The sequence below is a fragment of the Enterobacter cloacae complex sp. SHL012 genome (genome assembly GCF_049237505.1).
Lineage (GTDB): Bacteria > Pseudomonadota > Gammaproteobacteria > Enterobacterales > Enterobacteriaceae > Enterobacter > Enterobacter kobei.
This window is the reverse complement of record NZ_JBMKIZ010000001.1, coordinates 55,783-111,667: the sequence shown is the minus strand read 5'-3', so window position 1 is coordinate 111,667 and position 55,885 is coordinate 55,783. Positions and strand designations below refer to the sequence as shown.

The window sequence follows — 55,885 nt, the reverse complement described above, 5'->3', positions numbered from 1 at the left end:
AGCTGGCGGTTGTCACGACAGCGCTCCAGCACCGTGCGATAAACACGCCCGATGGTGGTGTTGTCTTTACCCAGCGTTTCCGCCAGTTCGACCGGCATCGGCTGGGTATCAAGAATATCGCCACCCAGCAGAACCGCACGCACGCCCAGCACGTGATCGGAGGTTTTTCCGTAGACCAGTGACCCCTGACCGGACGCATCGGTATTGATCATGCCCCCAAGGGTCGCACGGTTACTGGTGGAGAGTTCCGGCGCGAAGAAGTAACCGTAAGGCTTGAGATACTGATTTAGCTGATCTTTGATGACGCCCGCTTCAACCCGCACCCATCCCTCTTCAGGATTGATCTCAATGATGCGGTTCATATAGCGCGACATGTCAATAATAATGCCCTGGTTCAGCGCCTGACCATTGGTCCCGGTGCCGCCGCCACGCGGCGTAAAGACCAGAGAGGCGAACCGCTCTTGCGTGGCCAGCCGGGCAATCAGCGCCACGTCGGCGGTTGAACGAGGGAAAACGACGGCATCGGGAAGAAGCTGGTAGATACTGTTATCGGTGGCCATCGTCAGCCTGTCGGCATAGTTCGTGGCGGTATCACCTGTAAAACCCTGTTGCTCCAGTGCCTGCAAAAAATTAAGCACCAGTTGAACGACGCCAGGTGCCTGAGAAATCTGTGGGATCATTACTGTCGACCCTAATTAGAGTAATGTGAAATCGTTTGCGTTGTGTCTGGAAAGTTTTATCACATTTTTTTCTTATGTGCTTCGTAGAATTACGGGCAAAATCCGCCTGTCAAAAACCGCTGAGATCATTAATGATTAGAGAGACGCGGTTTTCCGTTCCCGCCAGCCATACTGGCGTTCTTTTAAGGAAAGTTTTATTTATGGTCAATGTTCGCCAGCCCAGGGATGTTGCGCAAATTTTGCTGTCGGTGCTGTTCCTGGCCCTCATGATTATTGCCTGCTTGTGGATCGTTCAACCCTTTATTCTCGGCTTCGCCTGGGCCGGAACCGTTGTGGTGGCTACCTGGCCTTTGCTGCTGCGTTTGCAGAAACTGCTGTTCGGCCGTCGCGGTCTCGCCGTACTGGTGATGACGCTACTGTTGTTCCTGCTGTTTATTATTCCGATTGCCTTGCTGGTTAATAGCCTGGTGGACTCCAGTGGTCCGGTGATTCGTGCCGTTACCAGTGGCGATTTGACGCTGCCGGATCTCGCCTGGCTGAACAGCATCCCTGTTGTGGGTGCCAAACTCTATAGCGGCTGGCACAGCCTGCTGGAGATGGGCGGCAGCGCGCTGATGGCGAAAGTGCGTCCGTATATTGGCACCACCACCACCTGGTTTGTGGGTCAGGCGGCCCATATTGGTCGCTTTATGATGCACTGTACCCTGATGCTGCTGTTCAGCGCCCTGCTCTACTGGCGCGGCGAGCAGGTGGCGTTAGGCGTTCGTCACTTTGCCACCCGACTGGCGGGCAAACGCGGCGATGCCGCCGTGCTGCTGGCGGCACAGGCCGTGCGCGCCGTGGCGCTTGGCGTGGTGGTAACGGCCCTGGTGCAGGCGGTGCTGGGCGGTATCGGCCTGGCGATTTCCGGTGTCCCGTACGCGACCGTCTTTACCGTTATCATGCTGATGACCTGTCTTGCGCAACTGGGCCCCTTACTGGTGCTGGTTCCCAGCATTATCTGGCTTTACTGGACAGGTGACACCACGTGGGGAACGGTTCTGCTGGTGTGGAGCTGCGTGGTCGGCACCATGGATAACGTGATTCGCCCCATCCTCATCCGCATGGGCGCAGACCTGCCGCTGATTCTGATCCTCTCCGGGGTGATCGGTGGGTTGATTGCCTTCGGAATGATTGGCCTGTTTATTGGCCCGGTACTGCTCGCAGTGACCTGGCGTCTGTTCTCCGCCTGGGTGCATGAAATTCCACCGCCGGAAACTGACCCGGACGTGATTCTGGGCGAACTGGAAGAGCTGGAAGAGAAGAACACGCATTAAGTTTTGTTGCCGGGTGGAGCTAACGCTTACCCGGCCTACATCCTTCCCCACAATACTTAAATGCTGCTAAAGTATTTATTCGTTGCACACTGGTCAGACCCGCCCTTTCAACAGTAAGTCTGCTATAAACCTCAAGAAATCTTTACTTCTCTTTAACTATTGAGACGAATCTGATCGACGCTAAAAGCGCACATGCCTACTATTAGCTCACGGTTATAGATCAACACCTTGATTTATAAGCATGGAAATCCCCTGAGTGAAACAACGAATTGCTGTGTGTAGTCTTTGCCCATCTCCCACGATGGGCTTTTTTTTATCCTGACTACGCGCGTGTCACTTCACAGGTACTGAGCATCCGCCATTCAGCAGGTACAACCCGCGTCTCCCCGGTGACGTTGACCGACACGATCTCACGGATGTCCGCCGACGATGCGCCAATCTGCAGTTCAAACTCACCCGGCTCAACAATGCGCTTGCCATCACGACGGGTGAAGTTAAACATCTCCACCGGCAGCGTAAAGGTCAGCGTGGCAGTCTCCCCCGGCGAGAGCGTGACGCGCTGGAAGGCCTTCAGCTCCTGGAGCGGTCGTACCTGCGTGGCGACCTTATCCCTGACGTAAACCTGCACCACTTCGCTGCCGCTGCGTTCGCCGTTATTGGTGACATCCAGACTGATGACCACCTCGCCGTCGACTGGCACGCTCGCTGCCGCTACCTTCGCGGCTCCCCAGCTAAACTGCGTCCAGCCGAGACCGAAACCAAACGGATAACGTGCACCGAAGTGGAACGCGAACGGCGTCCCGCCGCTTTTCAGCTTGTGATTGTAGTAATACGGCATCGCGCCGGCGCTTTTCGGCACGCTCACCACCAGGCGCCCCTGCGGCTCGGCGCGACCGGTTAGCACGTCCGCAATCGCCCAGCCACCTTCCTGCCCTGGCGCCCATGCCATCATCAACGCCGCGACCTTATCCTCCAGCCCCTGCAGGTTGTAGGGACGCCCGCCGGTCATGACAACGATGACCGGTTTTCCGGTTGCCACCAGCGCGTCCAGTAGCTGTTGCTGCACGCCGGGCAGGTTTAGCGAGTCGGTATCGGAGCCTTCCCCTACCGTGCCGCTCTGGAACAGCCCTGCGAGGTCGCCGACGCAGGCCACCACCACATCACTCTGCTGCGCAGCGTTTACCGCCTCGGGGATCAAGGCGGTACTCTGCGAAACCGGTGACTGCTGCATCGGTTTACCGCCGCTGTCGCCAGGGAAGACAGGTGCACCCGCCATGCGTTTTTCGATAATGTGGCACCCTTTGGCGTAGCGCACGTTCGCTGTGCCCAGGTAATGTTCCAGCGCCGCGCGCGGAGTCGTCACCTGCGAAGTCTCCTCCACCATATCGCTGATAATCAGGTGAACCGGGAAACTGTAGCCGCTGAGCAGGGCCAGCGGATCGTCTGCGGTCGGGCCCACCAGCGCCACGCGCGGTTTTCCACCGAGGGGCAAAATGCCGTTGTTTTCCAGAAGCGTGACAGATTGCGTCGCCACGTCCCGCGCGACCTGGCGGGTTGCCTCGTTTTGCAGATCGATCCCGTTTTCGTCGGCATACGGGTGTTCAAACAGCCCCAGCCGGAATTTTTCGGTCAGCACGCGCCCCACGATTTCATCGACTTTTGCCATGGAAATCAGCCCACGCTCAACGGCCTCTGCGAGGTGTCGTGCGCAGTCATCTTTCGGCAGTTCAACATCAAGCCCGGCGTTGAATGCCAGTGCGGCCGATTCCGCCGCATCGTGGGAAATGCCATGGTGCTGATGCAGCAGGCTGACGCCGCCATAATCCGCGACAATGATGCCGTCGAAACCCCACTGCTCACGCAACACGATGGTCAACAGGAAGCTGTCACTGTGTCCCGGCTGATTATCAATGTCATGATAGGCGGGCATCACCGAACCGGCATTGGCCAGCTTGACCGCCATTTCAAACGGCAGCAGGAAGGTGTCATTCAGCTCGCTAAAGCCCAGGTGGACCGGAGCATGGTTGCGCGCCCCTTCGCTGAACGAGTGACCCACGTAATGCTTAAGCGTCGCCAGCAGATCGCGCTTGTCGCTCTGCAACCCTTTGACGTATGCCGTCGCCATCACCCCCACCAGCCACGGATCTTCCCCGAAGGTCTCTTCGGTGCGCCCCCAGCGCACGTCGCGGGAAACGTCCAGTACCGGGGCCAGCCCCTGCTGGCAGCCCACAGAGCGCGCCTCTTTGCCAATCTGCTCTGCTGCACGCTGCACAAGTTCAGGGTTCCAGGTGGAACCGTAATTCAGCGAGGACGGGAACAGCGTTGCGTCTTTGCACAGCAGTCCTACCAGACACTCCTCGTGGAACAGCGCCGGAATGCCGAGACGGGTCTCTTCCATCATCATACGTTGCAGGCGGTTCGCCGCGCGCACGCCGGTTTTTGCGTCAACAATATGGGTGCCCAGCGGGCGGGTGATCTGCCCGACACCCAGTTTTAGCCGTTCCCCGAGCGACGCCTGCTCGCTCACACCGGCGAATTCGTCGCTCAGATCGCTTCGCTCGCGGTGGTTACCGTTTTCGTCGAGGATCAGCCAGTAGGCATGCATCTGGGCGAACTTCTCTTCCGGGGTCATACGCGCCAGTAAATCGGCGACGCGCTCGTGCACGGGACGTCCCGCGTCCTTATAGATAGCTGTCATGTTTTACTCCTGTAGTGCGGAAGGGGTTGCCGGGCTGAGCTGCCCCGCTTCGGGTCTGACCTCACGTTTGCTGGCCAGCTCACGGGCGATGGAATCCACCAGCCGGCTGTTAAGCTTGTAGATGGAAAGTAGCGCCACCATGCAGAGGAACAGCGCGCATGGGATAAGGGTGAAAAGCGCGTTAATGGTCGACAGCACGTGCGGCGTCTGGGCTGCCTGGCCCGGCGCATAATCCACCATGCCCAGTACCCAGCCCACCACCGCCCCGCCGAGCGCCAGGCCAAATTTGATGGCAAACAGCGCGGTGGAGAAGACCAGCCCGTCCAGGCGACGGCCGCTGCGATGCTCTTCGTAATCGACCACATCGGAGAACATGGTCCACTGGAGCGGTGTGGTGAGGTTTTGAATAAAGCTAAAGACAATGTTAAGGCCGAAGATCAGCCAGACCTGCGAAGGCGGCAGGAAGAAAATCAGCGCGCCGAAAATGACGAAGGAAATAATCGTCCACTGGTAAGCACGAACGCGGTCAAATTTCCCCAGCAGCCGTTCAGATAATAATGCGCCGCTTAAGGAGGCAACCATTCCGGAAACAATAAAGGCAAATACCAGATCCGGGCGCAACAGCACGTAGTTCACATAATACATCGTGGCGGAGCCGCGCGTTACCACCGCGGTCAGCAGCAAAATATTAAACAGGAACACAATACGCCACTGGCTGTTGCGGCCCAGCAGTTTTAAATCGGTAAGCATGGAGCCGGAGGTATCATTGCGCGGAGAATACCGCTCGCGGGTCATCAGGAAGCAACAGAAGAACAGCACAATGCCCAGCAGCCCCATCAGGCTCATGGCATAGAAATAGCCTTTCTGCACGTTGCCCTGGCCCAGCAGTGAGACCAGCGGCAAGGCGATAACCGTCACAATCAACCCGCCAATAAATGACAGACCAAAGCGCCATGACTGCAGGGAGTGACGCTCGCGCGGGTCCAGCGTCAGTGCGCCCGGCATGGCGCAGTAAGGCACGTTAATCGCGGAGTAAATCAGGCTCAGGATAGCGTAGGTCAGGCAGGCATAAACGATTTTAGCCGTCGGCCCGACGTCCGGTACATAGAAGGTGATAAGGCAGCTTACGCCAAAAGGAATGGCAAACCACAGCAGCCAGGGACGGAAACGACCATGACGCGTCCGGGTGCGGTCAACCAGTGCGCCAATGCACGGGTCGACAAACGCATCAACCACGCGCACCACTAAAAACATAGTTCCCATAATGGCCGCGGGTAAACCAAAAACATCCGTATAGAAGTAAGCAAGAAATAACGTGGCCGTTTGCCAGACCAGCGCGCTGGCCATATCACCTAAGCCATACCCTATTTTATCTTTGGTACGCAATACAGAGGAAAGTGTCATTGTTATTTGCCTTTTTATCAGGTTAAAACGTATTTCAACCAGTAGCGCATCTTCTGAAGAGAAATGCGCAGTAAGGCTCAAGTATTAGCAACGCTTTGCGCGCTAACAATTGTCTAAATTAACAGACAAATTATGATATTTGGTTTTTTACTTTATTTGTGATGGGGAGCAAATAAGAAAACAAATAAAAAAGGCGAGGAATAATATCCTCGCCTTTTCGGGTCATGCTGGCGTTACTTGTTCAGTTCCGCCAGGCTCAGCCAGGTCTGCACCACGGTGTCCGGGTTCAGGGACAGGCTATCAATCCCCTCCTCCATCAGCCAGGCGGCAAAGTCTTCATGGTCAGAAGGACCCTGACCACAAATCCCGACGTATTTACCCTGTTTCTTCGCCGCACGGATGGACATGGAGAGCAGCGCTTTCACCGCCTCGTTACGCTCATCGAACAGCTCAGAGACCACGCCGGAGTCACGGTCCAGACCCAGCGCCAGCTGCGTCATGTCGTTCGAGCCGATAGAGAAGCCGTCAAAGTGTTCGAGGAACTGCTCGGCCAGCAGGGCGTTGGACGGGATCTCACACATCATGATGATCTTCAATCCGTTTTCACCGCGCTTGAGCCCCTGACGCGCCAGCTCGTCCACTACCGCTTTCGCCTGATCCACCGTACGCACGAACGGGATCATGATTTCGACGTTGGTCAGCCCCATGTCGTTGCGCACGCGTTTCACCGCTTCACACTCCAGCGCGAAGCAGTCGCGGAAGCTGTCGGACACGTAGCGTCCGGCGCCGCGGAAGCCCAGCATTGGGTTCTCTTCTTCCGGCTCGTAGCGCTCACCGCCGACCAGGTTGGCGTATTCGTTTGACTTAAAGTCAGACAGACGGACGATCACGCGTTTCGGGTAGAACGCCGCGCCCAGCGTGGCGATCCCTTCGGTCAGACGGCCAACGTAGAACTCTTTCGGCGAGTCGTAGCCTTTCATCATCTCGCGAATTTCGTTCTGCAGTTTCGCGTCCTGGTCGTCAAACTCCAGCAGCGCACGCGGGTGCACGCCGATCATGCGGTTGATGATAAATTCCAGACGCGCCAGGCCAACGCCTTCGTTCGGCAGGCAGGCGAAGTCAAACGCACGGTCCGGGTTACCGACGTTCATCATAATTTTCAACGGCAGATCCGGCATGGTATCCACGCTGGAGCTCTTCACGCTGAAGTCGAGGATATCGGCATACACGTAGCCCGTATCGCCTTCGGCACAGGAGACGGTTACGTTCTGTCCGTCCTTCATGCGTTCGGTTGCGTCACCGCAGCCGACAACCGCAGGAATACCCAGTTCGCGGGCAATGATCGCCGCATGGCAGGTACGGCCGCCACGGTTGGTGACGATGGCCGCCGCTTTCTTCATGATCGGTTCCCAGTCCGGGTCGGTCATGTCGGTCACCAGTACGTCGCCTGGCTCAATACGGTTCATCTCGCTGATGTCGTGGATCACTTTCACCGGACCGGCACCGATGCGGTGACCAATCGCGCGACCTTCCGCCACAATTTTGCCCTGGGCGTGCAGCGTATAACGCTCCATCACCTGACCGCGAGAACGGACGGTCTCCGGACGCGCCTGGACGATAAACAGCTTGCCGGTGTTCCCGTCTTTCGCCCATTCGATATCCATCGGACGGCCGTAGTGTTTTTCAATCTGCACCGCCTGCTTCGCCAGTTCCTGCACTTCGGCGTCGGTCAGGGAGAAGCGGTCGCGCTGCTCCTGCGGCACATCTTCAATCTTAACCTGCTTGCCATGCTCCTGGGTTGGGGCATAGATCATGCGGATTTTTTTCGAGCCCATGGTGCGGCGCACCACCGCCGGGCGACCCGCGGCCAGCGTAGGCTTGTGTACATAAAATTCGTCAGGATTCACCGCGCCCTGCACCACCATCTCACCCAGACCCCATGCAGAGGTGATGAACACCACCTGGTCGAAACCCGATTCGGTATCGATGGAGAACATCACGCCGGATGAGCCTACGTCTGAACGCACCATGCGCTGGACGCCAGCGGAGAGCGCGACGCCGCGATGGTCGTAGCCCTGGTGCACGCGATAGGAGATGGCGCGGTCGTTGAACAGGGAAGCAAATACGTGCTTCACGGCCACCAGCACCGCATCATAGCCCTGAACGTTCAGGAAGGTTTCCTGCTGCCCGGCGAACGACGCGTCCGGCATGTCTTCTGCGGTTGCGGAAGAACGCACGGCAAAGGAGGCCTGCGCATCGTCAGCGGAGAGCTGGTTGTAAGCATCGTGAATGGCTTTTTCCAGTTCCGGCTGGAAAGGTGTGTCGATGATCCACTGGCGGATCTGCGCCCCGGCTTTAGCAAGCTCGGTCACATCATCAATATCCGTTTTATCCAGCAGGTCGTAAATGCGCTGGTTTACACCGCTCTGGTCTAAAAACAGGTTAAACGCATCGGCGGTTGTGGCAAACCCGTTTGGTACGGAAACACCCATACCGGACAGATTTGTAATCATTTCACCCAGGGAGGCATTTTTGCCCCCAACTCTGTCTACATCATTCATGCCGAGTTGGTTATACCAAAGCACCAGCGGTGACGAGCCATTGTTGGACATCGAAACAATCCTTTTGTGATATTTGATCGGAGTAAGTAACACCTGACTACGTATTTATACTGGCATATTTATTTGCGCTAAAAAAACGGTGAATCGTGTAAGCAATTTAAATTTTCAACTTTTCGGATAGTTTCCCACCAGCGATTAACCCGATGATTCCTCTATATTCAGCCGTTAACCACAAAAATAAAGACGCTATTTGAAAAATGAAATCCACTTTTCAGGAAAATCAAAAACAGTGTTTCATTCATAATTAGGATAAGTTCTTTGCTGTGGAAATTACTTTTTTAATTTATGCTTTCAGACAATTACGTATGATATTCAGGGTGGGTAAAATGGATAATGCTGTCGATCGTCACGTTTTTTATATTTCTGATGGTACGGCGATCACCGCCGAGGTGCTGGGCCACGCGGTCATGTCGCAGTTCCCCGTATCGATTAACAGCATCACGCTGCCGTTCGTGGAAAATGAGAGCCGCGCCAAAGCGGTGAAGGACCAGATCGACGCCATCTACCAGCAGACCGGCGTCCGTCCGCTGGTGTTCTACTCCATCGTTATCCCCGAAATTCGCCACATCATTTTGCAAAGCGAGGGCTTCTGCCAGGATATCGTCCAGGCGCTGGTGGCCCCGCTCCAGAGCGAGCTGAAGCTTGACCCGACGCCTATCGCCCACCGTACCCATGGGCTGAACCCCGGCAACCTGACCAAATACGATGCGCGTATTGCCGCCATCGACTACACCCTGGCGCATGACGATGGTATTTCTCTGCGCAATCTCGACCAGGCACAGGTGATTTTACTTGGCGTGTCGCGTTGCGGTAAAACGCCGACCAGCCTCTATCTGGCGATGCAGTTCGGCATTCGCGCCGCCAACTACCCCTTTATTGCCGACGACATGGATAACCTGGTGCTGCCCGCTGCGCTCAAACCGCTGCAGCACAAGCTGTTCGGACTAACGATTAACCCGGAGCGTCTGGCCGCGATCCGCGAAGAGCGCCGCGAGAACAGCCGCTACGCCTCCATGCGCCAGTGCCGCATGGAGGTCTCCGAAGTGGAAGCGCTGTACCGCAAAAACCAGATCCCGTGGCTGAACAGCACTAACTATTCGGTAGAAGAGATCGCCACCAAAATTCTCGACATCATGGGACTTAATCGTCGCATGTACTAATATGCTAGTACATTAACTCAGATTCGGGTATCATCCTCTGCAACAACGGGGCGGTATCGCCCCGAACTTGAAATCAGCAGGGATTGGTTTAATGTGATGCCCATCACTTCCCGGTAGTCTGCCGATGAAGCAAAAATTTTCTGAGACAAATCATGAATAAAACCGACGAACTCCGCACAGCGCGCATTGACAGCCTGGTCACACCGGCTGAACTGGCTCAGCGGCATCCCGTTTCCGCCACGGTTGCGGAACATGTTACGGCCTCCCGCCGACGTATTGAAAAAATCCTGAATGGTGAAGACAAGCGTCTTCTGGTCGTGATTGGCCCTTGCTCTATCCACGATCTGGATGCAGCACTGGATTATGCCAAACGCCTTCAGGGACTGCGGGATAAGTATCAGCATCGCCTTGAAATTGTGATGCGCACCTACTTTGAAAAACCGCGTACCGTGGTGGGCTGGAAAGGGCTGATTTCCGATCCCGATCTCAACGGCAGCTATCGTGTGAATCACGGTATCGAACTGGCACGCAAGCTGCTGCTCCAGGTCAACGAGCTGGGCGTCCCGACGGCGACTGAATTTCTCGATATGGTGACCGGGCAATTTATTGCCGATTTGATCAGCTGGGGCGCGATCGGCGCACGCACCACTGAAAGCCAGATCCACCGCGAGATGGCCTCCGCCCTCTCCTGTCCGGTCGGCTTTAAAAACGGGACCGATGGCAACACCCGTATCGCTGTTGACGCGATCCGCGCCTCGCGTGCCAGCCACATGTTCCTGTCGCCGGATAAAAGTGGTCATATGACTATCTACCAGACCAGCGGTAACCCTTACGGGCACATCATTATGCGTGGCGGGAAGAAACCCAATTACCATGCCGACGATATCGCCGCCGCGTGCGAAACACTGGCCGAATTCGATCTGCCGGAACATCTGGTGGTGGACTTTAGCCACGGTAACTGCCAGAAGCAGCACCGCCGCCAGCTGGACGTTTGCGATGAAATTTGCCAGCAGATCCGCAGCGGTTCAACCGCCATCGCGGGCATTATGGCCGAAAGCTTTATCAAGGAAGGTACGCAGAAAATCGTTGCCGGACAGCAGATGGTGTACGGCCAGTCAATCACCGATCCGTGCCTGAGCTGGGAAGACAGCGAACTGCTGCTGGAAAAGCTGGCGTCTGCGATAGATACGCGCTTCTGACCCCCGCCGGGTGGCGCTGCGCTTACCCGGCCTACGGTTCGTGCCCTTTTCCCTCTCCCTGTGGGAGAGGATCGGGGTGAGGGCATCAGACCGCACCTTCCCCCAAAATTTGATCCCGTCACATTATTTTCACAAAAACGCTTGCCGTGAAATTGTAGTTTATTGATAATGATTATCATTGTTACATTGATTGTTATTTATAAACATTATGTCACCTACGGATAACCGCGCGGCAACGCCAGCAAACAAACACACAGCGCCCGCCCCTGCCTCCACCGATCGTCGCATCGACAGCAAAAGCCTGCTGGGTGATGAGGGCCGGGTGATTATCGAGCATGACGGCCAGCACTACCTGCTGCGCCAGACGAATGCCGGAAAATTGATCCTCACAAAATAAACCAAAACATTCGCCAGCCACCCAGGTGACCCCCAGGCAGCCAGCGCTTTCGATTCTTTATGGAGAGTTGCTATGCCACACCTGCATACCGCATGTTTACGCCCGTCACTTCTGGCGCTGGCGATTGTCAGTACCCTGCCGGGCGTCGCGTTTGCTGCCGCAGATGAAATAACCGTCACCGCGACCGGCAACGCCCGTAGCGCCTTCGAAGCCCCAATGATGGTGAGCGTGATTGACGCCGCTGCCCCGGAAAAACAGACCGCCAGCTCTGCCGCCGACCTGCTGCGTAACGTGCCAGGCCTGATGCTGGACGGCACCGGCCGCACCAACGGTCAAGACGTTAATCTGCGCGGTTATGACCGACGCGGCGTGCTGGTGCTGGTTGACGGCGTGCGTCAGGGTACCGACACCGGACACCTCAACAGCACGTTCCTCGACCCGGCGCTGATCAAACGTATCGAAGTTGTGCGCGGTCCGTCGGCGCTGCTCTACGGCAGCGGTGCGCTGGGTGGCGTGATTTCCTATGACACCGTTGACGCCAGCGATCTCCTGGAACCGGGCAAAAACAGCGGTTACCGCGTGTTTGGTACCGGTGCGACGGGCGATCATAGCCTCGGGATGGGGGCCAGCGCCTATGGCCGCATCGATACGCTTGACGGTCTGGTGTCATGGTCCAGCCGTGACCGCGGCGATATCCGCCAGAGCGACGGCAAGCGTGCCCCAAACGACGAATCCATTAATAACATGCTGGCGAAAGGCAGCTGGAAAATCGACCCGGCTCAGACGTTAAGCGGCTCCCTGCGCTACTACAACAACGCCGCGCAGGAGCCGAAAAACCCGCAAACCTCCGGTGCCACCAGCAGCAACCCCATCACCGACCGCTCCACCATCCAGCGTGATGCACAGCTGGGTTACCGTCTGGCGCCGGAAGGGAACGACTGGCTGAACGCCGATGCAAAAGTTTACTGGTCAGAGGCGCGCATAAATGCCCAGAACATCGACAGCACCGGTGAGTTCCGCAAGCAGACCACCAAAGGCGGCAAAGTAGAAAACCGTACCCGCCTGTTCGGCGACACCTTTGCCTCTCACCTTTTGACCTACGGCGGGGAATATTATCGTCAGGAACAACGTCCGGGTGGCACCACCACCGGCTTCCCGGAGGCGAAAATCGACTTTAGCTCCGGCTGGCTGCAGGATGAAATCACCCTGCGCGATCTGCCCGTGACCCTGCTGGGCGGCACGCGCTATGACAACTATCGGGGTAGCAGCGAGGGCTACGACGACGTGGATGCCGACAAGTGGTCCTCCCGCGCCGGGTTAACCGTCAGCCCTACCGACTGGCTGATGCTGTTTGGCTCTTACGCTCAGGCCTTCCGCGCCCCGACCATGGGCGAGATGTATAACGACGCCAAACACTTCTCCATCGGCAGTTTCTACACTAACTACTGGGTGCCTAACCCGAACCTGCGCCCGGAAACCAACGAAACGCAGGAGTTTGGTTTTGGCCTGCGCTTTGACGACCTGATGCTCGCCAACGATGGGCTGGAGTTCAAGGCCAGCTATTTCGATACCAAAGCCAAAGATTACATCTCCACCACCGTCAATTTTGCCGCGGCGACCACCATGTCGTACAACGTTCCGAACGCCAAAATCTGGGGCTGGGACGTGATGGCAAAATACTCGGCCGACCTGTTTAACCTCGATCTGGCCTATAACCGCACGCGCGGAAAAGATACCGATACCGGCGAGTACATCTCCAGCATCAACCCGGACACCGTCACCAGCAGGCTGGATATTCCGGTGGCGCAAAGCGGCTTCTCCGTGGGCTGGATCGGCACCTTTGTCGATCGTTCAACCCATGTCAGCAGCAGTTACAGCAAACAGCCGGGCTATGCGGTCAACGACATCTACGTCAGCTATAAGGGCCAGGAGCAGCTCAAGGGCATCACCACCACGCTGGTGCTGGGTAACGCTTTCGACAAGGAGTACTGGTCTCCTCAGGGTATTCCGCAGGACGGTCGTAACGGCAAGATTTTTGTGAGTTATCAGTGGTAATTCCCCGCGGGGCAACTATTCAGAAGGAAAAGACAATGGATCACTACACGCGCTGGCTGGCGCTAAAAGAAGAAAACCCGGGTAAGTATGCGCGCGATATTGCAGGGTTAATGAACCTCAGTGAAGCAGAACTGACCTTTGCGCGCGTGGGCCATGATGCCTGGCGACTGCGCGGTGAAATTCGCGAGATCTTAGGCGCGCTTGAAGCCGTAGGGGAAACAAAATGCATCTGCCGCAACGACTATGCCGTTCACGAGCAGGCAGGCAGCTTCACCCATCAGCACCTGAACGGCCACGCCGGGCTGGTGCTGAACCCGCGCGGACTGGATCTGCGCCTGTTCCTCAACCAGTGGGCAAGCGCGTTTCATCTCAGCGAAACCACCACACGCGGCGAGCGGCAGAGCATTCAGTTTTTCGATCATCAGGGTGATGCCGTACTGAAAGTTTACACCACGGACAACACCGACCTCGCCGCCTGGGCTGACGTGTTGACCCGCTTTATCTTTGCCGATAACCCACCGCTTGAGCTGAAGGCTGCCGAGGCCCCGCTGTATGCCGAAAATGCAGATGCCGCCCTCGTGGACAAAGCGTGGCGTGCAATGACTGACGTGCACCAGTTCTTCGGCCTGCTGAAACGCCACAACCTCAGCCGCCAGCAGGCATTTCGCCTGGTGGGCGACGACCTCGCCTGCCAGGTTGAAAACAACGCGCTGGCACTGCTGCTGGAAACCGCGCGCCAGCACGGCAACGAAATCATGATCTTCGTGGGTAACCGCGGCTGCGTGCAGATCTTCACCGGCGCGGTGGAGAAAGTCGTGCCGATGAAAGGCTGGCTGAACATCTTTAACCCCACCTTTACCCTGCATCTGCTGGAGGAAACGATTGCGGAGAGCTGGGTCACGCGCAAACCGACTTCAGACGGCCACGTTACCAGCCTGGAACTGTTTGCCGCAGACGGCACGCAAATTGCCCAACTCTATGGTCAGCGTACGGAAGGCGACCCGGAGCAGAGCCAGTGGCGTAGCCAGATTGATGCCCTGACGCCAAAAGGGCTGGCCGCATGAAGACGTGGTTTGCCCTGCTGAGCGCCCTGCCGCTGGTGGCGTTTGCCGCCGCGCAGGAGAAAATTGTCACCCTTGGCGGCGACGTCACGGAGATTGTTTATGCGCTTGGCGCGGACTCTTCGCTGGTCGCTCGCGACAGTACCAGCCAGTGGCCGCAGGCAGCGAACGCGCTCCCCGATGTGGGCTATTTGCGCCAGCTTAACGCCGAAGGGATTTTGTCCATGCGTCCCACGCTGGTGCTGGCCAGCGATCAGGCGCAGCCGTCTCTGGCGCTAAAGCAGGTTGAACGCAGTCACGTCAGGGTGATTACCGTTCCTGGCCGCAACGATCTGAGCGTCATTGACGAAAAGATCCGCATTATTGCCGAGGCAACGCACCGTGAAGCGCAGGGAGAGAGCCTGCGCCGCTCGCTACGTCAGGCGGTGGCGGCTCTGCCCGCAGAACCGCTCAACAAACGGGTGCTGTTTATCCTCAACCACGGGGGAATGACCGCCATGGCCGCCGGACAGCAAACCGGCGCCGATGCCGCCATTCGTGCCGCCGGGTTGCAGAACGCGATGCAGGGTTTCACACGGTATCAGCCGCTGTCGCAGGAAGGGATTATTGCCAGCCAGCCCGACCTGGTGGTGATTTCGCAGGACGGCGTGAACGCGCTGGGTGGCGAGGCGAATCTGTGGAAGCTGCCCGGACTGGCGCAAACCCCGGCGGGACGGCACAAACAGCTGCTGGCGATTGATGACATGGCGCTGCTGGGTTTCAGCGTGCGCACGCCGGAAGCCATCCGGCAGTTGCGTGCTAAAGCGGAGCAACTGCCCTGATGTCCCGGCGGATCGCACTGTCGTTGTGGATGCTGGCCGCAATTCTGAGCATCATGACCCTTACGGCAACAGGCTTTGGGGCATTGCCTCTGCCGGTCAGCCTGCTGTGGAACGGCAGCGATGAGGCGATGCGTCAGATCTGGCTGACCATTCGCCTGCCCCGCGTGCTGCTGGCGCTGGTGATTGGCGGCGCGCTGGCGCTGGCCGGGTGCGTGATGCAGGGACTGTTCCGCAACCCGCTGGCAGACCCGGGTTTGCTTGGGATCAGCAGCGGCGCGGCGCTGGCGGTCGCGCTGTGGGTGGTTATTCCTGTCACGTTGCCGGCCCTGATGATGCTTTACGCCCCGATGGTTGCGGCATTCCTCGGCGCGCTGGCAGCAACCGTTGTGATTTTTCTGCTCAGCCAGCAGCGTCACGGTTCCCTGTCCCGTTTACTGCTGGTGGGGATCGCCATCAACGCCCTGTGCGGCGCGGCCGTCGGTCTCCTTTCCTGGCTTAGCAACGATGCGCAGCTTCGCCAGCTTTCGCTCTGGGGAATGGGCAGCCTCGGGCAGGCGCAGTGGTCCACCCTGCTTGCGGTGAGCTCGCTGATGGTGCCTGCGGTTCTGATTATCTGGCGGCTGGCTGGTCCACTCAATTTGCTGCAGCTGGGTGATGAAGAGGCGCACTATCTCGGGGTGGATGTTGCCCGGGTACAGCGGATCCTGCTGCTGTGCAGCGCCCTGCTGGTCGCTGCGGCGGTGGCCATCAGCGGCGTGATTGGCTTTGTTGGCCTTGTGGTCCCACACCTGATGCGTATGTGGCTGGGGGCCGACCACCGGGCCGCGATCCCCGGCTCGGTGCTGGCCGGAGCGTTACTGCTGCTGGCTGCCGATACGCTGGCGCGCACTCTGGTCACCCCGGCGGAAATGCCCGTCGGGTTGTTGACCAGCCTTCTCGGTGCGCCGTGGTTCCTGTGGCTTATCTTTCGTCGTGGAGGTGCGCATGGCTGAACGCTATTGTGCGGAAAACCTGGTCTTTCACGCCGGGCAACGGACGCTGATCGACGATGTATCACTGACCTTATCTCAGGGTGAGCTCGTCGCGTTGATTGGCCCTAACGGTGCCGGGAAATCGACATTATTACGGCTGCTGACCGGCTATCTCACACCCGCAAGCGGGCGGTGCAGTCTGGCAGGCACGCCGCTTGCTGACTGGCCAACGGAGACCCTCGCCCGCTACCGGGCAGTGATGCGTCAAAATACGCAGCCCGGATTCGACTGGCCGGTGGAAGCCGTGGTCGGTATGGGGCGCGCCCCCTGGACGCGCTCCCCTGAGGCGTCAGTGGTTGAGGAGGTCATGGCGATCATAGGCTGTTTACCCCTGGCGGGCAGACGCTATTCGGCACTCTCCGGAGGCGAGCAGCAACGGATCCAGCTCGCTCGGGCACTGGCCCAACTCTGGTGCGACGGCGCCCCACGCGGCTGGCTGTTTCTTGATGAACCGACCTCCGCACTGGATCTCTTCCACCAGCAACATCTGCTGCGCCTGATGAAAACCCTGACCCGTCGGGGGCATCTCCACGTCTGCGTGGTTCTGCACGATCTTAATCTGGCGGCACTGTGGGCGGATCGTATCCTGCTGCTGCATAACGGCAGGCTGGTCTCCCGGGGGGCACCGGAGGACGTTTTGCAGGCCGGGACGCTGGCGCGCTGGTATGGCGCGCAGGTGCTGGTCGGCAGCCATCCGGCTCATGCCGTGCCGCAGGTGTTCCTCGCTCCCTGAGCGGGGTGGTAAAAATCCTTCAGCGTTTCCAGCAGGGCATGCGCCGCTTTAGAGAGCTGCGTGTGCCCGGGATGGATCACCCCGATGCACTTTTCAATGGGCGGGTTATCCAGCGGAATACAGACCGCCCCCAGGGAAGCCATCTGCGCCTCGCAGAGCGCCGGCACGGCGCTGCCACCCAGCCCGCTGGCGACCATGCGCCCTACCGTCACCAGTTGATGACTCTCCAGCGCCACGTCCAGCTTTCTGCCGCTCCGCGCCAGCTCCTCCTCCATCATCAGACGTACCGCCGAAGGGCGCTGCAGGGTGATGAAATCCAGCGTCAGCAACTCCTCCCATGCCAGGCGTTTTTTTCCCGCAAGCGCGGAATCTTTCGGCACAATGGCGACAAACCTGTCCAGCCCCAGCGGCGTAAACAGCAGGTTATGCGTGGGTGCCGGCTCAAAAGCTATTCCCATCTCAACCCGCCCTTCCCGCACCATCTCAATCACCTGCTCGTTGATGACATCATGCACGGTGACGTTAACCCCGGCATGGCGATCGCGAAACGCTTTCAGCACTTCCGGTAAAACGTTGGCGGCAAACGACGGCATCGCCGCGACCGAGATTTTGCCGCGCTGGAGCGTAAAGCACTGGTGCATTGCCTCTTCCACGTTATCCCAGTCGGCCAGCAGCTGCCGCGCCATCGGCAGAAATGTTTCTCCCTCCTGCGTGAGGGCAACCTTGCGCGTGCTCCGCTGCAACAGCGGCCCACCGAGCGCATCTTCCAGGCTTTTAATCGTCAGGCTCAGCGCTGGCTGGGAAAGATTTAAGCGTTCGCTGGCGTGCGCGAAATTGAGAGTGTGAGCTACCGCTAAAAACGCGCGTAACTGTTTGACACTCATTCTCATTTTTCATCCTGTTAACTAATTGAAAAAATTTAGTTAACAGGAAATTAATAAGAAATCCAAATGAGTGGGTCACAAATTCAAAATTAACAAATGAGTCGCCACCCCTAATGATACCGGCACGGTTAACGGGAGGGATGACTATGGCAGGACTGGATAAGCGCGTCAGCAGCTATGCGCAGGCGCTGGATGGGCTGACGGACGGCATGACCTTGCTGGCGGGCGGCTTCGGGCTGTGCGGTATTCCTGAGAACCTGATTGCAGAGGTTCGACGCCGTCAGGTGAAAGATCTGACGGTCGTGTCAAACAACTGCGGCGTGGATGGTTTCGGTCTGGGGATACTGCTCGAAACGCGCCAGGTTCGCAAAGTGGTGGCGTCTTACGTCGGCGAGAACGCGCTGTTTGAGCAGCAGGTACTGAGCGGGGAACTGGCAATCGAACTTACTCCGCAGGGGACGCTGGCAGAAAAGGTCCGCGCGGGCGGGGCCGGTATTCCGGCGTTTTATACGGCCACCGGTTATGGCACCCCCGTGGCAGCGGGCAAAGATGTGCGCCAGTTTGGCGGTAAAAATTACATTCTTGAAGAGGCCATTACCGGTGATTTCGCACTGGTTAAGGGCTGGAAAGCGGACTGGTACGGCAACGTTATCTATCGCCATACCGCGCAAAATTTTAATCCACTGATGGCAACGGCGGGCCGAATCACGGTTGTGGAGGTGGAAGAGATTGTTCCGCCGGGTGAACTGCCTCCGTCGGCTATTCATACGCCGGGAATTTACGTCGACAGGCTGATTGTCGGCCAGTTTGAAAAACGCATTGAACAGCGCACGCTGCGCGCGCAAGGAGTCTGACGATGTTAACCCGAGAACAGATGGCGATGCGCGTCGCCCGCGAACTGCGCGACGGGTATTACGTCAACCTGGGGATCGGCATCCCTACGCTGGTGGCGAATTATATTCCCCCGGAAATGGACGTGATGCTGCAGTCGGAAAACGGTCTGCTCGGAATGGGGGCTTTTCCCGATGAGCAGAGCCTTGATGCCGACATGATCAACGCCGGAAAACAGACGGTCACTGCGCGGACCGGCGCGGCCATTTTCGACTCGGCCCAGTCGTTTGCCATGATCCGCGGCGGCCATGTGGATCTGACCGTGCTGGGCGCATTTGAAGTCGATGTCGAGGGCAACATTGCCTCGTGGATGATCCCCGGAAAGATGGTGAAAGGGATGGGTGGCGCGATGGATCTCGTTGCCGGGGCGCAGAACATCATTGTGGTGATGACCCACGCTGCAAAAAACGGTGACTCCAAACTGCTGCCGCGCTGCACGCTGCCGCTCACCGGTGTGGGCTGCATCCGTCGGGTCCTGACCGATCTCGCGTTGCTGGAGATAGCGGACGGCGCGTTCATCCTGCGGGAGTACGCCCCGGGTGTCGGTATCGACGAGATTGTCCGTAAAACGGCCGGAAAAATCATTGTGGCGGACGACGTTCGCGAGATGCGCTTCAACTGAGGACTCAACATGAAAAAGGTCATGATTGTCGGGGCAACGCGAACCCCCATTGGCAGTTTTCGCGGTTCGCTCTCGCCCCTTTCAGCCATTGAGCTGGGTGCCGTCACGGTACAGCGTCTGCTGGAGAGCAGCGGCCTTCACCCAGAGCAAATAGACGAACTGGTTTTCGGTCAGGTGCTGACGGCCGGGTGTGGACAAAACCCCGCCCGCCAGACGGCCATCACTGCCGGATTACCCGTCAGCACCCCGGCGACAACGGTCAATCTGGTGTGCGGCGCGGGGTTGAAAGCGGTACAGCTCGCCGCCCAGGCAATCCGCTGCGGTGACGCAGACGTGGTTATCGCTGGCGGCCAGGAGAGCATGAGTAACGCCCCGTATCTGCTGGATGGCGCACGTTCAGGGCTGCGTTTTGGGCATACGGGCCTGCAGGACAGCATGATCACCGACGGCCTGTGGGACGCCTTCAACGATTACCACATGGGCATCACTGCGGAAAACGTCGCCCGTGAGTACGGCATTTCCCGCGAGCAACAGGATGCCTTCGCCTTCCGGTCACAGCAAAAGGCAGCGTCCGCCATTGAGACTGGTCGGTTTGACGCCGAAATAGCGCCAGTGACGGTGAAACAGGGCAAACGTGCGCCACAGATTGTCCGCCATGATGAACAGCCACGCCCGGAAACCACCGCCGGGCAGCTTGCACAGCTTCGCCCCGCATTTTTGCATGACGAGGGCACGATCACGGCCGGGAACGCCTCCACCCTTAACGATGGTGCCGCCGCGGTACTGCTGATGAGCGAGGAAAAGGCGCGGGAAAGCGGGTTACCTGTTCTTGGCCACATTGTGAGTTACGCCGTGACAGGCGTTGATCCGTCGGTGATGGGCATCGGCCCGGTCAGCGCCTGCCGGACGGCGCTGGCGCGGGCGGGCTGGACGCTCGACGACGTCGATCTCATTGAAGCCAACGAAGCCTTTGCCGCACAGGCACTGGCGGTGGGCAAAGAGCTTGGCTGGGATGAACAGAACGTCAACGTTAACGGTGGCGCCATCGCCCTGGGCCATCCGATTGGCGCATCCGGCTGTCGCATCCTGGTGACCCTGCTCCATGAAATGCAGCGCCGGGGGGTAACAAAGGGACTTGCCACCCTGTGCGTTGGCGGCGGACAAGGCATTGCCCTGACCGTTGAGCGTTAAACCTCTCGTTGGTACCCGAATAATAATTAAAGTGAGGAGTCGTAATGAGTGTGTTAATAGCCCTGGCGGCGCTGGGATTACTGATGCTGGCGGCCTACCGCGGATACAGCGTGATTTTGTTTGCGCCGATTGCGGCGCTTGGTGCCGTGCTGCTGACCGATCCGGGTGCCGTCGGCCCGACGTTTACTGGCCTGTTTATGGAAAAGATGGTCGGCTTCGTTAAACTCTATTTCCCGGTGTTCCTGCTGGGGGCGGTGTTTGGCAAGCTGATTGAGCTTTCCGGTTTTTCACGATCCATCGTTGCCGCCGCGATCCAGATCCTCGGTCGTCGGCACGCTATCCCCGTGATAGTCCTGGTGTGTGCGCTGTTAACCTACGGCGGCGTGTCGCTGTTCGTGGTGGCATTTGCGGTGTACCCGTTTGCCGCCGAACTGTTCCGCCAGAGCGGCATTCCTAAACGGTTAATCCCCGCTACCGTGGCGCTGGGGGCGTTCTCGTTTACCATGGACGCCCTGCCCGGCACGCCGCAAATCCAGAACATTATTCCCACCAGCTTCTTTGGCACTAACGCCTGGGCGGCCCCGTGGCTGGGTCTTATCGGCTCTCTGTTTATTATCTTCTTTGGCCTGCTCTGGCTGGAGCGGCAGCGGCGTAAGGCGATCAATAACAATGAAGGTTATGGCACGGACCTGAAAAACGAACCTGAAACGCCGGACAATATTCATCTCCCGCATCCGCTGATTGCTCTCTCCCCGCTGCTGGTCGTGGGTATATTGAACCTGCTGTTTACCCGCTGGATCCCCGGCTGGTACGGTACGAGTCATGAGCTTACCCTGCCAGGACTGGCGAAACCGATTGTGACCGAGGTGAGCAAGATCACCGCCATCTGGGCCGTGGAGGCGGCGCTGCTCTCCGGTATTGTGCTGGTGTTGATTTTTGGTTTTCGCAATATCCGGGGACGTCTGGCAGAAGGCAGCCGAACGGCGGTGAGCGGCGCCATCCTCGCGGCGATGAATACCGCGTCCGAATACGGTTTCGGCGCGGTTATCGCCGCCCTGCCCGGTTTTCTGGTGTTATCTAAAGCGCTGTCTGCCATCCCGAACCCGTTGCTGAACGAAGCCATCAGCGTGACCGTTCTCGCCGGGATCACCGGCTCAGCGTCCGGCGGAATGAGTATTGCCCTTGCGGCCATGGCGGACACCTTTGTTGCTGCCGCCCACGCGGCCAATATCCCGCTTGAGGTGTTGCACCGCGTGGCGTCAATGGCAAGCGGCGGGATGGATACGCTTCCCCATAACGGGGCGGTGATTACCTTGCTGGCCATCACCGGCCTGAGCCATCGTCAGGCCTACGGCGGCATTTTCGCTATCACTATCATTAAAAGCCTGGCAGTGCTTTTTGTCATTGCCGTGTTCTATCTGACCGGCATTGTGTAAGGAGAGAAAAATGAATCTGAACGGTAAAATCGCCCTGGTGACCGGCTCGACAAGCGGCATTGGCCTGGGGATCGCTCGCGTGCTGGCGAAATCAGGGGCGCAGTTAATTCTCAACGGTTTCGGTGACAGCGGCTCAGCGCGAGAAGAAATTGCACAACTGGGCAAAAAGCCGGGCTACCACGATGCCGACCTGCGTGACGTGTTGCAGATTGAAGCCATGATGCGCTACGCCGAATCGCAGTTTGGCGGCGTGGATATTCTTGTTAACAATGCCGGGATACAGCATGTGGCTCCGGTGGAGACCTTCCCGGTGGAGAAATGGAACGACATTATCGCCATTAACCTTTCTGCGGTGTTTCACACCAGCCGGCTGGCGTTGCCCGCCATGCGTGAACAAAACTGGGGACGCATCATTAATATCGCCTCCGTTCACGGGCTGGTTGCGTCGAAAGAGAAGTCCGCCTACGTTGCCGCCAAGCATGGCGTGGTGGGCTTTACCAAATCCCTGGCGCTGGAAACCGCACGCACCGGCGTGACCGCCAATGCCCTCTGCCCGGGGTGGGTACTGACCCCGCTGGTACAACAGCAAATCGATAAGCGCATCGCGGATGGCGTCCCGCCGGAACTGGCGCAAGACCAGCTTCTCGGGGAAAAGCAGCCTTCAGGTGAATTTGTCACCCCGGAGCAGTTGGGCGAACTGGCGCTGTTTTTATGCAGCGACAGCGCCGTTAACGTTCGCGGCGCCGCGTGGAATATGGATGGCGGCTGGGTGGCACAGTGAGTTTCTGGCCGGGTAAGGCGAAGCCGCTACACGGCCAGAAATGTTTAGCTTGAGCAACTCACTTCCAGCCGTTTGCCCCAGTCTGGCGGGCGGCTGATATAGTCATCATCCCGGTCGGCAAACGGCGTGCGCAACGCCAGGTGCAGACGGTGCAACTCGTCATACTCTCCCTGCTCTGCCTGTTCAATCGCCCGCTGCGCCAGCCAGTTGCGCAACACCATCGCGGGATTCGTCGCGTTCATCTGCGTCTGACGGGCGGCGTCATCGACCTGTTCCTGCTGCAAGCGGGAGCGGTAACGTGCAAACCAGTCGTCAAAGGCCTGCCTGTCAATAAACTCGTCGCGCAGCGGCGAGGCAGCACTGTGCTGCTCCGTCTGGCCCAGCATCCGGAAAGTGCGGGTATAATCACTCCCCTCACGCGCCATCAGTGCAAACAGATCGTTCAGGATCTCGTTATCCCCTTTCTCCTGGGTCATCAGCCCCAGCTTGTTGCGCATCAGCGTGCCATATTCTCGCAGCAAAACGTCCTGATAGCTGTCGAGTGTATCATTCAGGGCATCGACATCCATAAACGGCGACAATGTTTGCGCAAACCGCTGCAGGTTCCATAGCCCAACCGCTGGCTGGTTGTCAAAACTGTAACGTCCCTGATAGTCAGAGTGGTTGCAGATATACCCCGGCTGATAATCATCCAGAAAACCAAACGGCCCATAATCAAAGGTCAGCCCGAGGAGCGACATGTTGTCAGTGTTCATTACCCCATGCGCAAAGCCCACCGTTTGCCAGCGAGCAATCATCCTGGCGGTACGGGCGACCACGTCCCGGAACCAGAGAACGTATTTATCAGCCTCATCCTGCAAATGCGCCCAATGGCGGCGAATAGCGTAGTCCGCGAGCTGACGAACCTTGTCCGTCTCACGACGATAGTAAAAGTGCTCAAAATGGCCAAAGCGCAGATGGCTTTGTGCGATACGCATCAGCATCGCCCCTTTTTCTACCGTTTCGCGCATAACCGGCGTGTCGCTGGTGACAATCGACAGCGCGCGCGTGGTGGGGATCCCCAGAGCATGCATGGCTTCAGATGCCAGGCATTCACGTATTGTTGAACGTAATACTGCGCGGCCATCGCCCATCCGAGAATAAGGGGTAAGACCTGCACCTTTCAGATGCCAGTCAACCGTCTCTCCGTTGGAAAGCTGTTGTTCGCCCAGCAGGATCCCCCTGCCGTCGCCCAGCTGTCCCGCCCAGACGCCAAACTGGTGTCCGCTATAGACCTGGGCAAGAGGTTGCATACCGGGCAGAAGCGTTTCGCCTCCCCAGACGCCCGCGCCCCCGGAAGGCTTAAACATCTCAGGCGGAACGGCCAGTTCATCGGCCAGCCGGTCGTTGTGCCAGATAAGACGTGAATTGTGTAACGGTGTGGGTTTGAGTGCGGTGTAAAAGCCAGGCAACTCGTCATGCCAGTGTGCAGTAAAAGACAGGGTCATAAGTCCTCCTGCTTTTAGTGTAGAGGGTTTGCCCGAACTTAAACACGGGCGAAAGACAGGGTTATCGCTACTGAACCAGCGTCGTGACATGCTCCGCCGGGACAGCGGGCCACAGCGTGCCCTGCATGGCGCCAAAATTGAAGGACAAGACGCGTTGCAGCAGACCGTGGTCGTCAATACCTGAGACGATCACCGACTGGCAGTGCGGCGTTATTTGCCAGAGGATAGCGCGCATAAAAGGTTCGAAAGAGAGCTCCGAAGCCCGCTGCTGGATGAAACCTTTATCGAGAATGACCCGTTTAAATAATCCATCATAGACAGCTTTGAGCGATGCCGCGCCTGCACCAAAGTTTGCGAGGACCAGCGGGAAATGGATCGCCATTCTCGCCAGTTGCAGATCATCCTTTCCGTTATTTAAACCTGGATAATTCTCATTAACAGTAAACTCAAGAAAAGGATACCGCTCAAGAATTGAAACAGCATTCCCATTACTTAATAAAAATTCAACAATAGCCGGTGTAATATTGATCCATGCAATTAACTGATGCTGAATAAAAAACAGTTTACAGGTATCAAGCAATTGCAGTTTTTCGTTAAACAGCGCTAACTCTTCTTCCGCTGAAAGCCGGGGGATAACGAGCTCAGTGGGGATCCTCACATCGGTGCCGACGCCAGTAAAGTTAACCAGAACCTCTAAACCTTTAAGCTCGCCAGCACTATTACGTGCAGGCAAAAGCATCAGTTCAGACTGGTATGCATTATCTAGCGTAATCATCATTGCACTCGCCCCGCATTAAAGATGAGAGAGGACATCCTGGAGCAATTGCCGACACAATTCCACTGTCTTGATTTTAATAAGTTTAATTTCATTAGTTCCGTATTAATTTTCAGATTTATCCCTGAATCTAAAATAATCTTATCCTGGTTACAGAGTAATAGCCAGTTTTAGATAAAACAGACACATAAGGATGACGCTAATTTTAGGTAAATTTAACTTTAATCAGCTTATTCAAGAAAAACCGGCATGATTTAATAGTTACCCTGCCGGCAGTGAGACGTGTTCGGGCAGATTAAATACGTCGTGCCTGCCAGAAATTTTTACGCCAGTAAACATTATCCAGAGAAGAGCGCATCACACCACGGCTTGTTGAGGCATGAATAAACTGGTTGTCCGTGTCATAAATGCCGACATGCAGGCCACTTTCTCCCGAACCGGTTTTGAAAAAGACCAGGTCTCCCGGCAGCAAATCGTCTTTATCAATTTCAGTCCCAATTTCAGCCTGCTTGCGCGTTTCGCGCGGAAGCTGTAAATCAAACTTGTCACGAAACGTCATCAGCACGAAACCAGAGCAGTCCACCCCGCCGCGACTCATACCGCCGTAGCGATAAGGCGTCCCGCGCCAGTTGCTCAGCTGGTCGTTCAGACTGGCAATGACGGTGATAGAATCTGAAAGCCGCGGATTAGGCGGCGGTGCACGATGGCTGCTGCATCCCGCAAGAAAGAGTGCCGCCACCAGGATAAACCAGAATCGCATTTTCAGACGAATCCTCTGCTTTTATTGTTCTTTCGGTAATTTAGCGCGCAAGTGTGTTAACAGGCAAGAAACGGTTACTCCTGCCCCGTAGAAATCAGCATCTTATGTCCCTCGATATCCAGCCTGCGGAACGACATGTTATAGGCACGTGCCAGATGTGGCGGCGTAAGAACCTGGTCCCGCGCGCCGCTGGCAATCATCCTGCCGCGCGACAGTAGCCACACCCGATGGGCATGGCGCAACGTATGGTTAAGGTCGTGGCTGCTCATCACCACGGCAATACCTTTCCGGCTCAACGCGCTTAACAGCGAATCCAGCGCCGCCTGCTGGGCGACATCCAGACCACTCATGGGTTCGTCCAGGAGCAACATCCGCCCGTGAGGGTTGCCTGCGGGGTGGATCTGCAGAATGACCGCCGCCAGACGCACTCGCTGCCATTCACCGCCGGAAAGCTGGCTGGCATGGCTGGGCAGTTTATCTTCCAGTCCTAACGCCGCCGCCACCTCCGTAAGCAGTGCCGTATCCTGTTTGTCGTGCAAATGCAGCATCAGATAATGCCAGACCGGCATCGCAAACGGCGGTACCTGCTGCTGCACCAGATAGCTGCGCCGGTGGGCCAGCGAGCCGGGAGACCAGTCGGCAAGAGGATGTTCCAGCAGTGTGATCTGCCCGGGCCCGGTGGTCAGCCCTGCCATCCGCGCCAGCAGCGTGCTTTTTCCCGCGCCGTTTGGCCCAACCAGATGCAGGATTTCCCCCGCATTGATAGCGCCGGTCATCGGCTCCAGACGCCCCTTCTCGGCGACGTCCGTGAGCTGCATCAGCAGTGACATTATTTTGCCAGCGCCAGCTTGATCGATTCCATGACAATCGGATCCTCAGGCGTCATATCCGGCGAGAAGCGCTGAACGACCTGGCCGTCGCGACCGATCAGGAATTTTTCGAAGTTCCACAGAATATCGTCCGGATAGAGCGGCGCGCGGCCTTTGCTGGCCATACGCTCGTAAAAACCACTGCCCTCAGGCGCAACGGCCTTCGGCGCGGCAGCAATCAGCTTCGCGTACAGCGGATGGCGATCTTCGCCGTTAACATCAATTTTGCTGAACATCGGGAACGTTACGCCATAGGTGGTGCTGCAGAAGGTTTTGATCTCTTCTTCGCTGCCCGGCTCCTGGCCCAGGAACTGGTTGCACGGGAAGCCCAGCACGGTGAAACCGTCTTTCTCCCAGGCTTTCTGAATGTTCTCCAGCTGTTCGTACTGTGGCGTCAGGCCGCATTTGGACGCCACGTTGACGATAAGCAACACGTTGCCTTTGTAGCTTTCCAGCGTGGTTTTCTCGCCATCAATGGTCGTCACTTCGGTATTCAGGATATCAGTCTGCATAGCATTCCCTCAGGTTGTCTTACGGGTCGTTTTTTAACGTCCGGATTTTAATAGTAGCCAGATAAAGACTGGCGCGCCCAGCGTGGCGGTGACCACACCAATCGGTAACTCCGCGGCTGTCAGGGCAAGACGAGCGATGATATCAGCCACCAGCAGCGTGACGGCTCCGGCCACGGCCGAAGCCGGAAGCAAGGTTCGATGGTCCGTGAAGCCACACAGACGCAGCATATGCGGGATAACCAACCCGATAAAACCAATCGCTCCCGCCAGCGCCACGCTCACGCCCACCAGCCAACCGATGGCAATGACCAGCACGTTACGCCAGAACGCCATCGGCATGCCGAGCTGACGGGCTGAGATTTCCCCCAGCGCGAGCATGTTCAGCGGCTGCGCCTGCAGGGCAGCCCATACAATCCCAGGCACCAGAAGCGCCATCAGCCACCCCTGATGCCAGTCAACGCCACCAAAGCCGCCCATCATCCAGTACATCAGCTGACGCAAGTCAAAGGAGGTCGAGAAGTAGACCGCCCAGGTCATTAGCGCGCTGCAGATGATCCCCAGCGCAACCCCGGCAAGCAGCAGGCGGCTGGTCGACAAGTGCCGTCTGGCAAAGCGAAGCAGGATGATGGTGATCAGTAATGCGCCGAAAATGGCACTGAGGCTAATACTCCATCCGGAGAGTTCTCCTCCGCCCAGCATTACCGCCGCAATCAGCCCGACGCCTGCACCGTTCGACACCCCGAGCAGCCCGGGTTCCGCCAGCGGGTTTTCAAACAGCGCCTGCATAACGGTACCTGACAGCGCCAGTGCAGCACCGACCAGCATCACCGCCACGGTGCGAGGCAGACGAATTTGCCAGACGAAGAGTTGCCCGTCAGGCCCCAGCCAGCGTTCGGGCCCAATCCAGCTGTCGCCCGCGCAGAGGCTGATACCCGCGGCGACAATCAGCAACAGCGCCAGCAATAGCAGGCGACGTCGGTCGGAACGGTGTTGGCGATGAGCATAATCAAGCATGAGCGTGGTTTTATTAGCGTGTGATGTCTTTGATTTTACGGTCGGTTTGCCAGAGAGCGCAAAGAAAAAAGGCCGCGTGGGCGGCCTTTTTGGTTAGTTCATATTACTCTGCTTTGGGCGTTGCGTTTTCGACACGGCTTTTTAACTTCTGGCCGGGTCTGAAGGTCACCACGCGGCGGGCTGTAATGGGAATATCTTCCCCCGTCTTCGGGTTACGGCCCGGACGTTGGTTTTTGTCTCGCAAATCAAAATTGCCAAAACCGGAGAGTTTTACCTGCTCACCATTTTCCAGAGCACGACGGATCTCTTCGAAAAACAGCTCTACCAGCTCTTTGGCATCCCGTTTGCTAAGCCCAAGCTTATCAAACAGATATTCTGACATTTCAGCTTTTGTAAGCGCCATAGGTTCAATCCCTCAATGATGCCTGGAATCGCTCTTTTAATGCCTCTACACATTTGGCGACGGTAGCGGCAATCTCCTCTTCTTCGAGTGTACGGCTGGTATCCTGAAGGATAAGGCTGATAGCGAGGCTCTTGAAACCTTCTGCTACGCCCTTGCCGCGGTACACGTCAAATAAGTTTACGCCAACTACCTGATTTACGCCAACTTTCTTACATTCGGCCAAAATATCTGCTGCGGGAACGTTTTCCGCGACCACAACCGCGATATCACGGCGGTTCGCCGGGAAGCGGGAGACGTCCTGCGCCTGAGGAATGACGCGGTCTGCAACCGGGCTCCACTCCAGCTCAAACACGATGGTACGGCCGTTCAGGTCCAGCTTACGCTCCAGCTCAGGATGAACAACACCAATGAAACCAATGCGTTTGCCGTCTAAATAGATCGCCGCACTCTGGCCCGGATGCAGGGCTGGAATCGCTTCTGCACGGAATTCAATTTCAGATAATTTACCGGTCAGATCCAGAATGGCTTCCAGATCGCCTTTCATATCGTAGAAATCAACCGTGCCTTTTGCCAGGTCCCAGTGCTCTTCATAACGGTTGCCGCTGATAGCACCAGCCAGCATGAGATCCTGACGGATGCCTAAATTTGCCTGATTATCCGGTACAAAGCGCAAACCGCTTTCGAAAATTCGCACGCGGTTTTGCTGGCGATTCTGGTTGTAAACGATAGTGCCCAGCAGCCCGGTCCACAGGGACAGACGCATTGCGGACATTTCGCTGGAGATTGGGCTTGGCAGGATCAACGCCTCCTCGCCCGGGTGGATCAGTTGCTGCAGCTTAGGATCAACAAAGCTGTAGGTGATCACTTCCTGGTAGCCTTTGTCGTTAAGCATGGTTTTCACACGCTTCAGGGACAGGTCAGCTTCACGATGGGTGCCCATCACCAGACCGGCCTGAACGGGCTCGTCCGGGATGTTGTTGTAGCCGTAGACGCGGGCCACTTCTTCCACCAGATCTTCTTCGATTTCCATGTCAAAACGCCAGGATGGCGCAACGGCTTTCCACTCGTCCTGACCTTCGGTCACTTCACAGCCCAGACGCGTCAGAATGTCGGTCACCTGGGCATCGGCAACATGATGACCAATCAGGCGATCGAGCTTGCTGCGGCGCAGGGTAATGGTTGCGCGTTTCGGCAGCGTCGCTTCGTGAGTGACATCGATAACCGGACCGGCTTCACCGCCGCAGATGTCGATCAGCAGGCGAGTCGCTCGCTCCATCGCTTTGTACTGCAGCGCAGGGTCAACGCCACGCTCGTAGCGGTGAGACGCATCGGTGTGCAGGCCATGACGGCGTGCGCGACCGGTGATAGAGAGCGGGCTGAAGAAGGCGCATTCCAGCAGGACGTTTTGCGTTTCGTCATTTACCCCAGAGTGTTCGCCACCGAAGATACCGCCCATCGCCAGCGCTTTGCTGTGGTCAGCAATCACCAGCGTATCCGCGTTCAGCTTCGCTTCGGTGCCATCAAGCAGAACCAGGGTTTCGCCCTCTTTTGCCATACGGACAACAATACCGCCTTCGATACGATCTTTATCGAACGCATGCATTGGCTGACCCAGTTCCAGCAGAACGTAGTTGGTGACGTCAACCACCGCGTCGATAGAGCGAATGCCGCAGCGGCGCAGCTTCTCTTTCATCCACAGTGGTGTTGGCGCTTTCACGTTGATGCCTTTTACCACGCGGCCGAGGTAGCGTGGGCAAGCATCCGCGGCGTCAACCTGAATAGGCAGTACGTCACTGATGGTCGCTTCTACCGGTACGATCTCCGGCGCGTTCAGTTCGGTCTGGTTCAGCACGGCCACGTCGCGCGCCACGCCGATGATACCTAAGCAATCAGCGCGGTTTGGCGTAACGCTGATCTCGATGGTGTTGTCATCAAGCTTCAGGTATTCGCGGATATCGGTGCCAATTGGCGCATCCAGCGGAAGCTCAATGATGCCGTTGTGATCGTCGGAAATACCCAGCTCGGAGAAGGAGCACAGCATGCCTTCAGACGGCTCACCGCGCAGTTTAGCCGCTTTAATTTTGAAATCACCCGGCAGTACCGCACCCACGGTTGCCACGGCGACTTTCAGGCCCTGACGGCAGTTTGGCGCACCGCAAACGATGTCCAGCAGGCGGTCGCCGCCGACATTCACTTTTGTCACGCGCAGTTTGTCGGCGTTCGGATGCTGGCCGCACTCGACCACTTCACCGACCACGACGCCGGTGAAGGCACCGGAAACCGGCTCAACGCCGTCAACTTCCAGGCCCGCCATGGTGATCTGGTCAGACAGCGCGTCGCTGTCCAGCGTGGTATTGACCCATTCGCGTAACCACAGTTCACTGAATTTCATTGTTCTGTCCTGCCCTTATTTAAACTGTTTGAGGAAACGCAGATCGTTTTCGAAGAATGCACGTAAATCGGTCACACCGTAACGCAGCATGGTCAGACGCTCCATGCCCATACCGAAGGCAAAGCCGGAGTACACTTCCGGATCGATACCGACGTTGCGCAGTACATTTGGATGCACCATGCCGCAACCCAGCACTTCCAGCCATTTGCCGTTTTTGCCCATCACGTCAACTTCCGCAGACGGTTCAGTGAACGGGAAGTAGGATGGACGGAAACGAACCTGCAGGTCTTCCTCAAAGAAGTTGTTCAGGAAATCGTGCAGCGTGCCCTTCAGGTTGGTGAAGCTGATGTTTTTATCAACAATCAGACCTTCCATCTGGTGGAACATTGGGGTATGGGTCTGATCGTAATCGTTACGATAGACGCGACCCGGCGCGATGATGCGGATTGGCGGTTCCTGATCCTTCATGGTACGGATCTGTACGCCAGAGGTCTGGGTACGCAGCAGACGCGTGGCGTCAAACCAGAAAGTGTCGTGGTCAGCGCGTGCCGGATGATGGCCAGGAATATTCAGGGCATCGAAGTTGTGATAATCATCTTCAATTTCCGGGCCAGTCGCCACGGTAAAGCCGAGCTCACCGAAGAAACTTTCAATGCGATCGATGGTACGGGTAACCGGATGCAGCCCCCCGTTTTCGATACGGCGACCCGGCAGAGAAACGTCGATCGTCTCTGCGGCCAGGCGCGCATTCAGCACCGCGCTTTCCAGCTCGGCTTTACGCGCGTTCAGTGCCTGCTGCACCTGCTCTTTAGCTTCGTTAATCACCGCACCCGCTGCCGGGCGTTCTTCTGGCGGCAGTTCACGCAGGGTTGTCATTTGAAGGGTCAGGTGCCCTTTCTTCCCAAGATATTCGACGCGGACATTGTCTAACGCGGCAACATCTGAGGCCTGATTAATGGCGGCTGTTGCACTGGCAACCAGCTCTGCGAGATGTGACATGATTTTCCTCATTATGTCGGTGCAGACACCGATTTGGTGGAGTTATTCTCTCAAATTCAGATACAAAAAAAGCCTCCATCGGGAGGCTTATCTGGCGCTGTTTTTCGTTTCATCTTTCACGCGCTAGCCTCCTGGAGTCAGGTGCTAAAGTAAAAGAAGAAGCGGAAAATAGCAGCATTCATGCTTGCGTTACCTTGTTGGGTAAAAACCGTTGAGAACTTATTGAAAAGCCTGCACGGATAAATGTCAATCTTCTGATGGTGTTAAATGAAAAGAGGAGGCAAAGCCCCCTCTCTCAACTGGCTTATGCCAGTGCTGCTTTCGCTTTTTCGACCAGAGCGGTGAACGCTACTTTGTCGAATACTGCGATGTCAGCCAGGATCTTACGGTCGATTTCAACAGAGGCTTTTTTCAGGCCGTTGATGAATTTGCTGTAAGAAATACCGTTCTGACGTGCTGCTGCGTTGATACGCGCAATCCACAGTTGACGGAACTGACGCTTACGCTGACGACGGTCACGGTAAGCGTACTGACCTGCTTTGATAACAGCCTGGAAGGCAACGCGGTATACGCGTGAACGCGCACCGTAGTAGCCTTTAGCTTGTTTCAAAATTTTCTTGTGACGTGCACGTGCAATTACACCACGTTTTACGCGAGCCATGTGTGCTCTCCTGTATCTATTCTAAGTTAAAAAAGTTAAACGTTAACGACTTATGCGTACGGCAGGCACGCGATTACCAGGCCCAGATCGCCTTTAGAAACCATGGCTTTTGGACGCAGGTGACGTTTACGCTTGGTAGCTTTCTTAGTCAGAATGTGACGCAGGTTAGCGTGCTTGTGCTTAAAACCACCTTTACCGGTTTTTTTGAAGCGCTTAGCAGCACCGCGTACGGTCTTAATTTTTGGCATTTTAATAACTTCCACTTCGCATTGTTAAATAAACGAAACATAGGCGAACAAAACCTATGAAACCCGAAGGCTCCACAGATTTTGCTGCTTGAAGGCCTTACTGTTTCTTCTTAGGAGCGAGCACCATGATCATCTGGCGGCCTTCGATCTTCGTAGGGAAGGATTCGACTACTGCCAGTTCACTCAGATCTTCACGGACGCGGTTAAGCACTTCCATACCGATCTGTTGGTGGGCCATTTCACGACCGCGGAAACGCAGTGTGATCTTGGCCTTATCGCCATCTTCCAGAAAGCGAATCAGGCTGCGGAGTTTTACCTGATAATCGCCATCGTCGGTACCAGGACGAAATTTGATTTCCTTAACCTGGATAACTTTTTGCTTCTTCTTCTGTTCCTTAGAAGACTTACTCTTTTCATAAAGGAACTTGCCGTAGTCCATGATACGACAAACTGGCGGTTCGGCGTTAGGGCTGATTTCAACTAAATCTACTCCAGCTTCTTCAGCCTTTTCGATTGCTTCTCTCAGACTCACAATCCCCAGCTGCTCGCCTTCCAGACCTGTTAAGCGAACTTCCTGGGCGCGAATCTCGCCATTGATACGATTCGGACGTGCCGTTTGAACTCGTTTTCCGCCTTTAATACCTTATTCCTCCAGTTGTTGAAGACTGCGGCTGCGAATCTCTTGTTGCAGCTTCTCAATCACTTCACTTACGTCCAGGCTGCCCAGGTCTTTACCACGGCGGGTGCGAACGGCAACTTTGCCTGCTTCCACCTCTTTATCACCACAGACCAACATATACGGGACACGACGTAAAGTGTGCTCGCGGATTTTAAAGCCAATCTTCTCATTTCTCAAGTCTGCTTTTACGCGAATGCCCGCATTTTGTAGTTTCTGCGTCAATTCTTTAACGTAATCTGCCTGAGAATCGGTAATGTTCATCACCACTACCTGCACTGGCGCAAGCCAGGTTGGGAAGAAGCCCGCGAACTCTTCGGTCAGGATGCCGATGAAGCGCTCCAGTGAACCGAGGATTGCACGGTGAATCATAACCGGTACCTGACGTTCGTTGTCTTCGCCAACATAAGAGGCGCTTAAACGCTGCGGCAGGGAGAAGTCCAGCTGTACAGTACCGCACTGCCAAGCTCTGTCGAGACAGTCATACAGGGTAAATTCAATTTTCGGACCGTAGAATGCGCCCTCGCCCAGCTGGTATTCGAACGGAATACCGTTCTCTTCCAGCGCCACGGCGAGATCCGCTTCTGCGCGATCCCATGTCTCATCGCTACCGATACGTTTTTCCGGACGCGTTGAGAGTTTGACCACGATCTTCTCGAAGCCAAAGGTGCTGTACATATCGTAGACCATACGAATACAGGCGTTAACTTCATCACGAACCTGATCTTCAGTACAGAAGATATGCGCATCATCCTGAGTAAAGCCACGAACACGCATCAGACCGTGCAGCGCACCTGATGGCTCGTTACGGTGGCAGCTACCGAACTCCGCCATACGCAGCGGCAGGTCACGGTAGGATTTCAGACCCTGGTTGAAGATCTGAACGTGGCCCGGGCAGTTCATTGGCTTAATGCAGTATTCACGATTCTCGGACGAGGTGGTGAACATCGCATCTTTGTAGTTGTCCCAGTGGCCGGTTTTTTCCCACAGCACACGGTCCATCATGAACGGGCCTTTTACTTCCTGGTACTGGTACTCTTTCAGCTTGGAGCGTACGAACGTTTCCAGTTCACGGAAGATGGTCCAGCCGTCGTTATGCCAGAATACCATACCCGGCGCTTCTTCCTGCATGTGATACAGGTCAAGCTGTTTACCGATTTTACGGTGGTCACGCTTCGCCGCTTCTTCCAGGCGCTGCAGATAGGCGTTCAGGGCTTTTTTATCGGCCCATGCGGTACCATAAATACGCTGCAACATTTTGTTGTTGCTGTCGCCACGCCAGTAGGCGCCTGCGATCTTCATCAGTTTAAAGTGATGACAGAAACGCATATTCGGCACGTGCGGTCCACGGCACATGTCGATGTATTCTTCGTGATGGTACAAGCCTGGCTTGTCATCATGAGAGATGTTCTCGTCAAGAATAGAGACTTTATAGCTCTCGCCACGCTTGACGAAGGTTTCACGCGCTTCGTGCCAGCTGACTTTCTTCTTGATGACGTCATAGTTCGTTTCGGCGAGCTCGTGCATACGTTTTTCGAGCGCGTCGATATCTTCCTGGGTCAGGGTATGGTCAAGGTCAACGTCATAGTAGAAGCCGTTGTCGATAACCGGACCAATCGCCATTTTGGTGTTTGGCCACAGCTGCTTGATAGCATGACCTAACAGGTGCGCACAGGAGTGACGAATGATCTCCAGACCTTCTTCGTCTTTCGCGGTGATGATTGCAAGCGTCGCATCGTTTTCAATCAGATCGGACGCATCAACCAGCTCACCGTTCACACGGCCGGCGATGGTCGCTTTCGCGAGGCCAGGACCGATATCCAGGGCAACATCCATTGGGCTAACAGCGCGGTCGAAATGGCGTTGGCTGCCATCAGGAAGAGTAATTACAGGCATTTTATATCCTTATTTGCAGTGATGCCCCACACATAAGAGCATATACAAAGAAAATAATCGTGATTAAACAGTAGATTACGAAACATCTGACCAACAATCGTCAAATTGGTTCGTTATCCTGCACCTGCCGAATTCAGATAAATGCGGGTTTACGGCAAGGGACTTAATGTTAACACTAACAGCAAGGGGATTGCACCCTCTGCTGCCACAATGAAGGACTGGCATGTTGCAGATAGTTGCAGATTGCGTCTCTCTGGCACTCGCATTTCGCCGATGCTGAGCTAACTTTGAACAGGCCTTTAAAATCCACAGGTGCTTACCATGAACGTATCCAGTAGAACGGTAGTGATATTAAATATCCTGTCAGCAACCGGTTTATTGTTGATTCTCGCCGATCGATTCCACTGGTTCTGAGCTGAACCCCATACCGGCATAACACGATTGCTCCCGGGAAGGGGCATATTTCGGCCCCGTTTGATAGACTATGCGTATCAACGGACAAGGATTAGGTTATGCCAACAAAACGATTTGCCGTAAAACACTGGAAAATGGTGCTGGTGCTGATTGCCATCTGCGGCGCAATGCTGCTACTTCGTTGGGCGGCAATGATTTGGGGTTAGAGAATCAGAAGGGACGTCTGGCAGAGATGAGAAACGGGCCGATATTTTCGGCCCGCCATGATTACATTCTATAACCCAGTGAAACGGTGGTTCTGCGATCGGTATGTTCAGGCGCGCTTGCTGGTGGTGAAGAGTTCCAGGTCACGTTGTAGGCCACTTTCAAACCGAAGTGTTCATTGATAGCCACGTTCAGGGCACTTTCAGAGTTCAGCGTCGTATCCTCGGCACCAAACACAGACACACCCTGAGTGAATTTGGTGTTATCGGTCATCTGCCATGCGTAGGTACCTGACGCATAACCCAGCGGCTGGGTTTCATCTTCGCCGTTGGTGTACTCGTCGTAGCGAACACCAGGACCGAATTCAAAACGGAAGCTGTGTACAGGCCCATTCAGGAACTGACGACCATAACCCGTCGTGAATACATCACGCTGGCGATAGCCATTATAACGGTCTGTTAACCAGCTTGCCTGACCGAATATGTAGTCATAGTCGGTCATGTTGTAACGGCTACGTCCACCTGCCGCATATTTCTCGGAAGAGCGTTCATCGTTAGCAGACGTGTTGCTGGCATTCCCCCACAGCGACCATGCTGTGGTATTACCGTACCAGGTCAGGGTGCTGTCCGCCGTCAGAGAAGAGCTTTTTGTGTTACCTGATTGCGCGAGATACCCGGCATTCAGATTACCTTCGAAGGGTTTTTTGGCAGTGGAGGGATCGTCCATGACAGTAAAAACGGTGTCATCGGCGGTTGCATTCAGTGATGCAAATACGCCACCCGCCAGCATCAGTGCTGCGGGTACTGTCTTCAAAAGCTTCATTTTATTTAAGGAGTCCGTACAACAAAAAAAGAGACCACCACGGTCTCGGAAACTTTCTTGAGGATCAATGACAAGGCGTCCAGAGAAAGGTAACAAATTATAAAAAGGCGCAAATAACATAGCAATATTTTCTTATTTCATTTTTTGAATAAGAACGATCCCAAAGCGCGTTTTATTTTATATATCTTTTATCACGATTGTTTCAGCATTCATTTTTAAAATCATACTGTTATTTACATTGCCTTCCTGTCGATCGGTGCCAGGCTTAAAAGAACCCATACTAAAAGGAGGTTATGATGGCTTCTATTTATACGCTGACACTCTCCCCTTCCCTCGACTCCGCGACTATCACCCCGCACATTTACCCTGAAGGTAAACTACGCTGTAGCGCCCCTGTGTTTGAGCCGGGCGGCGGCGGCATTAACGTGGCGCGCGCCATTACCCATCTTGGCGGTAAAGCCACCGCCATATTCCCTGCCGGGGGCGCCACGGGGGAACATCTTGTCTCTTTGCTGGCGGATGAACAGGTTGCCGTAGACACCGTAGCGGCCCAGGACTGGACCCGGCAGAATCTGCATGTCCACGTCGAATCCAGTGGGGAGCAGTATCGTTTCGTGATGCCGGGCGCCAGACTGAGCGATGATGAGTTTCGTCAACTTGAAGAGAAGGTACTGACCATTGAAAGCGGCTCACTGCTGGTTATCAGCGGTAGTCTGCCGCCAGGCGTCAAAACGGAAAAGCTGACGGCGCTGGTTAAGGCAGTGCTTCAGCGTGGTATCCGCTGCATCGTCGACAGCTCAGGTGAAGCCCTGCAGGCAGCGTTAGTCCCCGGGCATCTTGAACTCGTTAAACCTAACCAGAAAGAGCTTAGCGCGCTTGTGAATCGCGAACTTAACCAGCCTGATGACGTGCGTACCGCCGCAGAAGAACTGGTTCGCAGCGGCAAAGCGCACCGCGTGGTCGTCTCTCTCGGTCCTCAGGGGGCACTAGCTGTCGACAAGACGGGCTTTGTGCAGGTTGTGCCGCCGCCCATGAAAAGCCAGAGTACCGTGGGTGCGGGCGACAGCATGGTCGGCGCGATGACGCTAAAACTGGCACAGGGCGCTTCTCTTCTGGAAATGACGCGTTATGGCGTCGCGGCGGGGAGTGCCGCCACCATTAATCAGGGGACGCGGCTGTGTTCGCTTGCCGATACGCAGAAAATCGTCGATTACCTTTCAAAAGACTGACCTCTATTCCCCTTCCCAATCGAAGGGGAATTTACCTTAAAGTCGCCAAATATGGCATATCGACTATGCTAAAAAAACTTTCAGAATAACAACGAGGTGAATTATGAGCAGTGGTGATATCACCCGCTATGTCACAACCATCAATCTTCGTGAAGCGTCACTGACCGAGCTGAACGAGCTCAATAACGCCTTTACTCGCGCGAATTTTCTGCTCACGCTGACGGACGATGACGGCCATATTCATGATTTAGGCACGCTGACATTTGGTTTGATCGCGGCCCTGAGTGAAGAAGACGTTCACGCCCTTGCCGCCAGCCTGGTGGAAAGTGTGACCGACAAGCCCGCCGACATCACCGTGGAAACGTGGGAAAGCTGGCACAAAAAAGAACAATAAGTGCGCTGCATGAATTTAAACCGCTCAGGTGTGCGTTAGTTCGTATTTTTTTACCGCAATTATGCGCTAACTTTATGATCTGGCAGACAACATGGGAGAGTCAACATGTGGCAGGCTATCAGTCATCTTTTAAGTGAGCAACTGGGTGAAGGTGAAATTGAACTGCGTAACGAACTGCCAGGCGGAGAGATCCACGCCGCGTGGCATTTACGCTACGCAGGACGCGATCTTTTCGTGAAGTGTGATGAGCGAGAACTGCTCCCGATATTCACCGCTGAAGCCGACCAGCTGGAACTGTTGTCTCGCAGTAAAACGGTGACAGTACCGCAGGTGCTGGCTCTCGGCAGCGACCGGGACTACAGTTTCCTTGTCATGGACTATCTCCCTCCCCGCCCGCTGGATGCCCATAACGCCTTCATTCTCGGGCAACAGCTCGCGCGCCTGCACCAGTGGAGCGACCAGCCCCAGTTTGGGCTCGATTTTGACAACGACCTTTCCACTACCCCACAGCCCAACGCCTGGCAGCGTCGGTGGTCGACGTTTTTTGCCGAACAGCGCATCGGATGGCAGCTTGAACTGGCCGCCGAAAAAGGGCTGGAATTTGGCAATATTGATGCCATCGTTGAGCATGTACAACAGCGCCTGGCCTCCCATCAGCCGCAGGCATCTCTGCTGCACGGCGATTTATGGTCCGACAACTGCGCGCTGGGTCCCAACGGCCCCTATATCTTCGACCCGGCCTGCTACTGGGGTGACAGAGAGTGCGATCTGGCCATGCTGCCCCTGCATCCAGAGCAGCCCCCGCAAATATATGATGGCTATCAGTCAGTCTCCCCTCTGCCGTCCGGTTTTCTCGAGCGCCAACCGGTGTATCAGCTTTATACGCTGATGAACCGCGCTATCCTTTTTGGCGGGCAGCATCTGGTCAACGCCCAGCGTGCGCTTGAACGCGTACTTGCGGCATAGGGACAAATCGGGTGGCCGTGCCGCCACCCTCATCTGTCAGAGAAAACCCAGCAGAGAGAAGAAGAAGTATCCCGCCACAATGATGATAATGGGGAGAATATAGAGCGGGAAAATTTGCAGGAAAATGGTGTGACGCGGTACCACAATGCGGGATTCAATCTGCTCCCGGCTCATTCCTTCCGGGCCTTTCGCCTGTTCCAGAATTAACTGATCCTCAACGCCTTCGCGCAGAAAACGGGTCTGGCGACTCATTCGCGCACCGGATGCCTGTAACGCCATGGCAATAAAAATCAACGCATAGATGACCCAGAACCCAATATTAAGCTGCTGGTGAAAATCCGGCGTTGGCGAGTTGAACCAGAAGACATTCAGGAACGGGGTGTTGAACCGCATCATCTCAATCATGACATGCGCAAAATCAAGCATGACGGCATTAATGCCTGGCTGTTTTTCGCTGTGATCGTACATAAATTTGAGCACAGAAATCAGCGTAGAGATGACGGCGGGAATAAAAATCACCCAGCCAGCAATACGTTTTAAGACAGCAATGCGTCCAGCTTGTTGATACGTCATCAGTTCCTCTTCATAAAGACGCGTTATTTGTGGCTAAGTCTACCTGCTGGACAGCATTTTCGCCCGATCTTTGAAAGCAATATGCTAAATTGCTAAGTGTGCTTAGCACTTATCGTCTGTCGAACACCCTGGATAAGGAGACGTTGTGATGTCGACACCGCGCCAGATACTTGCCGCTATTTTTGACATGGATGGATTACTGATTGATTCCGAGCCGTTGTGGGATCGCGCCGAGCTGGACGTGATGGCCAGCCTGGGCGTTGATATCAGCCGCCGTAATGAACTTCCCGACACGCTGGGCCTGCGCATTGATATGGTCGTAGACCTCTGGTACGCCCATCAGCCGTGGAGTGGCCCAGATCGCGACGAAGTCACCGCGCGCATTATCAGCCGCGCCATCGCGCTGGTGGAGGAGAACAAGCCGCTATTGCCTGGCGTGCGTGAAGCGGTCGCGTTGTGTAAGGCTCAGGGGCTGAAGGTGGGCCTGGCCTCCGCTTCACCGCTGCATATGCTGGAAAAAGTGCTCATTATGTTTGAGCTGCGCGACAGTTTTGACGCCCTGGCGTCAGCTGAAAAATTGCCCTACAGCAAACCGCACCCGCAGGTCTATATGGACTGTGCCGCTAAGCTGGGTCTTGATCCGCTTACCTGTGTCGCGCTGGAAGATTCCGTTAACGGCATGGTCGCGTCCAAAGCCGCACGTATGCGCTCCATTGTGGTTCCGGCAGAGGAAGGCCGCCACGATCCCCGTTTTGCCCTTGCCGATGTGAAGCTTAATTCGCTGACAGAACTCACGGCGCATCACCTTAAGGGCGGCTAACAACATGCTCCATTTGTGACAAACAGTTACACCGTCACCTCTTCCGCCTACTGTATAAAAACCCTATACTGTATGAATTGACAGTTTCGTGGGTTTTATCATGACGGCGGAAGGCCACCTCCTTTTTTCCATAGCGTGCGCAGTATTTGCCAAAAACGCTGAACTCACTCCCGTGCTCGCACAGGGGGACTGGTGGCATATTGTCCCTTCCGCCGTATTGACCTGTCTGCTGCCCGATATTGATCATCCCAAATCATTTCTTGGACAACGCCTGAAGTGGGTATCGAAACCCATCGCCCGCGCGTTCGGCCACCGGGGGTTTACGCACAGCCTGCTGGCCGTTTTTGGGCTGCTTACCCTTTTTTATTTAAAAGTGCCCGAAAGCTGGATCGTCCCTGCTGATGCCATTCAGGGGATGGTGCTCGGCTACTTAAGCCATATTCTTGCAGATATGCTGACGCCCGCTGGCGTTCCACTTCTCTGGCCGTGTCGCTGGCGCTTTCGTTTTCCCATCCTTGCGCCACACAAAGGGAACCAGCTTGAGCGCGTATTGTGCATGGCGCTCTTCGCTTACGCCGTCTGGATGCCACAGACATTGCCCGAAAACAGTGCAGTGCGCTGGTCTTCGCAGATGATCAATTCGCTGCAATTTCAGTTCAATCGCTTTATTCATCACCAGATTGAACAGTAAACCAACAAAATCATTCCGTTTGTCATAAACCATTCCATTTGGATATAAGCGCGACATCACACTTCTGCTAACCTTCCGCCAACAGGATCGGGAAAAACCGATCCCATAATAAATCAGGAGAACGGGGATGAATTTTCCACTCATCGCGAACGTTGTTGTGTTCGTTGTATTGCTATTGCTTCTCGCGCAGACGCGCCACAAACAGTGGAGCCTGGCGAAAAAAGTGCTGGTTGGTCTGGCCATGGGTGTCGTATTTGGTCTGGCGTTGCAGGCGATTTATGGCTCCGATAATCCAGTTCTGAAAGACTCTATTCAGTGGTTCAACATTGTCGGCAACGGCTATGTCCAGCTGCTGCAGATGATCGTGATGCCGCTGGTGTTCGCCTCTATTCTGAGTGCCGTTGCCCGCCTGCATAACGCCACTCAACTGGGTAAAATCAGTTTTTTGACCATTGGTACCCTGCTGTTTACCACGCTGATTGCCGCGCTGGTGGGGGTGCTGGTAACCAACCTGTTTGGCCTGACGGCCGAAGGTCTGGTGCAGGGCACGGCTGAAACGGCACGCCTGACCGCGATTCAAACCAACTACGTGGGTAAAGTGGCCGATCTGACGGTTCCGCAGATGGTGCTCTCCTTCATTCCGAAGAACCCGTTTGCTGACCTGACCGGCGCCAGCCCAACGTCCATCATCAGCGTGGTGATCTTCGCGGCATTCCTCGGTGTGGCCGCACTGAAGCTGCTGAAAGACGATGCGCCGAAAGGCGAGCGTGTGCTGACGGCGATTGATACCCTGCAAAGCTGGGTGATGAAGCTGGTGCGTCTGGTCATGCAGCTGACGCCATACGGCGTGCTGGCGCTTATGACCAAAGTGGTTGCGGGCTCTAACCTGCAGGACATCATTAAGCTGGGCAGTTTTGTCGTCGCCTCTTATCTGGGCCTGGGCATCATGTTCGTGGTGCACGGTATCCTGCTGGGCGTGAACGGCGTCAGCCCGCTGAAATACTTCCGCAAAGTCTGGCCGGTACTGACCTTTGCCTTCACCAGCCGCTCCAGCGCCGCGTCTATTCCACTGAACGTTGAAGCGCAGACCCGTCGCCTGGGCGTGCCAGAATCTATCGCCAGCTTCTCTGCGTCCTTTGGTGCCACCATCGGCCAGAACGGCTGTGCGGGTCTCTACCCGGCGATGCTGGCGGTGATGGTTGCCCCGACCGTGGGTATCAACCCTCTGGATCCGGTCTGGATCGCCACGCTGGTCGGCATTGTGACCATCAGTTCCGCCGGTGTTGCCGGTGTTGGTGGCGGCGCGACCTTCGCTGCGCTGATTGTGCTGCCTGCACTGGGTCTGCCAGTAACGCTGGTCGCGCTGCTGATCTCCGTTGAACCGCTGATCGACATGGGTCGTACCGCGCTGAACGTGAGCGGCTCCATGACCGCCGGTACGCTGACCAGCCAGTGGCTGAAGCAGACCGACAAAGCCATTCTGGAAAGTGAAGACGACGCCGAACTGGCGCACCGGTAATAATCGCCGGGAAATAAAAAAACCGCCTGATGGCGGTTTTTTTATGGCTGTTATTCTTCAACCTCTTCATCCTGGCGGATTTGCACCGCCCATCGCTGGGCAGACTCCGGCACGGAAAACGTCGGCGATCGACGGAAATGCTCCCCCATCAGGACAAACGCCACATATTTACCACGAAGCTGCCAGACATCACGAAAACCCTCCACTTTCAGGGCATGGTCAGGCGGCGCGGGTTCCACGCGGGGCACATAGCTAATAACCTGGCGGTTTTGTTGACGAAGAGGTTTCATAAGCGACGGGTTCACTAAAGCAAATTCTTGAAGCAGGAAAATTCTATGATAGCCGATTCTGCTCCCTTCCGTCGCGCACCGAATGGCTGAGAGGGCTCCTTTCGTTAATGGCGGCATGTGAAAACTCTTAGTTCGCGAGCTATCTCACGACATTGTTCTATCCTTAATAGGGTTTTTAGCAATGGATAAAGGAGAAGCGTGCAATGTCGAACAAAGATAATACACATCAATCACCAATTCATGGCACTGAAGAATCTCAACCGGGTATGGACTCTCTCGCCCCTGCTGACGGCTCTCACCGCCCCTCGCCAGGCCCTTCCGCCCCCGGCGAACAGCCTACCGCACCGGGAAGCATGAAATCGCCGGACACCGGGAACGAGAAGCTGAAATCGCTTGAGCCACACCGTAAAGGTGGTGAAGGTTTTGCACTCACGACCAATCAGGGCGTGCGCATTGCTGACGATCAAAACTCTCTTCGCGCCGGCTCGCGCGGCCCCACCCTGCTGGAAGACTTTATCCTGCGGGAAAAAATTACCCATTTCGACCACGAGCGAATTCCGGAACGTATCGTTCACGCGCGCGGCTCGGCTGCGCATGGCTACTTCCAGCCGTACAAGAGCCTGAAAGCGATCACCAAAGCAGATTTCCTCTCCGACCCGGATAAAATTACCCCGGTGTTTGTCCGATTCTCCACCGTACAGGGGGGCGCGGGTTCGGCAGACACGGTGCGTGATATTCGCGGTTTCGCCACCAAGTTTTATACCGAAGAGGGTATTTTTGATCTGGTGGGCAATAACACCCCGGTGTTTTTCATTCAGGATGCGCATAAATTTCCTGACTTTGTCCATGCGGTAAAACCGGAGCCCCACTGGGCCATACCGCAGGGACAAAGTGCGCACGACACCTTCTGGGACTATATCTCTCTGCAACCTGAAACGTTACACAACGTGATGTGGGCGATGTCTGACCGGGGTATTCCGCGCAGCTATCGCACGATGGAGGGGTTTGGTATTCACACCTTCCGTATGATTAACGCGGAAGGAAAAGCCACGTTCGTCCGGTTCCACTGGAAGCCGGTGGCGGGCAAAGCCTCGCTGGTGTGGGATGAGGCGCAGAAGCTGACCGGGCGCGATCCAGACTTCCATCGTCGTGAGCTGTGGGAGTCCATTGAAGCCGGCGATTTCCCTGAATATGAACTGGGCCTGCAGCTCATTCCGGAAGAGGACGAATTTAAGTTTGATTTCGACCTTCTTGACCCGACCAAACTGATCCCCGAGGAGCTGGTGCCGGTTCAACTGGTGGGGAAAATGGTGCTCAACCGTAACCCGGATAATTTCTTTGCCGAGAACGAGCAGGCCGCGTTCCACCCGGGGCATATCGTGCCTGGACTGGATTTCACCAACGATCCGCTCTTACAGGGACGTTTGTTCTCGTACACCGATACGCAGATCAGCCGCCTTGGCGGGCCGAACTTCCACGAAATTCCAATTAACCGTCCGACCTGCCCGTACCACAATTTCCAGCGCGACGGGATGCATCGTCAGGATATTGATACCAATCCGGCTAACTACGAGCCTAACTCGATCAACGATAACTGGCCGCGCGAAACACCGCCAGGCCCGAAACGCGGAGGTTTTGAGTCGTACCAGGAGCGTATCGATGGCAACAAAATTCGCGAGCGCAGCCCTTCCTTCGGCGAGTATTACGCCCATCCTCGCCTGTTCTGGAACAGCCAGACGCCGATTGAGCAGCAGCACATCATCGGCGGCTTTAGCTTCGAGTTAAGTAAGGTGGTGCGCACCTACATCCGCGAGCGCGTGGTCGATCAGCTTGCGCACATTGATATTCAGCTCGCCCAGAGCGTGGCGGATAACCTGGGTATTACCCTCACCGACGAGCAGCGCAACCTTGCTCCGCCAAAAGAGGTCAACGGCGTGAAGAAAGATCCGTCGCTGAGTCTGTATGCGGTGCCAGGTGGCTCAATTAAAGGCCGCGTGGTCGCCATCCTGCTGAACGATAAAACCCGGGCCAGTGACGTACTGGGCATTATGCAGGCGCTGAAAACCCAGGGCGTACACGCCAAACTGCTTTATTCCCGAATGGGTGAAGTGACGGCTGATGACGGTTCCGTGCTGCCGGTGGCTGCGACCTTTGCCGGGGCACCCTCGCTGACCGTCGATGCGGTGATTGTGCCGTGCGGGGATATTGCCAGCCTGTTGACCAACGGTGACGCCGTCTATTACCTGCTGGAAGCTTATAAGCACCTGAAACCGATCGCGTTGTCCGGCGATGCGCGTCAGTTTAAAGCGCAGCTGAAGGTTGCCGAGCAAGGTGAGGACGGCATTGTCGAGGGCGATAACGTGGACGACGCCTTTATGACGAAGCTGTTTGACCTGCTCGCCGCGCACCGCGTCTGGTCACGCAGCAGCAAGATTGACCAGATCCCGGCGTAAAAAAAGCCGGGTGGCGCTTGCGCTTACCCGGCCTACAACAGTTTGCAGGTCGTTCGTAGGCCGGGTAAGGCGAAGCCGCCCCCCGGCACTTCTCACAGATCCCGGAATGTCCCCAACCGATACCCACGTTCGGCAATCGCGTATTTCAGCGACGGCGACGTCAGCACATCCAGCTCCGCCAGGCGCGGCCAGCAGTACGCGCTCTTGCGCACGATATTATCGACAAATGCGGGGTGCGCCATGACCTCCAGTGACTTTTCTCCCCGGGCTGCAGAATCATCCAGCACCTTCAGGAACAGCGCTTCGTCGATCGCCTCGCCGTAAAACGCGCTGCTGAACCCTGCGGTGGTTGTCACCGCACTGTCCGGCAACCCTTGCACCTCACGATCCACGCGCATCGCTACGCCTTTGCGTTGAGCAAACGCCGCAACGATCGGGAAAATTGCCGGGATCATATGCACGTGGTGATGGCTGTCGATGTGTGTTGGCAGATCACCAAACAGATCAGCAAAGCGGTTGAACTGACAGTCCAGCTCGCGGGCAATCTCTTCCAGCGGCAGAGCGTCCTGCTCCGCCTGTTCCCAAATCCATTTACCTAACTGTCCGTCACGGGTCAGGCCCGGCATTGGCGTAAGCGGCATACCGAGCGTCAGCACAAAATGCATCCCGACGCCCAGCTCAGGCACGTCGCGGCTTAGCTGCGCCGCATGTTCAACCGCTTCACCATTAACCAGTGCCGTAGTGGATGTCACAACCCCCCGGCGACAGGCTTCAATAATGCCGTAGTTCTGACCTTTCGAGAGGCCAAAATCATCAGCATTAACGATCAGCAGGTTTTCCATTGTGCGTCCTCTCAGTGGTGTTTGAACTTCAGCTTCTCGATCGTGGCGGCGAAGTTCGGCAACCATTTTTCATGCGCCAGGATCATCTCTGCTGCAAGCTGCTCCGCATCGCGGTCGGAATGCACCAGCGGGCTGAGGTTCAGTGCCAGAAGCACGTCATTCAGCTCGCCGCTCAGCGCCGCCTGACTTGCCGCCACTTCAAAGCCTTTAATGGTGTGGATCAGACCCATGACTTTGTCATCAAAATGAGTAATGCGCGGATGCGGTTTAGCGCCATCGCGTCCCAGAATGCAGGTCATCTCAACGGCCCAGTCAGCCGGGATATTGTCGATGTGGCCGTGGTGCGGCACGTTAACATAGTGCTCCGCCTGCTTGTCGTTGTAGATGGCGTTAATCACTTCACACGCCGCATCGGAATAATAGGCCCCGCCGCGCTGCTCAAGCTCTTTCGGCTTGACGTTCAGGTTCGGATCTTTATACAAGTCGAACAGCTGCTTCTCAACTTTCTGAACGATTTGCGCCCGCGCGCCCCCCTTGTAATACTCGCCCATTTCGATGGCCAGCATCTCTTTCTGCTTGAAGTAATAAAGCAGGTAGGAGCACGGCAGCAGATTCAACGAGCGGATCAGCCCTTCGCTGAACGGCAGGTCAAAGATGTTTTTCACAGACGCAGCGGTCAGACGACCCGAGGCGACCCCGTCCAGCAGTTCAGCAAAACGCGATGTTCCGTTCACGATGACATCTTTAATGAACACCATATGGTTCAAACCGAACAGATCGATAGAGAGATCGTCATTATCGTTCAGTTCCAGCACGTCACGGATAAACATTTTCATGCCGACTGGAATATTACAGACGCCAATAAAGCGCCTGAAACCGGTATGACGATAAACCGCTTCGGTCACCATCCCTGCCGGGTTAGTGAAGTTAATCACCCACGCGTCTGGACAGATTTCCTGCACGTCTTTAACGATGTCGAAAATAACCGGAATGGTACGCAGGCCCTTGAACAGGCCACCGGCACCGTTAGTTTCCTGACCGAGATAACCGTGGCTCAACGGAATACGCTCGTCCAGTTCACGTGCTTTCAACTGGCCAACGCGCAGCTGGGTGGTCACGAAATCTGCATCTTTCAGCGCCAGTCGACGATCCAGCGTTTTATGCACGGTCAGAGGTACGCCCGCTTTCTCAACCATGCGTTGGCACAGGTCGAAAATAATATTCAGCTTCTCCTGACCTTCCTCCACGTCCACCAGCCATAATTCGCTGACCGGTAATTCATGATAACGTTTCAGAAAACCTTCAAGTAATTCCGGGGTATAGCTGCTGCCGCCACCAATGGTTACGACTTTTAATTTCTTTTGCATAATATCTCCCTTTGCGTATCAGGTTAATCGCCTGCAAGGTATAGCGTACTCTTCCCGCTATTTGGGCAAGCCATTAAAGCAATATTCGTGGCGGATAAATCCGCCGAAAGTTAATTCATTACCGTCAAACTTTTGCGGTAACTGTTCGGGGTGAATGACGTTAATTTCTTAAACGTTTTAATAAACAGGCTGGGGCTACTGTATCCCGATTCGTAAGCAATATCGGTGACCGAGTAGTTAGTAATTTCCAGCTGTTTTTTGGCAAAGTTAATGCGGATGTCATTAATAATTTGCACAGGTGTTTTACGATAATACCGCTGCGTCGCGCGGGTCAGATATTCCTGGGATTTTCCCGACAGGGAAACCATATTCTCCAGCGCATTGTCACTGAACTGGGCTTTATCGTGCATCAGTTCAACAGTGCTGCGCAGCCACTGTGGAATATCATCCGTCACCTGCTGCTCTTCACGATGATGACGCAGCCGGTTCATCACATAGAAAGTCACCGTTTCAATAAACTCGTCAAATTCATTTTCACGGAAGTTAAGCGAGGCAATAACCGTTTCAATCCAGGTCATGAACTCGTTTTTCACGCGATAAACCTGAGACGCCACAAAGCAGAACGGTACCAGCGGCAGATAGTGCTTTTCAAAGAAGCGCCTGCTGACGCCGACATTCAGAATGCGGGTTGCACCGAATTCGTAAAAGCTCTGGTGATAGGACCCCATCGGCAGGAAGACAAAATCCCCTCGCTCAAGCAGGACGCGCTTACCGTTGATCTCCTGGTAGTAGCGGCCGGTCAGAACAATCGTGAACTCGTAGTAGTCATGCTGGTGCAGACCACTGGCGCTCTCCGTCTTGTTGTAGATAACCACGTGAAAATTTTTGCCATTAAACAGCTGCTGTTCAAGTGCGGTTTTAATTTCCATCGTGCTGACCTCCTGCTGCAACATCCGACTTAGTGCATTTTCTCGTGAAGCTCAATCAACTCCGCCACCAGCTCGCGCGCCAGCATGGAGGTCATCAGGTGATCCTGCGCGTGTACCAGCACCAGGCTGACCTTCATCTTCCCTTCACCCTGATCGTTTTCAATAAGCTTTGTCTGCACCAGGTGCGCTTCGTTCAGCGCGGTACGGGACTGCTCCATCATGGTTTTCGCGGCGGCAAAATCACCCTGCTTGGCCTGCTTCAGTGCGGCATACGCCAGGCTGCGGGCCTGCCCGGAGTTGATGATAAGCCCCATCACCACTTCTTCAAGATCGTTCTCTGCGGCGTCGTCTGCGACGATACTATCCAAATCTAACATGTTTAAGCTCCTTGTGGCTGACGCGGGTTTCCCCGCGTCGGTCAATCTTAGAATTTCAGTGAGAGGGCAATGTCCTCTTCGCTCTCTTCTTCATCAATGATGGTGGCAGCTTTGTTCGCAATCGCCACGAATGGCATGTAGAGCAGGGTCGCAATCCCGAGGTTGAATATCGCCAGCAGGAAGGCCGCGACGCTACCGTTGGTATTGAAGAACGCGCCCAGCCCCGCTGGCATGGTCCACGGTGCAATGTTGGTCACCGGCGGAATAATGCCCATGTAGTAAGCCGTCAGGGTGATGGCTGCCAGCAGTGGTTGAACCAGGATGAACGGAATGAACATGACCGGGTTCATGATGATTGGCAGGCCAAACAGAATCGGTTCGTTAATCTGGAAGATACCTGATGGCAGCGCCAGTTTAGCTACCTGACGATAGTCAGCACGACGAGAGACAATAAAGACCGCGATGATCAGACCCAAGGTCGCCCCGGTACCACCCAGGAAGATATAGGAGTCAAGCATCGGCTTCGCCCACACATGGAAGGTTTTACCTGCTGCCAGCGCCGCGTCAACGGAGCCGTACTGCTGGTAAAGTGCCACGTTTTCCAGTGCCCACGGGGTCATAATTCCGCTATCCAGCGCAGCCAGTGCCAGTGAACCATGTACGCCGAAGAACCACAGCAGAGAGGTGAAAATCACATACGCCCAACCGACCACACCACCCATCGACGCCAGCGGCGTGGAGATAGAATCCATGATGATCTGGTGGAAGTTCGTGCCCCAGTGAGAGAGCGCCCAGGCAATAATCCCCATAATGGAGAGAATAATAAAGCCCGGAATCAACGCGGAAAATGAACGAGAAACGGACGTCGGTACGCTATCCGGCAAGCGGATAACCCAGTTGCGACGAATAATAAAGGTGAACATTTCCGCCACCACCAGACCGATAACAATACCGGAGATGATGTTCGCCCCACCCAACCAGTTGGCGCCGACGGCATACGCCTCCCCTACGCTGTAAGGTGTGACGGTCATAAATGCAGCAACGGATAATAACCCGGCAGCCAGCGGATCCACTTTTCGCTCTTCTGCCAGTGCCATGCCAATAAAGAAAGGCGCCATCAGCGACATAATACCTAACGTACCGTTATATACGTTGCCGCCGATGGCTTTAAAACCATTAAGGGTTTCAATTGTGGAAGCGTCTAACCGAATGCCTAATGAATAAAAGAAGGAACCTTCACCAAAGCTCAGAAAAACGTTGTTAATTAAAACGAACATGGCCCCGGCCAGCGTCAACGGCATTAATTTAATAAAGCCGTTTTTAATGGCATTAACGTGAGGCTGCTTTCCTATTTTAACAGCAAAAGGAAGGAGTACCTTTTCAAGTGAAGCGATGACTTTACTCATAGGTAAATACCCTTAAATGCCGTAACTCGTGTTACGGCGTATTGTGTGTGAAATAACTCTTTGACGGGAAAAATAAAATTAATTAGCAGCTTTTTTAATGGCTGCCACAGCAGCTTTCAGAACACCTAAACCATCAATCTTGCCATACAGCCCCGAGTCGATCACTTCGACCGGTTTGTTGGGTAGCAGTCGTTGTATTTCGGGCAACATATAGGCGATTTGCGGCCCCAGTAAAACAACATCGGCTTTCTGGCCTTTCTCGCCCGCCAGCGTTTCTGGAAACGCTTCAATCACCACAGGGACTTCATACTTTTCAGCCTGCGCACGCATCTTTGACACCAGCAGTGAGGTTGACATGCCCGCTGAGCAGAACAGGTAGATATGTTTCTTTTCCATCGTAATTTCCCTCTTGTAGGTCTACCTGCCATCGCGCTATCACTCGACTTGCTGTCCCGGCAGACAGGTAGTTTGCATACTGTTGTTTGTCGTTGGAGTGAGTATACGCAATGGTACAGACAGGGGATAATTCTGAACAGGTTGAAATTGTCTCTCATTGACCTGGCTTGTTGACTACCTTCACATTTCGGGCAAATAATTCGCGCAAAGAAATAAGATTTACGTATACACAAAAAAACCGGCCCATGGGCCGGTTCGTTAACATCTTCAGACAAGCTGGCTTACTGAGCCTTTGGAGCCTGGGGATCGGTGTCGTATTCAGCACAGGTCTGATAACCGGAGTTAATAACATGACCAGTGTCATCCAGGGCGACAAAGTAGGTCTCTGCCTTACCATCACGTTGACCCAGGATATAGGTCTGGCAGGTCCCTTTCGCATGAATCATTGTCACTTCAGAAGAAGGTTTACCGGCGATCGCAGCGACCTGCGAACGGGTCATCCCTTTTTTAACGTCTTTAACCACGGGCTGTGTAAACTGATCCTTGGTGCGATCGTAAGCCGTACACCCTGCCAGCATCGTCAGTACTGCCGCTGCGCTAAGAATTCCTGCTACGTTCTTGTTCATATTCCGTCCTCTTGTTTATCAGCGTGTTATCTAAGCATGGAATAAAAAGTACTATTGTTCAACTTTGTGAATTACGCCAGACGAATTTCGGAAAATTCTAATAAAACAACGATAACCTGCTAAATCGGCGCAAATTAGCGCACTCGAAACTGTGATCCTTGTCGTTTCTCGTCCAAAGGGTTAGTTTTAACAGTTAACACATTCTGTTTATGTTCTGCATATGGAGGGCGTGATGGCTCTGCAACACGAGATTATTCAGGCACTGGGCGCGAAGCCCGCGGTAGATGCACATGAAGAGATCCGCCGTAGCGTGGATTTTTTAAAATCGTACTTAAGAAAGAACGCTTTCCTGAAATCCCTGGTGCTGGGCATCAGCGGCGGGCAGGACTCCACCCTGACCGGTAAACTCTGTCAGATGGCGATTTCAGAGCTTCGCGAAGAAACGGGCGATGAGAAATTGCAGTTTATCGCCGTGCGTCTTCCCTATGGCGTGCAGGCCGATGAACAGGATTGCCAGGATGCCATCGCGTTCATCCAGCCCGATCGCGTACTCACCGTCAATATTAAAGGGGCGGTGCTGGCAAGCGAGCAGGCACTGCGCGAAGCGGGCATTGAGCTGAGCGATTTTGTTCGCGGCAACGAGAAAGCTCGTGAGCGTATGAAAGCCCAGTACAGCATCGCCGGAATGACCAAAGGCGTGGTTGTCGGCACCGACCATGCGGCAGAAGCCATCACCGGTTTCTTCACCAAATATGGCGATGGCGGCACCGACATTAACCCGATTTTCCGTCTGAACAAGCGTCAGGGTAAACAGCTGCTTGCCGCGCTGGGCTGTCCTGAGCACTTGTATAAAAAGGCACCGACGGCGGATCTGGAAGACGATCGCCCTTCCCTGCCGGATGAAGCGGCCCTTGGCGTCACCTATGACAATATTGATGATTATCTGGAAGGCAAACAGCTGGATGAAGGTACCGCGAAGATCATTGAAAGCTGGTATCTGAAAACCGAACACAAGCGCCACACGCCGATTACGGTGTTTGACGACTTCTGGAAATAAAAGCAAAACGGCAACCCCGTTGCCGTTTTTAATGTTTGCGCCCTCTCCCGTGGGAGAGGGTTGGGGTGAGGGCAACAGACCGCACGATGTGGCCGGGTAAGGCGTAGCCGCCACCCGGCTCTTTTTTAACCACAGCGCACCTGCTACACTGTATACCTGAACAGTATACGGAGTAATATGTGAGCAGGCGTCAATCCGCCCCGCGTCTTGAGTTTGAAGCGGCGGCTATCTACGAGTATCCCGAGCACCTTCGCCCCTGGCTTGAGGCGCTGCCAAAACAGCCTGGCGTGTACATTTTTCACGGTGAAAGCGACACCTTGCCGCTTTATATCGGCAAAAGCGTCAATATTCGCAGCCGGGTGTTATCCCACCTGCGTACCCCGGATGAGGCCGCCATGCTGCGCCAGTCGCGGCGTATCACCTGGTTTCAGACGGCGGGAGAAATGGGTGCGCTGTTGCTGGAGGCCCGGCTGATAAAAGAGCAACAACCGCTCTTTAATAAGCGCCTGCGCCGCAACCGTCAGCTTTGTTCCCTGCAGATCAGCGACGGTAAGCCGCAGGTGGTTTACGCCCGCGACGTCGATTTTTCTCATGCGCCAAACCTTTTTGGATTATTTGCCAACAAACGCGCGGCCCTTCAGGCTCTGCAAACACTGGCCGACGAGCTACAGCTTTGCTACAGCCTTTTAGGTTTAGAAGGCACCACGCGTGGCCGCGCCTGTTTTCGCTCCGCGCTGAAGCGCTGCGCAGGCGCCTGCTGCGGCAAAGAGAGCGTTGAGGCGCATCACGCCCGCCTCCTGAGCGGTCTTGCGGCCATCAGCATCAACTGCTGGCCGTGGGAGGGCGCCGTGGCGCTAAAAGAAGTGGGTGAAACGATGACGCAGTATCACATCGTCAATAACTGGCTCTGGCTGGGGGCTGTCGATGATTTAAGCGACGCGGCAACCCTGTTACGCACCCCCGCCGGGTTCGATCAGGATGGTTATAAAATCCTCTGCAAGCCCGTTTTAACCGGCAAGTTTGAGGTCATTATGCTCAGTGACCCGGCAGCCAGTTAATTTCACTGAACAGCAGGGTACCCTGAGACTCCAGCAAACGCAGAGTATGGGTCCCCTCCTCCCAGCTGGCGCCCTGATCGGCCGTCAGCAGTTTATCACCCAGCTGCCACGCCCCGCTTAGCACAAACACCACGCCGCCACGCGAGCCAAACGTAGTAAAGGTACGGTCGGCAACGCGCACTTTCGCCTTGCAGCAGTCACGCCGGGTCATAATGTTGAAGTCCATCGCCATCCTGCCATCGGAAAGCAATGCCTTTACCGGCAAATCGCCGGCAAAATGGTAAGGTTGATGCGGTTTAAGAGTATGGCGGAACGCCTGTCCGGCATCCAGCGTCACCTCCCCGCCCTCCAGCAAGGTAATGACCCGGTCAACTCCGGGAAAAGCGGAGAATTCGCCGTTGCTGGCGATCGTCGCAATACTGGCTCGCCAGCAAAAATCGCGCGTTGCGGGAGGGATACAACAAATTTCTCGCGTTTCGCCAGCACCATTACGCCAGAGGCTGACCGGCATTTTACGGATATCAAAGAACTCCATCACCACTCCTGAATGGCACAACCCGTGCCAGGGCAAGGATATCGCTACCCTTGCAGTCTTGTTTGTTATCGTTAGGTATTCACAGACACAGTATCGGCAGCAAAGCGGGCAGGCCTTAGCGGAACGTCAATAAAATTGCTAACGCCATGACTCTACAAACATTCTCTGAAGCGACTACAGGAGAATACCGCGCTGGCAGCGGCAGACAAGAGGGCAGGAAAGAAAAACCGCCGGTCCTGTCCACAGCGGTTGCGCTTTTGTGGACAGGATCCCGGCGGTCTTAAGATGTTGAACCGATTATTCGGTCGGTGCTGGCATTTTACCTTCCATCGCCGGACGTTCTGTCAGACGCTTCTCAAAATTGGCATTAAACTGTTTTTTCTGTTCCGGGGTCAGAATGTTGTAGATCTTGTTCTGGGTTTCCATGTGGGCCAGCATGCGGGCTTTATGCTGCTCGGCCATTTTGTCGATCTGCGCTTCGGCTTTCGCCTTATCGAAGGTGTCGCTGGCAATGATGTCATGCATTGCGCGGCGCTCTTCCAGCGGAGGACGCTTCATCTGGTCGCGCTGGCTTTTCATGATGTCGCGGATCTGCTGCTTCTGCGCATCCGTCAGGTTGAGCCCCTTAAACATCATCATCTCGTTGTGCATACCCGGGCCTTTATGATGCATCATCATTTTGCCTTCGGCCGGTGCGCCAGTCGTGGTTGCGGTATCTGCGGCGAACGCCATGCTGGTAGCGCCCAGAGCCAGGGTAGAAGCAACAAACAGTGCAGTAAACTTACGCATAATTTATTTCCTTTCTTTCAGTTATTCTTCGGCGCTGTGCCGTGTTGACGAGATTAACTTTACGGGGTTTATCGTCAATTAGTCAGAGCAACAGTAAAACAATGAAAGTGTAAAAAACAATTTTTCGCCAAATGTGGAGGAAATAAGGATAAAGCGTGGAGAGTTGCAACAAAAAATATTCAAAACGATGAATTTAAAGCAATTTCGAAAAAGTATAGCGAAGTGAAGATGAATAATAAAGCAATTCACCAGGAATATTCCGCAAAACAAGGACCAGCGCTTTAAACGTTAAGAAACGTTTTTACTTTCCCCTCCCGGATGATGAGAGGGGAAAGGTTCATGATATTTTTTCCAGCATCAGACCCGCTCGCAGGCCAAACGCGACGGTAGGGTTAGGGAACAACACATATTCCGTTGTTTTCTGCACTTCGTAACGTTCTTCCCCATCTTCCGCC

At 55.3% G+C, this 55,885-nt stretch carries 57 protein-coding genes, 1 other RNA gene and 1 other annotated feature (2 of these 59 running past the window's edge); of the genes, 26 read left to right on the top strand and 32 right to left on the bottom strand.

Going from position 1 to position 55,885, the window contains the following annotated elements; translation table 11 throughout:
• Window positions 1-680, bottom strand: partial view of a D-2-hydroxyglutarate dehydrogenase YdiJ gene (ydiJ, locus tag ACOTY9_RS00570; RefSeq protein ID WP_421637290.1) — the start only. Its footprint begins 2,377 nt before the window's first position; the window shows 680 of its 3,057 coding nt (coding positions 1-680); it begins with the start codon at window positions 678-680; the stop codon falls past the left edge of the window.
• A 200-nt stretch (window positions 681-880) separates the two neighbouring features.
• Between ydiJ and ydiK the strand changes: the two genes are divergently transcribed.
• A complete protein-coding gene (gene ydiK, locus ACOTY9_RS00565; protein WP_248177481.1) occupies window positions 881-1,996 on the top strand; it encodes an AI-2E family transporter YdiK in 1,116 nt (371 codons plus the stop codon).
• Window positions 1,997-2,205: 209 nt separating this feature from the next.
• Window positions 2,206-2,313: antisense sRNA RprA (gene rprA, locus ACOTY9_RS00560), an RNA gene on the top strand.
• Between the two features lie 5 nt (window positions 2,314-2,318).
• On the opposite strand, the gene ACOTY9_RS00555 is transcribed toward rprA, so the two are convergent.
• The 3 genes from ACOTY9_RS00555 to ppsA form a co-directional block, all read right to left on the bottom strand.
• On the bottom strand, window positions 2,319-4,694 hold the full coding sequence (locus ACOTY9_RS00555; RefSeq protein ID WP_348565573.1) for a glycoside hydrolase family 3 N-terminal domain-containing protein: 2,376 nt from the start codon (window positions 4,692-4,694) through the stop codon (window positions 2,319-2,321).
• Between the two features lie 3 nt (window positions 4,695-4,697).
• Window positions 4,698-6,098 (bottom strand): MFS transporter, encoded by a 1,401-nt coding sequence (locus tag ACOTY9_RS00550; protein ID WP_248177479.1) that lies wholly within the window; start codon window positions 6,096-6,098, stop codon window positions 4,698-4,700.
• 233 nt (window positions 6,099-6,331) lie between these two features.
• The gene (gene ppsA / locus ACOTY9_RS00545; RefSeq protein WP_176260590.1) at window positions 6,332-8,710 is read right to left on the bottom strand and encodes a phosphoenolpyruvate synthase; all 2,379 of its coding nucleotides are present in this window, start codon (window positions 8,708-8,710) and stop codon (window positions 6,332-6,334) included.
• A 335-nt stretch (window positions 8,711-9,045) separates the two neighbouring features.
• Between ppsA and ppsR the strand changes: the two genes are divergently transcribed.
• From ppsR to ACOTY9_RS00505, 8 genes are all read left to right on the top strand, one after another.
• Window positions 9,046-9,879: a posphoenolpyruvate synthetase regulatory kinase/phosphorylase PpsR gene (ppsR, locus tag ACOTY9_RS00540; protein WP_014883510.1), complete on the top strand. Its 834-nt coding sequence runs from the start codon at window positions 9,046-9,048 to the stop codon at window positions 9,877-9,879.
• A gap of 152 nt (window positions 9,880-10,031) precedes the next feature.
• Complete coding sequence (gene aroH / locus ACOTY9_RS00535; RefSeq protein WP_032636862.1) at window positions 10,032-11,078, top strand: 3-deoxy-7-phosphoheptulonate synthase AroH; 1,047 nt, start codon at window positions 10,032-10,034, stop codon at window positions 11,076-11,078.
• Window positions 11,079-11,286: 208 nt separating this feature from the next.
• A complete protein-coding gene (gene hemP / locus ACOTY9_RS00530) occupies window positions 11,287-11,475 on the top strand; it encodes a hemin uptake protein HemP (protein WP_014883508.1) in 189 nt (62 codons plus the stop codon).
• Window positions 11,476-11,547: 72 nt separating this feature from the next.
• Window positions 11,548-13,530, top strand: a complete 1,983-nt coding sequence (locus tag ACOTY9_RS00525) for a TonB-dependent hemoglobin/transferrin/lactoferrin family receptor (protein ID WP_047344144.1) — start codon at window positions 11,548-11,550, stop codon at window positions 13,528-13,530.
• A gap of 35 nt (window positions 13,531-13,565) precedes the next feature.
• Window positions 13,566-14,594: a hemin-degrading factor gene (locus ACOTY9_RS00520; RefSeq protein ID WP_348565575.1), complete on the top strand. Its 1,029-nt coding sequence runs from the start codon at window positions 13,566-13,568 to the stop codon at window positions 14,592-14,594.
• A complete protein-coding gene (locus ACOTY9_RS00515) occupies window positions 14,591-15,412 on the top strand; it encodes a heme/hemin ABC transporter substrate-binding protein (RefSeq protein WP_032636867.1) in 822 nt (273 codons plus the stop codon). Before ACOTY9_RS00520 ends, ACOTY9_RS00515 begins: the two co-directional genes overlap by 4 nt.
• The gene (locus tag ACOTY9_RS00510) at window positions 15,412-16,404 is read left to right on the top strand and encodes a FecCD family ABC transporter permease (protein WP_196347482.1); all 993 of its coding nucleotides are present in this window, start codon (window positions 15,412-15,414) and stop codon (window positions 16,402-16,404) included. The genes ACOTY9_RS00515 and ACOTY9_RS00510 overlap by 1 nt, the downstream gene beginning before the upstream one ends.
• Window positions 16,397-17,176: a heme ABC transporter ATP-binding protein gene (locus ACOTY9_RS00505; RefSeq protein ID WP_063861601.1), complete on the top strand. Its 780-nt coding sequence runs from the start codon at window positions 16,397-16,399 to the stop codon at window positions 17,174-17,176. Before ACOTY9_RS00510 ends, ACOTY9_RS00505 begins: the two co-directional genes overlap by 8 nt.
• On the opposite strand, the gene ACOTY9_RS00500 is transcribed toward ACOTY9_RS00505, so the two are convergent.
• Window positions 17,143-18,066 carry a LysR family transcriptional regulator gene (locus ACOTY9_RS00500; RefSeq protein ID WP_045135067.1) on the bottom strand — a complete coding sequence of 308 codons (924 nt, stop codon included), beginning with the start codon at window positions 18,064-18,066 and terminating at the stop codon, window positions 17,143-17,145. The two genes, ACOTY9_RS00505 and ACOTY9_RS00500, sit on opposite strands and share 34 nt — an antisense overlap.
• A gap of 140 nt (window positions 18,067-18,206) precedes the next feature.
• Between ACOTY9_RS00500 and ACOTY9_RS00495 the strand changes: the two genes are divergently transcribed.
• The 5 genes from ACOTY9_RS00495 to ACOTY9_RS00475 are packed head-to-tail and all read left to right on the top strand — an operon-like array spanning window position 18,207 to window position 22,981.
• Complete coding sequence (locus ACOTY9_RS00495; protein WP_014883501.1) at window positions 18,207-18,914, top strand: CoA transferase subunit A; 708 nt, start codon at window positions 18,207-18,209, stop codon at window positions 18,912-18,914.
• 2 nt (window positions 18,915-18,916) lie between these two features.
• Complete coding sequence (locus ACOTY9_RS00490; RefSeq protein ID WP_014883500.1) at window positions 18,917-19,573, top strand: 3-oxoacid CoA-transferase subunit B; 657 nt, start codon at window positions 18,917-18,919, stop codon at window positions 19,571-19,573.
• A 9-nt stretch (window positions 19,574-19,582) separates the two neighbouring features.
• Window positions 19,583-20,764 (top strand): acetyl-CoA C-acetyltransferase, encoded by a 1,182-nt coding sequence (locus ACOTY9_RS00485; RefSeq protein WP_071922314.1) that lies wholly within the window; start codon window positions 19,583-19,585, stop codon window positions 20,762-20,764.
• 44 nt (window positions 20,765-20,808) lie between these two features.
• On the top strand, window positions 20,809-22,200 hold the full coding sequence (locus tag ACOTY9_RS00480; RefSeq protein ID WP_045135064.1) for a GntP family permease: 1,392 nt from the start codon (window positions 20,809-20,811) through the stop codon (window positions 22,198-22,200).
• A gap of 10 nt (window positions 22,201-22,210) precedes the next feature.
• Entirely contained in the window at window positions 22,211-22,981 is a 771-nt protein-coding gene (locus tag ACOTY9_RS00475) for a 3-hydroxybutyrate dehydrogenase (protein ID WP_023332776.1), read from the top strand.
• 44 nt (window positions 22,982-23,025) lie between these two features.
• On the opposite strand, the gene selO is transcribed toward ACOTY9_RS00475, so the two are convergent.
• The 14 genes from selO to thrS form a co-directional block, all read right to left on the bottom strand.
• Window positions 23,026-24,468 (bottom strand): protein adenylyltransferase SelO, encoded by a 1,443-nt coding sequence (selO, locus tag ACOTY9_RS00470; protein ID WP_117581553.1) that lies wholly within the window; start codon window positions 24,466-24,468, stop codon window positions 23,026-23,028.
• Window positions 24,469-24,535: 67 nt separating this feature from the next.
• Window positions 24,536-25,246: an EAL domain-containing protein gene (locus tag ACOTY9_RS00465; RefSeq protein WP_348565576.1), complete on the bottom strand. Its 711-nt coding sequence runs from the start codon at window positions 25,244-25,246 to the stop codon at window positions 24,536-24,538.
• A 292-nt stretch (window positions 25,247-25,538) separates the two neighbouring features.
• Complete coding sequence (locus ACOTY9_RS00460) at window positions 25,539-26,003, bottom strand: C40 family peptidase (protein WP_014883495.1); 465 nt, start codon at window positions 26,001-26,003, stop codon at window positions 25,539-25,541.
• Between the two features lie 74 nt (window positions 26,004-26,077).
• Window positions 26,078-26,833: a vitamin B12 ABC transporter ATP-binding protein BtuD gene (gene btuD, locus ACOTY9_RS00455; protein ID WP_348565577.1), complete on the bottom strand. Its 756-nt coding sequence runs from the start codon at window positions 26,831-26,833 to the stop codon at window positions 26,078-26,080.
• On the bottom strand, window positions 26,833-27,384 hold the full coding sequence (locus ACOTY9_RS00450) for a glutathione peroxidase (protein WP_014883493.1): 552 nt from the start codon (window positions 27,382-27,384) through the stop codon (window positions 26,833-26,835). Before ACOTY9_RS00450 ends, btuD begins: the two co-directional genes overlap by 1 nt.
• A 33-nt stretch (window positions 27,385-27,417) precedes the next feature.
• Window positions 27,418-28,398, bottom strand: coding sequence for a vitamin B12 ABC transporter permease BtuC (btuC, locus tag ACOTY9_RS00445; RefSeq protein WP_014883492.1), 981 nt, complete (start codon window positions 28,396-28,398; stop codon window positions 27,418-27,420).
• 103 nt (window positions 28,399-28,501) lie between these two features.
• Window positions 28,502-28,801, bottom strand: coding sequence for an integration host factor subunit alpha (gene ihfA / locus ACOTY9_RS00440; RefSeq protein ID WP_003857805.1), 300 nt, complete (start codon window positions 28,799-28,801; stop codon window positions 28,502-28,504).
• Window positions 28,802-28,805: 4 nt separating this feature from the next.
• Window positions 28,806-31,193, bottom strand: coding sequence for a phenylalanine--tRNA ligase subunit beta (gene pheT / locus ACOTY9_RS00435; protein WP_014883491.1), 2,388 nt, complete (start codon window positions 31,191-31,193; stop codon window positions 28,806-28,808).
• A 15-nt stretch (window positions 31,194-31,208) separates the two neighbouring features.
• Window positions 31,209-32,192, bottom strand: a complete 984-nt coding sequence (gene pheS / locus ACOTY9_RS00430; RefSeq protein WP_010426091.1) for a phenylalanine--tRNA ligase subunit alpha — start codon at window positions 32,190-32,192, stop codon at window positions 31,209-31,211.
• Between the two features lie 62 nt (window positions 32,193-32,254).
• Window positions 32,255-32,379: a sequence feature (Phe leader region), on the bottom strand.
• The gene (pheM, locus tag ACOTY9_RS00425; protein ID WP_001386830.1) at window positions 32,330-32,374 is read right to left on the bottom strand and encodes a pheST operon leader peptide PheM; all 45 of its coding nucleotides are present in this window, start codon (window positions 32,372-32,374) and stop codon (window positions 32,330-32,332) included. (Overlaps the previous feature by 45 nt.)
• A 117-nt stretch (window positions 32,380-32,496) precedes the next feature.
• On the bottom strand, window positions 32,497-32,853 hold the full coding sequence (gene rplT / locus ACOTY9_RS00420) for a 50S ribosomal protein L20 (RefSeq protein ID WP_000124850.1): 357 nt from the start codon (window positions 32,851-32,853) through the stop codon (window positions 32,497-32,499).
• Window positions 32,854-32,903: 50 nt separating this feature from the next.
• Window positions 32,904-33,101 carry a 50S ribosomal protein L35 gene (rpmI, locus tag ACOTY9_RS00415; RefSeq protein WP_001124225.1) on the bottom strand — a complete coding sequence of 66 codons (198 nt, stop codon included), beginning with the start codon at window positions 33,099-33,101 and terminating at the stop codon, window positions 32,904-32,906.
• A 97-nt stretch (window positions 33,102-33,198) separates the two neighbouring features.
• Window positions 33,199-33,741, bottom strand: coding sequence for a translation initiation factor IF-3 (infC, locus tag ACOTY9_RS00410; protein ID WP_059287945.1), 543 nt, complete (start codon window positions 33,739-33,741; stop codon window positions 33,199-33,201).
• A 3-nt stretch (window positions 33,742-33,744) separates the two neighbouring features.
• Window positions 33,745-35,673: a threonine--tRNA ligase gene (gene thrS / locus ACOTY9_RS00405; RefSeq protein ID WP_014883490.1), complete on the bottom strand. Its 1,929-nt coding sequence runs from the start codon at window positions 35,671-35,673 to the stop codon at window positions 33,745-33,747.
• Window positions 35,674-35,994: 321 nt separating this feature from the next.
• Here thrS and yncL point away from each other — a divergent pair, with 321 nt between their 5' ends.
• Window positions 35,995-36,087, top strand: coding sequence for a stress response membrane protein YncL (yncL, locus tag ACOTY9_RS00400; RefSeq protein WP_071819746.1), 93 nt, complete (start codon window positions 35,995-35,997; stop codon window positions 36,085-36,087).
• Window positions 36,088-36,185: 98 nt separating this feature from the next.
• Window positions 36,186-36,293 (top strand): small membrane protein YniD, encoded by a 108-nt coding sequence (yniD, locus tag ACOTY9_RS00395; protein WP_008500658.1) that lies wholly within the window; start codon window positions 36,186-36,188, stop codon window positions 36,291-36,293.
• A gap of 61 nt (window positions 36,294-36,354) precedes the next feature.
• On the opposite strand, the gene ACOTY9_RS00390 is transcribed toward yniD, so the two are convergent.
• Window positions 36,355-37,113 (bottom strand): DUF481 domain-containing protein, encoded by a 759-nt coding sequence (locus tag ACOTY9_RS00390; protein ID WP_014883489.1) that lies wholly within the window; start codon window positions 37,111-37,113, stop codon window positions 36,355-36,357.
• A 296-nt stretch (window positions 37,114-37,409) separates the two neighbouring features.
• Here ACOTY9_RS00390 and pfkB point away from each other — a divergent pair, with 296 nt between their 5' ends.
• From pfkB to ACOTY9_RS00375, 3 genes are all read left to right on the top strand, one after another.
• Window positions 37,410-38,342, top strand: coding sequence for a 6-phosphofructokinase II (pfkB, locus tag ACOTY9_RS00385; protein ID WP_348565743.1), 933 nt, complete (start codon window positions 37,410-37,412; stop codon window positions 38,340-38,342).
• A 103-nt stretch (window positions 38,343-38,445) separates the two neighbouring features.
• The gene (ghoS, locus tag ACOTY9_RS00380) at window positions 38,446-38,736 is read left to right on the top strand and encodes a type V toxin-antitoxin system endoribonuclease antitoxin GhoS (RefSeq protein WP_348565578.1); all 291 of its coding nucleotides are present in this window, start codon (window positions 38,446-38,448) and stop codon (window positions 38,734-38,736) included.
• Window positions 38,737-38,841: 105 nt separating this feature from the next.
• Window positions 38,842-39,702: a fructosamine kinase family protein gene (locus ACOTY9_RS00375; protein WP_348565579.1), complete on the top strand. Its 861-nt coding sequence runs from the start codon at window positions 38,842-38,844 to the stop codon at window positions 39,700-39,702.
• Window positions 39,703-39,738: 36 nt separating this feature from the next.
• Here ACOTY9_RS00375 and ACOTY9_RS00370 read toward each other — a convergent pair whose 3' ends face one another.
• Window positions 39,739-40,275: a YniB family protein gene (locus tag ACOTY9_RS00370; RefSeq protein ID WP_023332771.1), complete on the bottom strand. Its 537-nt coding sequence runs from the start codon at window positions 40,273-40,275 to the stop codon at window positions 39,739-39,741.
• Between the two features lie 148 nt (window positions 40,276-40,423).
• On the opposite strand from ACOTY9_RS00370, the gene hxpB reads away from it, so the two are divergent.
• The 3 genes from hxpB to tcyP all read left to right on the top strand — a co-directional run bounded on the left by hxpB (window position 40,424) and on the right by tcyP (window position 43,305).
• Window positions 40,424-41,095, top strand: coding sequence for a hexitol phosphatase HxpB (gene hxpB / locus ACOTY9_RS00365; RefSeq protein ID WP_014883484.1), 672 nt, complete (start codon window positions 40,424-40,426; stop codon window positions 41,093-41,095).
• 100 nt (window positions 41,096-41,195) lie between these two features.
• A complete protein-coding gene (locus tag ACOTY9_RS00360) occupies window positions 41,196-41,786 on the top strand; it encodes a metal-dependent hydrolase (protein WP_348565580.1) in 591 nt (196 codons plus the stop codon).
• Window positions 41,787-41,913: 127 nt separating this feature from the next.
• Window positions 41,914-43,305, top strand: a complete 1,392-nt coding sequence (gene tcyP, locus ACOTY9_RS00355) for a cystine/sulfocysteine:cation symporter (protein WP_014883482.1) — start codon at window positions 41,914-41,916, stop codon at window positions 43,303-43,305.
• A gap of 50 nt (window positions 43,306-43,355) precedes the next feature.
• Here the strand turns inward: tcyP and cedA are convergent, their stop codons facing one another.
• Window positions 43,356-43,631, bottom strand: coding sequence for a cell division activator CedA (cedA, locus tag ACOTY9_RS00350; protein ID WP_226862265.1), 276 nt, complete (start codon window positions 43,629-43,631; stop codon window positions 43,356-43,358).
• A 167-nt stretch (window positions 43,632-43,798) separates the two neighbouring features.
• On the opposite strand from cedA, the gene katE reads away from it, so the two are divergent.
• Window positions 43,799-46,048 (top strand): catalase HPII, encoded by a 2,250-nt coding sequence (gene katE, locus ACOTY9_RS00345; protein ID WP_023338256.1) that lies wholly within the window; start codon window positions 43,799-43,801, stop codon window positions 46,046-46,048.
• A 92-nt stretch (window positions 46,049-46,140) separates the two neighbouring features.
• On the opposite strand, the gene chbG is transcribed toward katE, so the two are convergent.
• The 7 genes from chbG to osmE form a co-directional block, all read right to left on the bottom strand.
• Complete coding sequence (chbG, locus tag ACOTY9_RS00340; RefSeq protein WP_023332766.1) at window positions 46,141-46,890, bottom strand: chitin disaccharide deacetylase; 750 nt, start codon at window positions 46,888-46,890, stop codon at window positions 46,141-46,143.
• A gap of 11 nt (window positions 46,891-46,901) precedes the next feature.
• Window positions 46,902-48,257, bottom strand: coding sequence for a 6-phospho-beta-glucosidase (locus tag ACOTY9_RS00335; RefSeq protein ID WP_348565582.1), 1,356 nt, complete (start codon window positions 48,255-48,257; stop codon window positions 46,902-46,904).
• A 110-nt stretch (window positions 48,258-48,367) separates the two neighbouring features.
• Window positions 48,368-49,210, bottom strand: a complete 843-nt coding sequence (gene chbR, locus ACOTY9_RS00330; RefSeq protein ID WP_071819744.1) for a transcriptional regulator ChbR — start codon at window positions 49,208-49,210, stop codon at window positions 48,368-48,370.
• 5 nt (window positions 49,211-49,215) lie between these two features.
• Entirely contained in the window at window positions 49,216-49,563 is a 348-nt protein-coding gene (gene chbA / locus ACOTY9_RS00325; protein WP_047626501.1) for a PTS N,N'-diacetylchitobiose transporter subunit IIA, read from the bottom strand.
• 47 nt (window positions 49,564-49,610) lie between these two features.
• Window positions 49,611-50,969: a PTS N,N'-diacetylchitobiose transporter subunit IIC gene (chbC, locus tag ACOTY9_RS00320; protein ID WP_014883475.1), complete on the bottom strand. Its 1,359-nt coding sequence runs from the start codon at window positions 50,967-50,969 to the stop codon at window positions 49,611-49,613.
• 78 nt (window positions 50,970-51,047) lie between these two features.
• Window positions 51,048-51,365: a PTS N,N'-diacetylchitobiose transporter subunit IIB gene (gene chbB, locus ACOTY9_RS00315; RefSeq protein ID WP_014883474.1), complete on the bottom strand. Its 318-nt coding sequence runs from the start codon at window positions 51,363-51,365 to the stop codon at window positions 51,048-51,050.
• A 281-nt stretch (window positions 51,366-51,646) separates the two neighbouring features.
• Window positions 51,647-51,991 (bottom strand): osmotically-inducible lipoprotein OsmE, encoded by a 345-nt coding sequence (gene osmE / locus ACOTY9_RS00310; protein ID WP_010430142.1) that lies wholly within the window; start codon window positions 51,989-51,991, stop codon window positions 51,647-51,649.
• A 232-nt stretch (window positions 51,992-52,223) separates the two neighbouring features.
• Between osmE and nadE the strand changes: the two genes are divergently transcribed.
• Both nadE and cho read left to right on the top strand, forming a co-directional pair.
• Window positions 52,224-53,048: an ammonia-dependent NAD(+) synthetase gene (gene nadE / locus ACOTY9_RS00305; protein WP_023332763.1), complete on the top strand. Its 825-nt coding sequence runs from the start codon at window positions 52,224-52,226 to the stop codon at window positions 53,046-53,048.
• Between the two features lie 179 nt (window positions 53,049-53,227).
• On the top strand, window positions 53,228-54,106 hold the full coding sequence (cho, locus tag ACOTY9_RS00300; RefSeq protein ID WP_014883472.1) for an excinuclease Cho: 879 nt from the start codon (window positions 53,228-53,230) through the stop codon (window positions 54,104-54,106).
• Here cho and ves read toward each other — a convergent pair.
• The 3 genes from ves to astE all read right to left on the bottom strand — a co-directional run.
• The gene (ves, locus tag ACOTY9_RS00295; protein WP_014883471.1) at window positions 54,084-54,641 is read right to left on the bottom strand and encodes an environmental stress-induced protein Ves; all 558 of its coding nucleotides are present in this window, start codon (window positions 54,639-54,641) and stop codon (window positions 54,084-54,086) included. The two genes, cho and ves, sit on opposite strands and share 23 nt — an antisense overlap.
• A gap of 297 nt (window positions 54,642-54,938) precedes the next feature.
• Window positions 54,939-55,430, bottom strand: coding sequence for an ATP-independent periplasmic protein-refolding chaperone Spy (gene spy, locus ACOTY9_RS00290; protein ID WP_047027189.1), 492 nt, complete (start codon window positions 55,428-55,430; stop codon window positions 54,939-54,941).
• 337 nt (window positions 55,431-55,767) lie between these two features.
• Window positions 55,768-55,885: the final stretch of a succinylglutamate desuccinylase gene (astE, locus tag ACOTY9_RS00285; protein WP_348565583.1), read on the bottom strand. Its footprint extends 848 nt past the window's final position; the window shows 118 of its 966 coding nt (coding positions 849-966); its start codon lies off the right edge, out of view — the gene reads right to left on this strand; its stop codon occupies window positions 55,768-55,770.

What these genes read in the sequence shown, in the direction of transcription:
- chbR (WP_071819744.1), bottom strand. Translation starts at nt 49,210, where the DNA reads ATGTTGCAGCAGGAGGTCAGCACGATGGAAATTAAAACCGCACTTGAA.
- ghoS (WP_348565578.1), top strand. Translation starts at nt 38,446, where the DNA reads ATGAGCAGTGGTGATATCACCCGCTATGTCACAACCATCAATCTTCGT.
- ACOTY9_RS00485 (WP_071922314.1), top strand. Translation starts at nt 19,583, where the DNA reads ATGAAAAAGGTCATGATTGTCGGGGCAACGCGAACCCCCATTGGCAGT.
- ACOTY9_RS00510 (WP_196347482.1), top strand. Translation starts at nt 15,412, where the DNA reads ATGTCCCGGCGGATCGCACTGTCGTTGTGGATGCTGGCCGCAATTCTG.
- ACOTY9_RS00550 (WP_248177479.1), bottom strand. Translation starts at nt 6,098, where the DNA reads ATGACACTTTCCTCTGTATTGCGTACCAAAGATAAAATAGGGTATGGC.
- ACOTY9_RS00520 (WP_348565575.1), top strand. Translation starts at nt 13,566, where the DNA reads ATGGATCACTACACGCGCTGGCTGGCGCTAAAAGAAGAAAACCCGGGT.
- tcyP (WP_014883482.1), top strand. Translation starts at nt 41,914, where the DNA reads ATGAATTTTCCACTCATCGCGAACGTTGTTGTGTTCGTTGTATTGCTA.
- chbA (WP_047626501.1), bottom strand. Translation starts at nt 49,563, where the DNA reads ATGTTAGATTTGGATAGTATCGTCGCAGACGACGCCGCAGAGAACGAT.
- btuD (WP_348565577.1), bottom strand. Translation starts at nt 26,833, where the DNA reads ATGTCACTGCTGATGCAGCTCACGGACGTCGCCGAGAAGGGGCGTCTG.
- ACOTY9_RS00460 (WP_014883495.1), bottom strand. Translation starts at nt 26,003, where the DNA reads ATGCGATTCTGGTTTATCCTGGTGGCGGCACTCTTTCTTGCGGGATGC.
- hemP (WP_014883508.1), top strand. Translation starts at nt 11,287, where the DNA reads ATGTCACCTACGGATAACCGCGCGGCAACGCCAGCAAACAAACACACA.
- rplT (WP_000124850.1), bottom strand. Translation starts at nt 32,853, where the DNA reads ATGGCTCGCGTAAAACGTGGTGTAATTGCACGTGCACGTCACAAGAAA.
- thrS (WP_014883490.1), bottom strand. Translation starts at nt 35,673, where the DNA reads ATGCCTGTAATTACTCTTCCTGATGGCAGCCAACGCCATTTCGACCGC.
- ACOTY9_RS00335 (WP_348565582.1), bottom strand. Translation starts at nt 48,257, where the DNA reads ATGCAAAAGAAATTAAAAGTCGTAACCATTGGTGGCGGCAGCAGCTAT.
- ACOTY9_RS00375 (WP_348565579.1), top strand. Translation starts at nt 38,842, where the DNA reads ATGTGGCAGGCTATCAGTCATCTTTTAAGTGAGCAACTGGGTGAAGGT.
- yncL (WP_071819746.1), top strand. Translation starts at nt 35,995, where the DNA reads ATGAACGTATCCAGTAGAACGGTAGTGATATTAAATATCCTGTCAGCA.
- hxpB (WP_014883484.1), top strand. Translation starts at nt 40,424, where the DNA reads ATGTCGACACCGCGCCAGATACTTGCCGCTATTTTTGACATGGATGGA.
- ACOTY9_RS00500 (WP_045135067.1), bottom strand. Translation starts at nt 18,066, where the DNA reads ATGAGAATGAGTGTCAAACAGTTACGCGCGTTTTTAGCGGTAGCTCAC.
- ACOTY9_RS00450 (WP_014883493.1), bottom strand. Translation starts at nt 27,384, where the DNA reads ATGCAGACTGATATCCTGAATACCGAAGTGACGACCATTGATGGCGAG.
- aroH (WP_032636862.1), top strand. Translation starts at nt 10,032, where the DNA reads ATGAATAAAACCGACGAACTCCGCACAGCGCGCATTGACAGCCTGGTC.
- pheS (WP_010426091.1), bottom strand. Translation starts at nt 32,192, where the DNA reads ATGTCACATCTCGCAGAGCTGGTTGCCAGTGCAACAGCCGCCATTAAT.
- rpmI (WP_001124225.1), bottom strand. Translation starts at nt 33,101, where the DNA reads ATGCCAAAAATTAAGACCGTACGCGGTGCTGCTAAGCGCTTCAAAAAA.
- ves (WP_014883471.1), bottom strand. Translation starts at nt 54,641, where the DNA reads ATGGAGTTCTTTGATATCCGTAAAATGCCGGTCAGCCTCTGGCGTAAT.
- spy (WP_047027189.1), bottom strand. Translation starts at nt 55,430, where the DNA reads ATGCGTAAGTTTACTGCACTGTTTGTTGCTTCTACCCTGGCTCTGGGC.
- pfkB (WP_348565743.1), top strand. Translation starts at nt 37,410, where the DNA reads ATGGCTTCTATTTATACGCTGACACTCTCCCCTTCCCTCGACTCCGCG.
- ACOTY9_RS00515 (WP_032636867.1), top strand. Translation starts at nt 14,591, where the DNA reads ATGAAGACGTGGTTTGCCCTGCTGAGCGCCCTGCCGCTGGTGGCGTTT.
- ydiK (WP_248177481.1), top strand. Translation starts at nt 881, where the DNA reads ATGGTCAATGTTCGCCAGCCCAGGGATGTTGCGCAAATTTTGCTGTCG.
- ACOTY9_RS00555 (WP_348565573.1), bottom strand. Translation starts at nt 4,694, where the DNA reads ATGACAGCTATCTATAAGGACGCGGGACGTCCCGTGCACGAGCGCGTC.
- ACOTY9_RS00490 (WP_014883500.1), top strand. Translation starts at nt 18,917, where the DNA reads ATGTTAACCCGAGAACAGATGGCGATGCGCGTCGCCCGCGAACTGCGC.
- osmE (WP_010430142.1), bottom strand. Translation starts at nt 51,991, where the DNA reads ATGAACAAGAACGTAGCAGGAATTCTTAGCGCAGCGGCAGTACTGACG.
- ppsR (WP_014883510.1), top strand. Translation starts at nt 9,046, where the DNA reads ATGGATAATGCTGTCGATCGTCACGTTTTTTATATTTCTGATGGTACG.
- chbB (WP_014883474.1), bottom strand. Translation starts at nt 51,365, where the DNA reads ATGGAAAAGAAACATATCTACCTGTTCTGCTCAGCGGGCATGTCAACC.
- chbG (WP_023332766.1), bottom strand. Translation starts at nt 46,890, where the DNA reads ATGGAAAACCTGCTGATCGTTAATGCTGATGATTTTGGCCTCTCGAAA.
- ACOTY9_RS00390 (WP_014883489.1), bottom strand. Translation starts at nt 37,113, where the DNA reads ATGAAGCTTTTGAAGACAGTACCCGCAGCACTGATGCTGGCGGGTGGC.
- ACOTY9_RS00370 (WP_023332771.1), bottom strand. Translation starts at nt 40,275, where the DNA reads ATGACGTATCAACAAGCTGGACGCATTGCTGTCTTAAAACGTATTGCT.
- ACOTY9_RS00505 (WP_063861601.1), top strand. Translation starts at nt 16,397, where the DNA reads ATGGCTGAACGCTATTGTGCGGAAAACCTGGTCTTTCACGCCGGGCAA.
- btuC (WP_014883492.1), bottom strand. Translation starts at nt 28,398, where the DNA reads ATGCTTGATTATGCTCATCGCCAACACCGTTCCGACCGACGTCGCCTG.
- pheT (WP_014883491.1), bottom strand. Translation starts at nt 31,193, where the DNA reads ATGAAATTCAGTGAACTGTGGTTACGCGAATGGGTCAATACCACGCTG.
- ACOTY9_RS00360 (WP_348565580.1), top strand. Translation starts at nt 41,196, where the DNA reads ATGACGGCGGAAGGCCACCTCCTTTTTTCCATAGCGTGCGCAGTATTT.
- selO (WP_117581553.1), bottom strand. Translation starts at nt 24,468, where the DNA reads ATGACCCTGTCTTTTACTGCACACTGGCATGACGAGTTGCCTGGCTTT.
- yniD (WP_008500658.1), top strand. Translation starts at nt 36,186, where the DNA reads ATGCCAACAAAACGATTTGCCGTAAAACACTGGAAAATGGTGCTGGTG.
- ihfA (WP_003857805.1), bottom strand. Translation starts at nt 28,801, where the DNA reads ATGGCGCTTACAAAAGCTGAAATGTCAGAATATCTGTTTGATAAGCTT.
- ACOTY9_RS00475 (WP_023332776.1), top strand. Translation starts at nt 22,211, where the DNA reads ATGAATCTGAACGGTAAAATCGCCCTGGTGACCGGCTCGACAAGCGGC.
- ACOTY9_RS00525 (WP_047344144.1), top strand. Translation starts at nt 11,548, where the DNA reads ATGCCACACCTGCATACCGCATGTTTACGCCCGTCACTTCTGGCGCTG.
- katE (WP_023338256.1), top strand. Translation starts at nt 43,799, where the DNA reads ATGTCGAACAAAGATAATACACATCAATCACCAATTCATGGCACTGAA.
- ACOTY9_RS00480 (WP_045135064.1), top strand. Translation starts at nt 20,809, where the DNA reads ATGAGTGTGTTAATAGCCCTGGCGGCGCTGGGATTACTGATGCTGGCG.
- nadE (WP_023332763.1), top strand. Translation starts at nt 52,224, where the DNA reads ATGGCTCTGCAACACGAGATTATTCAGGCACTGGGCGCGAAGCCCGCG.
- ppsA (WP_176260590.1), bottom strand. Translation starts at nt 8,710, where the DNA reads ATGTCCAACAATGGCTCGTCACCGCTGGTGCTTTGGTATAACCAACTC.
- ACOTY9_RS00495 (WP_014883501.1), top strand. Translation starts at nt 18,207, where the DNA reads ATGGCAGGACTGGATAAGCGCGTCAGCAGCTATGCGCAGGCGCTGGAT.
- ACOTY9_RS00465 (WP_348565576.1), bottom strand. Translation starts at nt 25,246, where the DNA reads ATGATGATTACGCTAGATAATGCATACCAGTCTGAACTGATGCTTTTG.
- chbC (WP_014883475.1), bottom strand. Translation starts at nt 50,969, where the DNA reads ATGAGTAAAGTCATCGCTTCACTTGAAAAGGTACTCCTTCCTTTTGCT.